This is a genomic window from Bacteroidota bacterium (genome assembly GCA_016195025.1).
GTDB lineage: Bacteria > Bacteroidota > Bacteroidia > Palsa-948 > Palsa-948 > Palsa-948.
In genome coordinates this window covers 1-57,671 of record JACQAL010000021.1, presented here as the reverse complement: position 1 = coordinate 57,671, position 57,671 = coordinate 1, and the positions used below count along the sequence as shown (strand labels likewise).

The following is a 57,671-nucleotide window of genomic DNA, read 5'->3' as shown; positions in this document are numbered from 1 at the left end:
GAACGGGCATTCTTTATATTAATTCCTCGGTTAATAATTTTGGTTTTAATCTGGAGGATGATTATTATACTGTATGGTTTAATAATAGTGCGGGCGCTACTAAGTTTGGTTCTGCTGCAAAAAATGTTTATATCAAACAGGATATGTGGATTAAACTCCCATGTAATGTAGACCTTTCAACTTCCGGGTCAAATAATATAGAGATAGGTCATGATTTCATTAATGATGATCAGATAACTCCCGCTACTTCAACCATTGAAATGTGGGATTTTAATGTTGCACAGACACAAAATATAACGTCTACTAATGGCACAATAACAACATTTAACGGGTTAAGTATAAAAAATTCTGGTCCCGGTGTTTATTTACAGTTAAATGCCAACACCAATACTACTTCAACCGGAATATTAACATTGAAAAGCGGTCCTTTTTATTTAAATGGATATAAATTTAATGTACAATATGGTCCTACTGCCGCAATTGTTCGTACTAGCGGTCGCATAGTAAGTGAAACCAACTCAGGAGTAAATCCAAGCATACTGCAATGGAACATAGGGTCAAATACAGGCGCGCATATTGTCCCGTTCGGAACTGCTTCCGGCACTTATCTGCCTGTTACTTTTAACAACACAGGCGCTGTAGGAAATATTTCCTTTTCCACAAGAAAAACTACCAATGCCTGCGCAACCCCCTGTGTAAGTGCTGGTGTTTGTAACTTGCCTTGGGCAGGAGCAAGCAATGTGGCGGCAGTAAACACCATGTTTGACCAAACGCTTGGTATAGATGGCTCTTGTTCTGCGGTAATTGACAGGTGGTGGGATATAACATCTTCGCTTGCTTCTCCTATTCCTTCGGTTAGTTTAACTTTTAATTACGATGGCAGCGAAAATACTATGGCAGTACCAACAGATGTAGTAGGATTTCAGCATTGGGCAGGAACTTATTGGAATGATGGAAAAGGCGGCATTAACGGAACATATACTTCTTCCGGCTCTGCTGGGTCTGCTGCTGCTGGCGCACATGCTGTAACAGCTTCTGGGTTCACCTACTTTTCTCCTTATGTATTATCAAGAATTACTGCTCCCCTTCCCATAGAACTTCTCTCCTTCAATGCGGAATGTAATAATGGCAATAAGGTTGTAGCAACCTGGGAAACCGCCACCGAGCAAAGCAGCGATTATTTTACGCTGGAAAAAAGCACCGATGGAAGTTTGTTTATTCCTGTAACTAAAGTGAAGGCGGCAGGCAACAGTTCTTCCATTCAAAAATATTCTGCAGAAGATACCGACCCTTTGAGCGCAGCATCCTATTACCGCTTATCTGAAACAGACCTTAACGGAGCAACGCAAATATTTAATATGATTCCTGTGCAGGGCTGCGGCAAGGGCGGGTTTGCGGTTTATCCCAACCCTTCCAGTGGTGCGTTTAATGTAAGCATAGCAGGCAGGCAGGGAGATAAAGTGCTCATTGTAGTACGTGATTTGCTTGACAGGGAATTTTATTCAGAAGTGATTTTACTGGCAAATGATAAAGAAACAATTGCCATTGACCCTTCGGGCAAACTTGCTGCCGGAGTTTATTTTGTAGTGGCTACTTCCAACGATGCTGTTTACAAGAAGAAGTTGGTGATTAAGTAACTCTTTTCCCTGCTGATAACAGAAACGGCAATCAAAAACAGGTTGCCGTTTTTTATTTTTCAAGCGGAAAAAATCTTATCTTTGTAGAAAGAAATAAAAATCATATCTGAAATGTCTGCACTGGAATTACAGGTTTATGAAATTCTGAAAACAAAACTCGGAGAAAGCGAGGCGACAAAGGTTATAGAGTATTTTGACGCAAAAGCGGAAGAAAAAATAAATCAAAAGAAGGATGTTTTTCTTACCAAGGATGACAAGGTTGATTTAATTAAATGGATGGTTGGCTTTTGGATTGCGCAAATGGCTGCAATTGTGGGACTATACCTTCGTCATTAATTTTTCATTTTTCCTGAATATGTTCAACTCGCAGAACATAAAAAACCAGAAGATTTCCATTCAGCAATAAAATAACAGAACTAAAAAACAGAAACGGCAATCAAAAACAGGTTGCTGTTTTTTATTTTTATGAAAAGAGAAAAAACCAGTATCTTTGAGTAAAATATTATTCTAATGCAGGAACTGATTTTTATGATAGAGGAAGCCGTTGAAGGCGGATATACGGCAAAGGCGCTGGGAGAAAGTATATTTACCGAAGCCGGCACTATGGAAGAATTAAAGAAAATGATTCGCGATGCGGTAAACTGCCATTTCGAAAAAAACAACATGCCGAAAATAATCCGTCTGCATTTTGTTAAGGAGGAACTACTTCCCCTATGAAAATTCCCCGCGATTTATCCGGACAAGAATTGGTTAAGCGGTTAAAAAAGTTCGGATATATTGTTACGCGGCAAACCGGGAGCCATATTCGACTCACCACGATTCAAAACGGAGAACATCATATTACTATTCCCAACCATGATTCTCTTAGAATCGGCACTCTTTCTTCTATTTTATCTGATGTTGCCAATCATTTCGGCATGACAAAAGAAAAACTGATGACTGATTTGTTTTGACAGTAGAATTTATTTCCTGAAGGTTTTTAACTCGCAGAACATAAAAAAACCAGAAGGTTTCTATTCAGAAGTAAAAAAGTATAACAGAAAAACAGAAACGGCAATCAAAAACAGGTTGCCGTTTTTTATTTTTGTATATTTACAGTATGAATCACGACCGGATTATATCTGACCACCGCATTATGCTGGGCAAGCCGGTAATTAAAGGCACACGGATTACCGTAGAAATAATCATTCGCAAGATGGCGGAGGGCGCGAGCATAGATGATATTCTGAAAATGTATAGTCATCTTACCCGCGAAGATGTGCAGGCAGCGCTTGCCTATACTGCCGATACCATTGCCGGAGAAGAAATGGTTGCCGCTGCCTGAATGCTGCTTGCAGACGAAAATATTCATGGAGGAATTATCCGCTCTCTTCGCCAAATTCACATTGATCTCCTTTCGATTAAAGAAACAAATCCTGGGTTGCAGGATGAAAACATCATTGAACTTGCAAAAAATACGGACAGAATTATTCTTACAGAAGATAAAGATTTCGGAGAATGGGTTTTCGCTCATAAGACAAAAAGCATAAGCATTATTTTATTACGCTATCATTTTTCTGAATCAGAACAAGATAAAAACCATATCTGAATTATTAAAATCGGGTGCGGAAAAATTTCGAAATAAGTTTACAACAGTAACAACTCAGAAAATAAGGAGCCGCTCTGTTTAAATAAACGGTGCAGTTTTTATTCTTTCCATGCCTGCCGTCAAATCCTCCTTCAAAAAACTTTTGCTCGTTATTTCATTTATGGAAGGCGGCTCGGTAATGGCATGCGAACTCATAGGCGCAAAACTTATCGCGCCTTATTTTGGCGGCTCATTATATGTGTGGGCATCGGTGCTGGCGGTTACGCTGAGCGGTTTGGCTGCAGGATATTTTCTGGGTGGAATGTTATCTAAGAAATATAACAACCGCTCTCTTTTATTTTATGCTCTCCTGCTGGCGGGGCTTTCCTTTTTCGGAATGACAACTATTGGAAATTATGTGCTCGGCATTACCATTTACATGAGTGTGCAATGGGGAAGCTTGGTTTCACTGCTGACTTTTTTATTTCCTCCCCTGCTTTTCTTCGGAATGGCTTCGCCTGTTATCATTAACCTGATTAATGATGATGCCGACAGTTCGGGAAAAAGCGCAGGCATAATTTACTCTGTGTCCACGGTGGGAGGAATTTTTTTTACCCTGCTCTGCGGGTTTTATATTCTGCCTCAGTACGGAATTGTAAAGCCCTCTATGGTTTTTGGAGGAATCATACTATGCGTTGCGCTTGTTTATTTTATTCTTGAAAAAAAATATTCCGCACTGTTTATTTTCCTTCCTGTCTTTTTTCTTTTCCCGAAAAATTATTTTCCACAAGACAAAAACCTTTCTTTGCTCTATGAAAGCGAGGGGATTCCGGGGGAAATAAAAGTGGTGGACTATACTTATTTTTCTCCTCAGAAAGAATGGAAAAAAGCAAGAGCGCTTCTTGTAAATAATATCGGGCAAACTATTGTGGATGCAGAAAACCCTGAACATAGTTTGCTGGATTATACAAACTATGCTTCCTGCATTGCAAGTAATTTTCCGAAAGGAAGCCGCGTTCTTTTATGCGGCTTAGGCGGAGGAGTTATTTACAACCGGTTTCGCAAATCAGGTTTTAACGTAGATGCGGTAGAGTTAGACCCTCGCATGGAAGAAGTTTCCAAAAAATATTTTTCGGTTGATTCTGCTGCCAATATTACCATTGATGATGCCCGGCATTTTCTCAGAACCTGCAATAAAAAATACGATATTATTTTCTTTGATACTTTTCATGGGGAAACTCCTCCAGGTTATGTAATTACGCTGGAAAGCTTGAAAGAAATGAAAAAGAATCTTTCAGAAGATGGAATCATTATGGTGAACTTTTATGGATTTTATTCCGGTGCATTGGGAAAATCTTCTGCATGGCTCTATAAAACATTTCGGAAGGCGGGCTATAAAATAAAAATGCTGAGAACAAATCTGCAGGATGAAAAATTCAGCAACCTGATTTTTGTTGCGGGCGATAACGAAATTGATTTTTCAAAAATCTCTTTTGCAGGGACAGAAATGCAGGGGAATAATAGCAATGATTGCTTTCTGCCGCCTGAAAAATTAAACCTGGGCGATGCAGGAGTTTTCACAGACGAAAAACCCATGCTTGAATATCTGGATATCGCTCCCTCCGTTGAATGGAGAAAAGCATATACGGAATACTTCACAAAAAATTTTCTGCGGGAAAAAATATTCAGCCGGTAATTATTTTTTTCAGCGCTTCAATCCATTTCGGATTTTCATTCAGCGACTCCACCAACTGTAATTTTTCTCCGCCATTTTGTTTGAAGGTGTGCCCATATTCAATTCCTATTTCATAAATAGTTTCCAGGCAATCGGAAACAAAAGCAGGAGAGAAGACCAAAATTTTTTTCATTCCTTCTTTTGCCTTTTCTTCAATCACTTTATCGCTGTAGGGCTTCAGCCATTTATCGTCCAGCCGCGATTGAAAAGAGGTAATGTATTTCCCTTCGGGAATATTTAACCGCTTTACCAATTCTCTCGTTGTGAAATAACATGCCGCGCGGTAACAGAATTTATTTTTTTCTGAAATGGCGGAACAGCATGTATCATTTATCTCGCAATGGTTCGGATAGATTTTTTTTATTTGCCGTTCCGGCAAGCCATGATAGCTGAAAACAAAAAAATCCCACCTCCCCTCTCCTGTTTTAGGAGAGGGGTTGGGGGTGAGGTATTTTTCGGCAACAGAAACTAATGACTGCAAATAATTTTCATCATCATAAAACTTCTCCACTATTTTCAAATTCTGAAATCCAAATTTCTTCGCAACTCTTTTTATTTCCATAATGCTTGATTCGGTAGAAGAAGAAGCCCAGTGCGGATACAGCGGAATGGCGGTAATACTTTCCACTTTCTGCTCCGCCAATTTTTTGAAAGCCGATTCGATGCTGGGATTTTGATAGCGCATTCCCATCTCTACTACGTACTCATTCCCCTCTTCTATTTTGGGAGAGGGGTGAGGGGTGAGGGCTTTTTGCAAAAGTTCTTTCTGCCTTTTGCTATGAATAATCAATGGCGAACCTTCCTTCGTCCAGATTTGCTCATACAGCTTTGCGGAATTCTTTGAGCGGGAAGGAACAATAATCCAATTCACTAAAATATATCTCGCAATAGGATTTATATCTATCACAAACGGGTCATTCAAAAACTGCGTAAGATATTTTTTTACATCCTTCACCGAAGGAGAATCAGGAGAGCCGAGATTTACCAAAAGAATTCCTTTTTTCATAAAGTTCGAAAATACAAATTGTCATTCTGAGCGAAGCGAAGAATCTCATGTTTAATCTTACATTTTTTTCTTACGTTTGCTTCCCTTTTTAAAATAGTATCCCATGCCACAAATCAATTCCTACATCGAATCCAACAAAGACCGCTTCCTCAGTGAACTTCTGGATTTGCTCCGCATTCCGAGTATCAGCGCTGACCCGAAATATAAAAACGATGTGCTGCGTACTGCTGATGCGGTGAAAGAAAAATTAATTGCTGCCGGAGCGGATAAAGTGGAACTCTGCCCTACTGCCGGCTACCCGGTTGTGTATGGAGAAAAAATAATTGATGCTTCCCTTCCCACCGTTTTGGTTTACGGGCATTACGATGTTCAGCCCGCAGACCCGCTCAATCTCTGGACTTCTCCTCCGTTCGAACCTGTGATTAAGGATGAAAAAATTTATGCACGCGGTTCGTGCGATGATAAAGGACAAATGTATATGCACGTGAAAGCATTCGAGAGCATGGTTCGCACCAACTCGCTTCCGTGCAATGTGAAATTCATGATTGAAGGCGAAGAAGAAGTGGGCTCTGCCAACCTCGACAAATTTGTAAAAGCGAACAAGGAAAAACTAAAAGCCGATGTGGTTTTGATTTCTGACACGAGTATTCTCGCGAATAATGTTCCGAGCATCACCGTTGGTTTGCGCGGGCTTGCGTATATGGAAGTGGAAGTCACCGGACCGAACCGCGATTTACATTCGGGAGTTTACGGTGGCGCAGTTGCAAATCCAATTCAGGTTTTGTGTGAAATGATTTCTTCCATGAAAGACAAGAATCAAAAAATTATTATTCCCGGATTTTATAAAGATGTGGAAATCGTAAGAAAAAAAGAAAGAGCCGAAATGGCAAAGGCGCCTTTCAGCAAAAATGTTTATAAAAAAGATTTGGGCGTTGCAGAACTCAGAGGAGAAAAAGGATATTCTCCCACTGAACAAACTTCCATTCGCCCCACTCTTGAGTTGAACGGAATCTGGGGAGGATATACAGGCGAGGGAGCAAAAACAGTTTTGCCGTCAAAAGCATTTGCTAAAATTTCCATGCGGCTTGTTCCGCATCAGAACTCGGAAAAAGTCGGAAAGCTTTTTGAAAAGCATTTCAAAAAAATTGCACCGAAATATGTGAAGGTGAAAGTTACAGCGCTTCACGGAGGAGAAGGATGCGTTACGCCAACCGATTCTATCGCATATCAGGCAGCAAGCAAAGCCATGCAGGATACGTTCGGGAAAAAACCAATTCCGGTTCGTTCGGGTGGAAGCATTCCGATTGTCGCGCTGTTCGAGAAGGAATTAAAAATAAAATCCGTGCTTCTTGGTTTCGGTTTGGATTCAGACGATATTCATTCTCCGAATGAGCACTACGGTTTGTTCAACTACTTCAAAGGCATTGAAACTATTCCGCTGTTCTATAAATATTATTCGGAAATGAGCAGGAAATGAAAAAATGTTTTTTTCTTTTTTGCCTGCCGGTTATTTTTTCTTCCTGCGGAGAATTCAAAGAACTTTCCATTGGCGGAATTGAAAAACCAAAACTCCATAAACTTTCGCGCGAGGGAATAGATGCCGAGTTTGGAATGAAAATAAAAAATCCAAACCGGATGAATGTAGTAGTTTATCCCTCTGAGTTTGACGGAACGCTGAATGGAATCAGCATTGGAAAAATAAAACTCTACAGGAAAGTAAGAATCAAAGGCAACTCGGATGAAACAGAAATCTTTAATGTTAAGTCCGATTTTTCAAAAATGGGCTTCGGAGATATTGCGAATGTGCTGCCAATCATTTCTTCCGGAAATGCCACGCTTACACTGAAAGGAACTCTCCGCGCAGGAAAATGGTATTACAAGAAAAAATTTCCGGTTGAGTATTCGAAGGCGATTAATCTCAAGCAGTAATTTCACTGGCATAAATTTTTTTGTGTGTTTTATTCTGAATGAAAATAAATTTTCAAAAGACATTCTTTCTATTTTTAATTATTATCGGATTTTTTTCATGCGAAATAAATAGTAATGTTCAGCAGGCAAAAAAAAATTTAATGACAGATACAACCAAGCAACATACCAACGCGCTCATTCACGAAACAAGCCCGTATCTTTTGCAGCACGCGCATAATCCGGTGGATTGGTTTCCATGGAGCGATGAGGCATGGGAGAAAGCTAAGAAGGAAAATAAATTAGTGCTCGTCAGCATTGGTTATTCGGCTTGCCACTGGTGTCATGTTATGGAACACGAAAGTTTTGAAGATGATTCAGTGGCGAAAGTGATGAACGAAAATTTTATCTGCATAAAAGTTGACAGGGAACAAAGACCTGATGTGGATGGCGTTTACATGAGCGCAGTGCAAATCATGGCCGGCAGCGGTGGCTGGCCGTTAAATTGTTTTACGCTTCCCGATGGCAGGCCGGTTTATGGCGGAACTTATTTTCCAAAACAAAACTGGCTCAAGGTTCTTCACACGCTCGCAGATTTATATACGAAAGAACCGCAAAAAGTTTTTTCGTATGCCGATGAACTTACAAATGCAGTGAAGAAAACGGAATTGCTTCCGGATTTTTCGGAGAAGCCGGCCATCACAAAAAATATTTTGAGCGAATGCGTGGAGAACTGGAAAAAAAGATTTGACAACGAAGAAGGCGGGCCGAAAAAAGCGCCAAAGTTTCCGCTGCCGAATAATTACCAGTTTCTTTTGCGACAATATTATTTTACAAAAGACGAATCGCTGCTGAAACATATTAATCTCACGCTGGGAAAAATGGCATTCGGAGGAATCTATGATCAGGTTGGCGGAGGATTTGCGCGCTATTCTACGGATGGTGAATGGAAAGCTCCGCATTTTGAAAAAATGCTTTACGATAACGCGCAGTTAGTTTCGCTTTATTCCGAAGCATATCAGCTCACAAAAAACAATTTGTACAAACAAATTGTCTATGAAACCTTGGAATTTATCCAGCGGGAAATGACAAACAAAGAAGGCGGTTTTTATTCTGCAATGGATGCCGATTCCGAGGGCGAAGAAGGAAAATATTATGTGTGGAAGAAAGAAGAATTAAAAAATATTCTTGATAATGATTTTGATTTGTTTGCAGAATATTTTAATGTAAACGAAATCGGATTATGGGAACACGACAATTATATTCTGCTTCGAAAAAAATCGGACGAAGAAATTGCGAAGAAGTTTTCAATCAGCACAGAAAAATTGCAGAATAAAATTTCTATGTTGAAGAAAAAAGTTCTTAGCGAAAGAGAAAAAAGAATTAAACCCGGACTTGATAATAAAATTCTTACTTCATGGAATGCCATGATGATAAAAGGATATGCGGATGCTTACTCGGTTTTTCACGAGAAAAAATTTCTGGATGCCGCACTCAAGAATGCAGATTTCATTCTGAAAAATAGTAAAAAAGAAGAGGGAAGATGGTTACATGCATTTTCTCCTTTTCCTTCCATGCGCACCGGAATTCCAAAAGAGATAAACGGGTTCCTCGAAGATTATTCTTTCACCATTGAAGCATTCATCGCTCTTTACCAAAATACGTTTGACGAGAAATGGCTGCACGAAGCAAAACAACTTGCCGGTTATGCGCTCAACCATTTTCACGATTCAAAGTCGGTGATGTTTTATTTTACTTCTGATCTGGATACTCAACTCATCTCCCGGAAAATGGAAATCCAGGATAATGTAATTCCATCTTCCAACTCCTCTATGGCAAAATCACTTTTTTGTCTGGGAAATTATTTTGATGAAAAAAATTATCTGGCGGTTTCTGAAAAAATGCTGAAGCAAGTTCAGGATGAAATTCCGAAATACGGCTCGGCTTATTCCAACTGGGCAATGCTGGCGCAGAATTTTATCGAACCCTTTTACGAAATCGCGATTGTTGGCAACTCTGTTGATGAAAAAAGAAAAGAGCTTTCGGAACACTTTATTCCTAATGCAATCTTTGTTGGAAGTAAAACAGAAAGTAATTTGCCGCTTCTGCAAAACAAATTTGTGGAAGGCAAAACTTTAATTTATATTTGTAAAAACAAAACGTGCAAACTTCCGGCAGAAAATATTTCCGAAGCATTAAAACAAATCGAATAATACTTTTTCTTTTTGTATTCTTCATTTGCCATCTGCCCTCTTATATTTGTCATTCACAAGTAATAAATACTTCTCCTTCCGATGTTGCTCTTCCTGAGCCAGTTTTCAATAAAACTTTTATCAAGCAGAATAAAATTAAAATTATCCGCAAGAGCATTGTGGACAAGCCCGATGGAGAAATTATTCGCGACAAAGGGTTGGCGGAAAATTATCAGTTCGATGAGAATGGAAATCTCGTGCGGCACTTTTACAATGAAATCACTTCTCTTCAGAAAACAGAAATTGAAATGCCTGCCGTGTATAGCAAGAAAGGAAGAGTAATCAAAAAAAGTTTTACAAAAACTAATTATGAATATCAATACGACACACTCGGAACAGAATATGTTTACACTTCAAACGGATATTTGCGGATGCAGCGTGTGTGCATTGGAGATTTCTTTCACACAACTTACTTTGAATATTTCGGAGAAGGATTGGTGAGCAGGAAAACGCTTTGCAAGGAAACCAACATTGCGAAAAAAGGCGAACCGTTCAAACTTGGCGTGCAGACAATTCTCTCGGAAGAAAAATTTGAATACGAGCAATTGACTCCCGCACAAGTGAAGAAAAAATTCCTGAATGATGAAGGAAAGCCGTATAAGCAGGGAATAATAAATTTTTCCAACGGAAAAATCATAGATGAGTCGTATGAATTTATTGTCGGATTCATTCGTTCGGGAGCAAATTATAAATACGATGCAAGTGGAAGATTGATTGAAAAAATTTCCACCGATAACTCCAGCGGAAACAACACTGAAAAATTTTCTTATGAATACGATTCAAACGGAAATGTCACAAAGGAGAAAAAATATAAAAACGGAATGCAAACCGATGAGATAATTTATCTCTACGAAAGCGACAAAAAATTGTTGACTTCACAAGCCGACCGCCAGATTCAGAAAGAGAGTATTAAAATTGTGAAGTATGAATACGAATTTTATCCCTGATTTTATTTTTTCTTGATAATGACATAGCCGGTGTTAATCCATGTCTGATCCTTGGTGAACACACTGAATTTATATTCCCCCGTTTCATAAAAAGTATATTTGAAATACGTGTAATCCAGCGATGTATTGGTAATGCTATAGCGTTTGGTTTCCACAAATGAATCGTATTTGCTTCCTTTCTTTTTCCATATATCCACAATTATTTCTCCTGTGTTAAGCGCATCGGGATAATTATCCAGCACCAAATAAACAAATCCTCCCTCTTTGCCGATTGAAAAATCTTTGTAATAAAAATCCGGCTTCAGCACATTCGCCTCATCGTTTGTAAAATTAATTTTTGATTTTGCATAATAGCCGGACCCGGAAGTATTTTCAGAAGAGCCGCTGTCTTTCAATTTAAAAGTAACGTAACCATCATTGATAAAGGAAGAATTTTTTGTGTACACGCTCAGACGATAATCCCCTGTGCTGGGCGGAAAATATTTAAAGTACGCTGCTGATTTATCAGATTGCACATCAAAATTTTTTGTTTCTACAAAAACATACGCCTCTCCTGATTTTTTGTATGCCTCCACAACAAATCCATCCGAGTTGAGCGGCTCACCGTAATTGTTTACCTGCACATAAACAAAATCCAATCCGTCACCAAGAATATCATAGAGGTCACCTGCTTTTCCGAGAACTCCGTTGTCGCCCAGCGAATTGTGAAAAGTGATTTTGGAATTTTTGTAATACTCCGAAACAACATTTGAACTGCTGCCATCCGAAATTTTTCCCGAGGAAGATTTTGTTTTATTTAATTCCTCTGCCGGAAGAATATCTTTCCGCTCGCCAAGAATGGTATTGATGGAGCCGGCATTTTTCGGAATGGTCAATCCTTTGGCGGTGAGATGCTGAAGAACTTCACTCTTTGGCGCAACCACATAATACATTCCGTTTATTCCGCCTACCAAGCCAATATTTGTTTTGGCGCTTGTTGCGGTAGCTATTCCAACTACCCTATTGCTCTCATCGAACACCGGGCCTCCGCTGTTTCCGCTGTTGATGGATGCATCGGTTTTTATGTAGCCGTAATCTTTGTTGAACACATAATCATAGCCGCTGAGTTTTCCAAAAGTGAGCGTGCTCATATCGTTCAGCATTAAATCAAATCCTCCATCGTACTGCGCAGGAAACCCGAACACGCATAAATCTTCGCCCTGCACGGCATTATCAGAATTTCCAACGGGAAGTGTGAAAAATTTTGTACTGACAGGATTTCCATTCAGGTCGGAAATAATTTTCAACATGGCTCCGTCAAATGAACCAATTCCAATAGTTAAAACTTTTGCCGCATATAATTTATAATCGTGCTCGCCTTTGCCGAAATATACCTGTACAATCGGAGTGGCATAGCCCGTGTAATGAATTTTTGTAATGGACGCGTCTTTTATTTTTTCTTCGGAATAGGCGGCAGTAGTTCTCCATGAAGAATTGGTTGCAGCATCGTTATAATCGTAATCCATATAGCCGTTCACGCAGAGTTCAACTACGTGGCGGTTGGTAAAAACAATTCCGTCATCCGTAACAACAAAGCCGGAACCTCTTCCCACATAGCCGCGTGATGGGTCCTGTTTTGCCGCTGCCGAATCGTATAAAAGAATTTTTACAATGCCCTTGTAATAATTGGCTGCAATAAATTTAGCATTCAATCCTTTTTGCTGCGTGAAAGCCGGATGCAAAGAAAAAATCAGAAAAAAAAGTGAGAAGAATAATTTTTTCATTCTGTTGTTCATTATAGCAAATATAAAAAGTTAAAAAGAAGAATTTATTCTTTTGAAAAATTAAACCCAAGCGAGAGCATCAAAGTACTTAGTGTCATTTTTCCTGCAGAGGCAGAAACGAAAGTTCCGTTTCTGAGATTTTGAATTTCGAGATTGGGCATACGAATAAAAAAATATTCAACTCCTACGCTGAGAAAACGATAGCGCATGCTTCCTCCTGAATTCATACTAAAGCCAAATGCGTTTGAAAGGTTCCAATCGTTTTCTGTGCTGCCCGCCTGATAAGATATGATAACATGATTGAAAGGGCTGATTATTGTCGGGGCTGCCTGCAGGTGCGCTTCAAAAATAATTCGTTTGAAAAGCAAAACTGAAAATGCCGGACCCAATTTAGTATAAAAGTTTCCGATTATTCTGTGTGCGGGGGAAGAAATTTTTTCTTTGGGAATAGAATCATTCAATTGCACTCTTGTCCAGTCGGTAGCGTAAAAGTAGGCGCCAAGGAAAGCATAATCAAGCGATAGTTTTGCGTGCGAGGAAATTCTCCATAGCGGAAACTGATAGCCCAATTCAAATCCGGATGCTGCCGAAGAAACCAGGCGCACGGGTTCGTTTGGATTTGCAACCGGAAGTTTTCCTGCGCTATCGAGTGTAAATTTATCATCAATAAAAAAAGATGTTGCGAGCGGTTTCATATAAAAAGTTCCGTTCTGAAATTTTCTCTCCTGTTTTTTTCCTGAAATAATTCTTTTCATTTTTTTCTGAGCAATGAGCGGGCGCTGCGCACCGGTAATGATGGCGCTTCCCACTTCGGCTTTGGCAGAAGCAGAATTCAATCCTGCTTTCTCCAGCGCGCGTAAAAGAGTTTCATCTGATTTTGCTATAGCGTGCATTCCATTAATTCCGCCAATCAAACCAATATTTGTTTTATTTCCTGTAGCAGTTGCAATTCCTATTACTTTATTAAACCGATTAAATACCGGTCCGCCACTGTTTCCGCTATTAATGGATGCATCTGTTTTTATGTAGCCATATTCTTTGTTGAACACAAAATCAAATCCGCTGTGCTTGCCAAAAGTGAGCGTGCTCATGTCTTTCAGCATGAGGTTAAAGCCGGCATCAAACTGCGCGGGAAATCCATAGATGCATAAATCTTCTCCTTGTTTGGTGGAATCGGAATTTCCTATGGGAATGGGATGAAATTTTTCCGTAACGGGATTTCCGTTGAGTTCAGAAATAATTTTCAGAATGGCGCCATCGAATGAACCCACGTCCATGGCAATAACTTTTGCATAGTAAAGTTTATAATCATCCTCTCCCTTGCCGAAATAAATCTGCACGATGGGGGTTGTGTACCCGGTGCGGTAAACTTTTTTTGTTGTCGGTTCATTTATTTTATCTTCGGAATAAATGGAAACAGAGTGAATCTCTTCGTACGTTGCCGGGTCGATATACAAATAATCCATATAGCCATATACGCAATACTCCACCACGTGGCGGTTGGTGAAAATGAGACCGTCATCGGTTACAACAAACCCGGAACCTCTTCCTATGTATCCTGAATTGGGCTGCTTTTTTTCAGCAAGCGAATCGAAGAGAAGAATTTTTACAATGCCGTTGAAATATTTATCGGCAATATAAGTAGCATCGAGCGAAGATTGGGAAAATGCAGCGAAAGATAAATACAGAAAAAAGAAAAAGGCAGATAAAAATTTCTTCATAAAAATTTTGCTCCGCAAAAGTACAAGAAAAAATCCCGCTCCGAAAATCCGGAAGCGGGATTCTGTTATAGCGGAGGATTAAAGTGTGAAAGAAATTCCTGCGGTAATTGGAAACACTTCCGGTCCTTTTTCTTTTTCAAACAACTGCGAAATGGAATAATTGACAAACAAAGTAAAATAATTTCCGTATCCTGCGCGAACTACCGCGCTGTATTTTAAAGGCGCAAGATTGAAATCCTCCTTGCGTTTGATTTTATATTCATTGTCGTGCATTTCATAAACTTGTTTTGTGCGCGAACCGATTTTATAAGCAAGTTCAACTCCACCGGCTATATGAAAAGATTTCTCAGCATGATTTGTATTGGTATTAAATTCCAGAAGCAGCGGTGCTTTCAGATAAGCTACTTTGAGTTTGTTCTTTTTAAAAGTAATGCTGTCGGGCGCAATAGTTACGTTTGATGCGCTGATATAAGAAGCGTTTGGCGGAAGCGTAATTTTATTTTTGAAGTTATAGCTGTTCCATTCAAAGCCGAGCCCTGTTACAACATTCACATAATTTTTGTAAAGCCGGATGTTTTTTTCAAGAAGATTCAAAGAAAAGAAAAAGGACTTGCTGTAATTAAGGTTGAGAAAATAATTCATTTTAGTTGTATCATTTTCTTCCGGGATGTTGAATTGATTTTTTGCTGTAGAGAGCATGCAAACTCCAAAATCAAATCCGCCCCAATGGGTGAAATCCTGTTTTTTCTTTTTCTCTTTTTTTATTGTATCTTTTTTGGTTTCAGCATCAAAAATCCAGATGCGGGAATTTTTCCATTTTATTTTAAGAGTATCATCGTCTTTGCTTTTGCTCTCTTGTGCAAAGAGGTTTGCGGATATCAAAACGATGATTGCGAGTAAAAAAATCTTTTTCATTTTATTTTTATTTGTTATTCGTTTGTTTGTTTGAGAGTATGACGATTGTTTGTTTTAGAATGTTACAGTAAATTTTTTATTTGCCTGAGTTTCGGCTGAGGGAAAAGCTTCCGGCAGTAAAAACATATTCTGAATCTCCCTTGCCGTCACATACTTTTTCTACATCTACTGCTTTTGTTCCGATTATATCCTGCACTTTTGCTTTTGCGGCCATGGCAACATCCCATACGGTGATTTTATCATCGGCACATTCAACAGATTTTTTTATTCCAAGAACCTGCCTTACTTTTTTTCTTGTGAAAGAACCGACAGTTTGGTAATCCTCATTTGTTTTACCTGTATTTGCAGAAGCCGTTTCCTGTGTTGGATTTATTGCATCTTCTTTTTTCTCTTCCTGTTTCTTCTCAACAATTAATTCCTGCTCCATCATTTTTGGTTTTTCATTTTCTTTTTCCGCAATAAGTTTTTCTTCGTCCTCAAAAATTATAGGCTGAAGTTGTTTCTTCTCTTCAATGATTGCTGGTTTTGGGGATTTCACATTCGAATGTTCAGTTGTTTGAATGTTCGGTTGTTTATCGTTCCGTATTTTATTTTTCTGAACTGAATTTTCTTTGTTGGTATTTGATTCTTTTTCAGGAAGCATAACATTCTCCGTTTTTTTTACCGGTTTATTTTTATCCGCAAATAGCTGCTTTTCTGTTCCGTTATTTTTGAGGATGAAAAATAATCCGATGAGCAATAATATTGCTGCTGCGGCAGCATAGTAAGTTTGTCGTTGCGAGAAAATGGAAACAAAAACTGGTTTCCTTTCTTTTTTCTTCAAAGAAAATTTATTCTCGAAAGAAATTATTTCTGCAGGAAGAATTGTTTTCGAAAAGAGTTCAAACTCTTTTTTGTATTCAGGGTTTTTCTGCAGGAATGATTTCAACTGCTCCTCCTCTACTCTATTCAAATCTTTTTCTGCGGAACGGATAAAATATTCTTCACAATTCTCTTTTGTGATAAGAGATTTCTTCAGCGATTCTTTCCCCTCAAAAGAAACTTTATCTCCAGATAGTTTTGACAGTTTGAATAATTCAAATTCTTTTTTCTGGCCTGGGTTGTTTGCAAGGAATGAATTTAATTTTGAAATTCTTTCGCTGGATAGTTGTCCTTCCACATACGCAATGAAAAATTGCTCACAGTTATCGGAATTGATTTCTGAAGAAAGCAAAGACTCTATTCCCTCAGCCGAGTATTTTTTTTTCATCATATCTTTTCCGGGGAAGAAAATCTTTTCCTGCTCAAGAGAAATGTTTTCGTATTCTTCAAACAGATTTTTCAAATCCGGGTTCTCTTCGAGGAACAAAAGCACTTCCCCTGCCTGCACAGGCGATAAATTTCCTTCGTGGTAATCGAGGAAGAATGCTTCACAATTATGTCTGTCGATAATCACAGTACGTTTTCTATTTTACCGATATGATTTTTCAAAAATGCCCTCGCTCTGAAAATATAAACCTTCACCTGCGATTCGGTAAGCCCTGCTATTTCTCCAATCTCTTCGTAAGAATATCCTTCGTAATCTCTCAGCATCACCACCATTTTCTGAATGGGCGGAAGAAGTTCCACCGCGTCATTCAACACCTTTTTCAAATCCGTGTATTGCTTGGTATGATATTTCATTTCTTGCATGTCTGCTTCGTCCATGTTGGCTTGCTTCTTGTCTCTGCGAAACATATCTATCATCGTGCGGTATGCCGTAGTGAACATGTATGACTTGGCGTTGGTTGACGGCACATCCGATACTTTCAGCCAGAGTTTTTCGTACGTATCCTGCACCACATCTTTCGCTTTGTCCTTGTCCTTTACGTTCTTCAGAATAAAACGGTAAAGGTTGTCTGCATGCAGGTCAACGCACTGGTTAAATTCATTAACGGTCATGTAGAGATTCTGCCTTTGTGAGTAGGACGAATTTACGGAGAATTAGTTACAGCGCGAAATGATTATTTCTTTCCGTTTTTGCCGGTTATATAATTCTCCAATGCTCCCGTCATAGATGGCGCCTGTGGCGTAGGGGCTTGAATATCGAGATGAAATCCTGCGCCTTCTACTGCTTTTGCGGTAGCCGTACCGAAAGCGGCTATTTTAGTTTCGCGTTGGCGGAATTTCGGGAAGTTCTTGCGAAGCGATTTCACATCGGCAGGACTGAAGAACACAAGCGCATCGTATTCCAGTTTTTTTATGTGAGATAAATCCGATGGAACAGAGCGGTAGAAAAGCGCTTTCGTATAATTTATTTTTTCCTTTTCGAGGAGTTCATCAATTTCCTTGTTATGCGTGTTGGAATGAGGCAAAAGATATTTTTCATCTCTGTGTTTGCGGAGGATGGGCGACAAATCCTGAATGCTGTGCTGTCCATAAAAAACTTTTCGCTTGCGGAACTGCGTGTGCTTCTGAATATAAAATGCCACCGCTTCCGAAGTGCAGAAATATTTCATGTCTTCGGGAACTTCAAAGCGCATTTCCTGACAGAGGCGGAAATAATGGTCAATGCTGTGACGGCTGGTAAAAATCACCGCGGTAAATTCTGCAAGATTGATTCGCTCTTGCCTGAATTGCTTTGCCGAAACTCCTTCCATGTGAAAGAAGGGAACGAAATCAATCTTCAGATTATAGCGCTTGGCAAGTTCGAGGTAGGGAGATTTTTCGGTTTCGGGTTTGGGCTGAGTAACAAGGAGGGATTTAATTTTCATTTCGATGTTATTCGTTTGAACTACGTCAGCCGTTAAATCAACTTCCACCCTAAAAGCAAGGGCAAAATTTCAAGGGTGCAAAGATATAATAATAAATAAAACAGCGTCACTTCCCCGCTCGACAAAACCGCGAATGCCCCCTTCCCTACTCTGATTAAAAATTCCAATGCGAAGAGCGAAATACCTATGTAAACAAATACATTTACAAATGAAGGTTGTCCGTACGCCACAAAAATTATTACCGGAATAAATGCAATTCCCACAACCTGGTTTACGAGATATGTGATGAAAATATATTCGTTCACCACATGCGTTTTGTCGAAGATGAAACCCAAAATTTTCAGCGTGATGATTTTGATAAAATAAATTGCAAGCACGATGCCGAAAACGAGGAGGTAGTATGGAAAAGAAAATGGAATAAAAGAATTATCGAACGAATAAATTGCGAGAAGAATAAAAAGAGAACTCGTCATTAAAAAGTTTAGCGATAAAAAAACTGATGAAGGATGTGAAAGAGAATGTTCCTCTCGGGAAAGTTGTTCCGCAAAACGCGCAGTGAAAAATGCTTTTACTACTGCAACAAATCTTGAATTAAATGCAGAAAACAAATAACCGATTATCATCACCGACAAAACAATAATTACCATCACCCAACTCGGCTGGAAATGATAATTACTCGGGATTATGTTTTGCAATAGTGTCATTAAATAATTGAATTCAAATAGTTTATTTATTTCTTAGGATATAGATTTGGCTTGAATATCCATTCTCTCCTCCTGCATTTAAATTAGATTTCAGGCCGCTGAAAAACCCCGCAACAAGATTTGAACTTCCTGTTTTATATTTCTCGCTCAGCAATGAAACATAGTACGAATCAAATTTCATCGGAAGCACTTCTTTTAACCCAAAGCCAAATCGTAAAAATAGCTTTTCAATATCTTTTTTTGTGAAATGATAAATATGCCTGGGCACATCATACCCGGCCCAATGCTCGCCATATTTCTTTGCATCAAAAGAATTGCAATTCGGAACCGCAATAATCAATGTGCCGCTATCAATGAGTATTTTATTTATCTGCTCAATTGTTTTGTGGAGTTGGTGCACATGCTCCAGGACATGCCATAAAGTAATTACGTTAAACTTCTTTTCACTTATCTCAAATAGTTTTTCCGGAGCCAGCGGCTCTATTCCGAAATTTTCCTTTGCGTGCTTCCTGGCAACACCTGAGGGCTCAATGCCTATTACGTTCCATCCATTTTGTTTGCAGGCATTCAGAAAGTCCCCTGTGCCACAGCCTATATCAAGCACAGTTCGGAGTTGGAAGTTCGGAGTTCGGAGTTGTTTATTAATCAGCTTTACTTTCTCTCTTATTGTATAATTGCGAACCATCCCGTAAATTTTATTCATTACTCCCCTGCTCGTTCCAGAATGAGAAATATATTCTTCCGACTCGTAATACTTCCCTATTTCCTTTTCATCAGGACGGGGATTTGTAAAGCGAAATCCGCACGCCTCGCATTGAACGATATGAAACGTTTCACGTGAAACAGTGTAGTCCTTGCAGGAAAGAAAGGGCTTGAACTTATTTCCTGAACAGATTGGGCAATTATTTAATTCCTCCATATTCTTTTTTGTTTCACGTGGAACTATTATGGTTTATCCCTCATGAGAAGTATCCTCTGGCGCTTTGGTTCCGCTTTGTTTGTTTGTTAATAGTTCGTTTATCTGTTTTAAGTAACCATTCTCTTTGCGCAATTGCTCCAGTTCCCTGCGTATTTCATCCAATTGCTTTTCTGATTCAGGACGCTCCACGCGTATATCTTGTGTAAAATACTTAAAGAAATCATGTCCTAATGCCTGGGATAACTTCTGCAGCAGGGAAGAATGCATGTGACGGTAATTAAAGATCCTGCTTATGCTTCCCGGGTGAACGCCCAAGCGCGAAGCAAGTTCAGTGGAAGAAACTTTTTTCTCTTCCATTACTTTTTTAATTATGGGTCCTATCAGTACTGGCATAACATCCTCCGCCACTTCGTGTGCGCCCCTCAAAGGGGGACATGGCGCGCAAACATACAAACAATATCATTCAAAACAACTATTGTTAATATTAATAACATAAACTGTGATGTGATTCACAATGATTGTTTATAATATACTGTAGTATTTTATTTTCTGAATAATTTTAAAGGCAAACATTGATTTCAGAAAGCAGAAAACATACCCCAACCAAACTCAAACTTTTTTACATAAAAAGTCCGCTTAGGGATTTTTGGAAATGAGTAGGGGAGAAGGAATATGTATTACCTCCCCAAATAAACCAGCAGAATAGAAACATCCGAAGGGCTAACACCCGAAATGCGTGACGCCTGCCCGATGGTGTTGGGGCGCACACGCGAAAGTTTTTCCCGTGCTTCGGTGGAAAGGGAAGTGAGGCGGTGGTAATCAAAATCATCGTGGAGTTTTATTTCTTCGAGGCGCTGAAGTTTTTCCGCCATTTCGTATTCTTTGGAAATATATCCTTCGTACTTCATTAATATTTCCGCCTGCTCCAAACATTCCGGATAAAAATTTTCTGCAAATGTTTTTACCGCTGAACTACAGCGGATAAAATCATTCACAGAAACTCCGGGGCGCAATAGCACACCAAACATTTTTACTTTCTGCGACAGGGGAGAGGAACCGATACTTTCGAGGAAAGGATTTATTTCTTCAGGTGAAATACTTTCTTCGCGGAAGAACTTCATAATCTGTTCCGCTTGTAAGTTTTTTTCTTTCACGCGTTCGTAACGCTCTTTGCTTGCTAATCCTAACTCAAAAGATTTTGGCGTGAGGCGAACATCCGCGTTATCCTGTCTCAGCAAAACTCTGTACTCCGCGCGGGAAGTGAACATGCGGTAGGGTTCATCCGTTCCTTTCGTGACTAAATCATCTATGAGAACTCCGATGTATGCTTCGGAGCGCGTGAGAACAAACGGTTCGCGTTCTTTTATTTTCAGGTGCGCGTTTATTCCCGCCATCAATCCCTGGCAAGCGGCTTCTTCATAGCCGGTGGTTCCGTTTATCTGTCCTGCGAAATATAAATTCTGAATTTGTTTTGTCTCGAGTGTTAAATGTAATTGAGTAGGAGGGAAGTAATCGTACTCAATGGCATAGCCGGGACGGAACATTTTCACATTCTCAAAGCCCGGAATTTTTTTCAGCGCTTTCATCTGCACATCTTCGGGAAGCGAAGTGGAAAACCCGTTCACATAAATCTCCACCGTGTCCCATCCTTCGGGTTCCACAAAAATTTGATGTCGTTCTCTTTCTGCAAAGCGTGTTACTTTATCCTCAATGCTCGGGCAATAGCGCGGGCCGATTCCCTGAATCCTTCCAGAATACATAGGAGATTTGTCGAAACCCGTCTTTAATATATCATGCACTTCGGAGTTTGTGTAGGTGATGTGACAAGGCATTTGCTCTCTGCGCCCGTAAATAGTTTCTTCTCCTTCTACAGTCGGGAGGAAAGAAAATTTATTCGGATTCTCATCTCCGCTCTGCACTTCCATCTTCGAATAATCCAAACTTCTTCCATCCACGCGCGGAGGAGTTCCGGTTTTCATTCTGCCGGACTGAAAGCCGAGAGAAACCAACTGCTCGGTGATTCCGGTAGAAGATTTTTCTCCCACACGCCCGCCACCGAATTGTTTTTCTCCTATGTGAATAATGCCGTTTAGAAAAGTTCCGTTCGTAAGTATAACTGCCTTCGCAGAAATTTTCATTCCCATTCCGGTGATGACGCCCGTAACAACGCCCCCTCCCTTTGTCCCTCCCCCTTGGGGGAGGGGTTGGGGTGGGGGCGAAACAATTATTTCTTTCACCATGTCCTGCCAGAAATCCACATTGGGAGATTGCTCCAGCATTTTTCTCCACTCGGTGGTGAACAGCGCGCGGTCATTTTGCGAACGCGGGCTCCACATCGCGGGACCCTTGCTTCTGTTCAGCATGCGGAATTGTATAGCAGAGCGGTCAGAAACAATTCCTGAATAACCGCCAAGCGCATCTATCTCGCGAACGATTTGCCCTTTGGCAATTCCTCCCATAGCGGGATTGCAGCTCATCTGGGCAATTTTGGTCATGTCCATTGTGATGAGCAAAACCTTAGAGCCCATATTAGCCGCGGAAGCCGCAGCTTCACAACCTGCGTGGCCTGCACCAACAACTACTATGTCGTAGGATAAATTCATTTCTTAAAAGGGGAGCGAAGATAAATAAAAGAAGCAGAAGAAAATGAAATCTTATCTTTGCTCTTTATGTTAAAGGAAAAGAATAGAAAAAAATATTACAACAAGAGCAAGCCATCTGTTGTAAAAGAACCTGATGAAAAATATTTTTTGCACCCTCCAAAAGAATTAAGCGCAAACAGACAAGAAATTTTTCTTTCAATAAAACAAGCGAGCGAATGGGCAAGCAATTATTTGAAGAAAGAAGTTACTACTTCAAACATTTCCTACCTCATTCAATACGGTAGGGTAAAAAAAGTTGGAGACAATGGCTCTATACTCGTTGAAAAAAATGAATTACTTAAATATTATGAATCATTAAATGGAAGTAGAGAATTAAATTGGAAAGAAAAATTAGGCAATGATTTAAATTGGACACTTTCATTTGATCAATACAAAGAATCAGAAACCACCAAGCACGTTCACCGCCTTCATCCATACAAAGGAAAATTTATTCCTCAGTTGGTAGAATATTTTTTAGACAGCAAAAAGGATAAATTCAAGAAAGAAGTTTATTTCAAAGAAGAAGATATTGTTCTTGACCCTTTTTGCGGAAGCGGGACAACATTAGTTCAGGCGAGTGAATTAGGAATGCACGCCATCGGAATAGATGTTTCTGCTTTCAATGCCATGATAAGTAATGTCAAAGTAGGCAGATATGATTTTGTTCTGATTCAAAAAGAAATTGATAAGATTTCAGAAGAATTAAAAAAGTTCATAGCAAAATCAAAGATTGACGAATTTGAAAATGCCTTGTTGGAAGAATTAAATAAGTTCAACAATAAATATTTCCCTGTTCCCGAATACAAATACAACCTCCAGCGCGGTAAAATCGATGAAAACAAATACGGAACAGAAAAAGAAAAAATGTTTTTTCCGGTATTTGAAAAACTCGTTAAGAAATACAGGATTAAATTAAAGCAAAAGCAATCCAAAACATTTTTAGATAAATGGTATTTTGAAAATGTTCGGCAAGAAATTGATTTCGTTTACAAGAAGGTGCGCAAAATAAAGGATAAAGATGTCCGGAATGTAATAAGTGTTATTCTTAGCAGAACAATCCGCTCATGCAGAGCAACTACACATGCAGATTTGGCTACTTTGCTTGAGCCGGTTAACGGAACTTACTATTGTTCCAAGCACGGAAAAGTTTGCAAACCACTTTTTTCGATTTTCAAATGGTGGGATTCATACAGCAAGGATACAGTTACTCGCTTCAAAGAATATAAAGAGAAAAGAAAAAATAATTGCCAGCGATGTTTAACAGGAGATTCACGGAGCATTGACATCTTTAAAGAATTAAAAGAACAAGACCCTTATTTTTCTCGTCTTATAAAAAAGAAAAAAATAAAAGGCATCTTTTCTTCTCCGCCTTATGTTGGTGTGATTGATTACCATGAACAGCACGCTTACGCGTATGATTTATTCGGCTTTGCAAGAAAAGATAATCTTGAAATTGGTCCGCTCTCTAAAGGGCAGGGGCGCGAAGCAAAAGAATCTTACGCAAAAGGAATTGCAGAGGTATTGAATAACTGCAAAAAATATTTTGTGGAGGATTACAATGTCTTCCTTGTAGCCAATGATAAATACAATATGTATCCTGCCATTGCAGAAAATGCCGGAATGAAAATCATTAATCAATTCAAACGCCCAGTATTAAATCGCACAGAAAAAGATAAAGGGGCTTATTCAGAAATAATTTTTCATTTGAAAAAAAAGAGTTATGGCAAAAGCTAAAAAACCGATAATAGAAAAGAATTTATCAAAATTTATAAATGATAATTTTGACAAAAAGGATAGAAGAAAATCTGATTCTGTCAAATTTGAATGGTTTGTTAATTCAATGCATATATGGCAGTCCTCTAGTCAATTTTATAATTCCAACACAAAGATCGGCAAGGACATTTCACTAGGTACTTCTCAGGGAGGTGACGCATTTTATGTATCTGTAAATAATTTTGAACAAATATTTTTCCTGTATGACAATATTGAAGAAGTAATAGATTATTTAAAAAAACATGGCAAATCAATAACATTTCATTTTATACAAACTAAAAAATCTGAAAATGCAAATTGGCCAGATTTTTTGAATTTAATAGATGTTCCATTAAAAATATGGAAAGGACAAGAGTTTAGTAAAAGCCAACCCATACTAATCAATCTACAAGAGTTTATAGATAAAATTACCGATGATGACGATTCTGTACTAGGAAAGATAGAACATAAAATCGAAATATCTTTTTATACCAATAAAGACAATGATAATATTGTCAAGTTAGAAGACAATTGGAAAACAGATATTGAAAATAAAAAAAATGAGTTAGCAAATTATTTTCCTTTAAAAAATATTGAAATTCTTTTCAGAGGCTCTGGATTTCTAAATGAAATATTTGAAAAAATTAATTCTAACGATTATTCCTTATTAGTAAACAAAGAAGAGGTTATTGAAGCGGAAGAAAAAAAATATTTAATAGGATATATTACTGCAAAAGAATTATTAGATTCAATTGCACCTGTTGTAAATGGGAAAAGAACATTATATCCAGATGTTTTTAAAAATAATATTAGACTTTATTTAGGCAGAAATAAGGTTAATGAAAAAATAGAAGAAACATTAATGAAAGATTCAAAAAGGTTTCACTTTTATAACAATGGAATAACTATTACGACAAAAGAAATTAATGACAATTCAAAAAACTTTATTATTTGCCCAGTAAATATTGTCAACGGTTGCCAAACAGCAAATAGTATTTATAATGTTTCCAAATCAGAAGACTTTAATGAGAAAGATGTAAAAATTCCTGTTAAAATAATAGTAGCACAGGATAAAGAATATGAAAACATTACTATTAGAACTAATACACAAAATGGCCTTGAAACTAAAGATTTAATATCGATAACAAATACACAAATAGAATTGCAAGAAGAGTTTGAAAAAGTTAAATTCCTTGGGAAATCATTTCATTATAAAAGGCAAAAATCAGCTGATGAAAATGCCAATTTAGAAATAGATTATATTGTTCAAATTGATGACATCTTGAGAGCAACATTGTCTACTCTAATGTTAATACCTAATAAAGTATCAGGATATTTTGATCAAACAACATTAAAATATGTAGATAAAATCTTTGATGAGCGATTTGCAAAACTATATCTCATTATGACTTCATTATTAAAACTTGTAGAAGATGAGGTCGATGAAAAATATCCTGAATTTAGTCGGCTTAAATATCATTTAATATATCTTATTTATAAATTATCAAATAAAGAAATTGATATAAAGTCCTTTGAAGAATATTTTAGAGAAGGCACTGAGGACATAGAAGAAGAAGAGATTATAAAGCAAAATCAATTAATTAATAAAGTATATTCAAATATCTATTTAGTTCTGAAAAATAAAACATCTTTTGATAAAGTATTAGTTTATGTTACTACCAAAATAAAAGAAAATTATTCTGGATTATTAGATTTATCGGATAAAGAGAAAGAAAAAATACTTTACAAACCTGTAGAAAAACTTAAAAGAACACGAGCAACTCCTGTATTTGAAAATTTCTCTTCGGTTTTTACTGATGACTATAAAACAATAATTTCTGATAATGTCCCTCTCTAAACCTGAAATCCAATCCATCGAAGAAGTTCTGAAAAATTGCTTGCGCAATAAATTCAAGAACTACAATCCTGAGCCAGCCGCAATGCCTTTTCACACGCGTTTGCTTGGTACAGATAGACTGGCATTATTTTCATTTATTCATTCCCTCAATACTAATTTTGGAACAAGCGTATTTGAACCCGTTGCGGTAGAAATAGCAAAAAAGAATTTCTTGGCGGTGCAAATCCATAACAAAGTTGGAAACCAAATAAGCGAAAGCGCACATAAAGTGATTCAGGAAATAATGGATGGCTTATCTACAGCAGATGTTTCTCCGAATAAACATAAAGAGATTGAAGCCATCAGAAAGGTTTGTCAGAAAGGAAAGATGAAAAAAGTAAAACCTACTGTGGTTGATGTATGGGTAGAAAGCAAATCAAAAGAATTATTTCTTTTCGATATTAAAACTGCAAAGCCGAATGCAGGCGGCTTCAAAGAATTTAAAAGAACATTATTGGAATGGGTTGCAGTTGTGCTTGCAGAAAATCCGAAAGCAAAAATCAATACGCTCATTGCGATTCCATATAATCCGTATGAGCCAAAACCGTATTCCCGCTGGACCATGCGCGGAATGTTAGATTTAGATAATGAACTTAAAGTAGGAGATGAATTTTGGGATTTCCTCGGAGGAAAAGGCACTTACCCGGAATTGCTTGATTGCTTTGAACGCGTTGGCGTAGAACTTAGACCTTTCAAGATTTAAATAAAAAATTCCCGTTCACATTTTTCTCTCAAAACCACTGCATTTTCTTCAAATTCCTCTCGGCAAGTTCAAACTTCGGAAGAGTGGTTCCACTCTTCGGTTGTTTCTATTCACTCTGCCTTGCGTTCCAAAGAACCTGCCGCGCGGTTTATTCACTCTGCGAGTAGTTCTTTAGAATCGGTTCTTGTTTCATTCATCCGCACAGCGGAGTGATTCCACCGCGCCCATGAGTGCAACGTTCCAAAGGCGGGATGGATAGAACGCGCTGCCGAGTGGATTGAACGGACAGGCGCTTGCTTAGTGCGAATAAAAAAGAAAAAGGATTCGGGAAATTAATTTCCGGAATCCTTAATCTTCATTTTCTGCCTGACAGGCAGGCAGCTTATTCCTGAATCGGAATTATCTTACCACCACTTTAATCCACTGACTCCAGTCGCCTTCCTGTGCGTTTGTGAGAACGGGTCGGTTGCGCACATACCAAATGTCGCCAATGGTTAAATTGGGAACTATGGTTTTTGCTTTGCTGGTGGCGCGCAGGGTTATAATGTTGGTCTGGTCTTTACTCATTTGCCATTCGTGCATGCCTCCGCCTTCAGCAGTGAGAATAATAGTTCCTGATACTTTTCCGTCTTTGGCGGCATTTTTTTGTTTCTGGTGAATAGCGATTGCTTTCACGCTCATTGCTGCGCTTTTTACAATTACCTCCGCCTGCAATGTGTTGTTGTCGGCTGCAGTTTGCACATCGCTGCGAAGCGCGCGCAAATCATTTTTTACTTTTTCAATGAGCGCGTTTCTTGCAGCGGTGGTGGAAGTTGGCGGCTTGGTGTGGAGCGCAGTTTCAGAAGCATCCAGCGCGAGGATGTCCGTATTCAGCGTGGCGAGTTTCGCTGCTGAAGCCGGAAAGTTTGCATTTCCGTTCATCGCTTTGTAAATTGTTTTTGCATACTCGATGAAGTCATTGATCTTCTTCGGGAACTTGAGCACAGCGATGATGTGCCTGATGATGGTGATGATTTTGTTTGACATGTTACTCGATGCCTGCTACTTTACTCACAGGACTTTTTTGGTTTGTGTTTTATTTTTACAGCATCGAGTAGAATTTCATCATGTCATTTTTGGGTTTATAAAAAGAGTAACAGAAAACAATTTATGTGCCAAAACAGAAAAAGCAACTGCGCTTCAAAAAATTTCAGAAGAAGAAAAAAGAAAATTTACGGGGAGAGAATTTGTTTTGAGAATAAAATTGAAGCAGTGTTAAAATGTGTTAATGGTATTTTATGAGCGCGGGAAATAAAATAAAAACAGGGCAGGAGAGGAGAGGTTTTACTTTTTACACTTCTCCTCAATCACTTTCTTCAACACATCTGCATCCACATCCGAAAGTTTTTTAATGTGAAGGCAGCCACCTCCTGTTTTATGTTTGCCGAGTTTTTTCAGAAGCGCTGCCTGTTCTTTGGATGAACGCTTCACAACATACAGCGTAAGCGCCTGCGCGCGGGGAGAAAAACCGGTGGTGGGCCAGTCGAGTTCTTCACCGCTGGCATATTTTATTTTAGTAGTTCCGAAACCCACAATGCTCGTTCCCCACATGGCGCCTTTCTCTCCTGTAATCGCCTCCATCATCTTAAGCACTTCTAAACTATCCTTGCGCTTTTGTTCATCTTTCACCGTGCTGATGAAATCTTTCGGTTTTACATTTGTCTTTTTTGTTTTGGGTTCTACGGTCATTCTATTCCTTTACAAACTTTTTTATTTCAATTCCATTTTCTGTTTTTAATTTAACAACATAAATTCCCGGAGCATAGTCCGCAACATTAATTTCTGTTTGTTGCTGCTGTAAGCGTTGCTGCAAAAGCAATTGCCCTTGTACGGTGTAAATGGAAAACATTTCGCCAACATTATTATTCGGAGAAAGATTTTCAATGGTAATATTATCATTGACCGGATTCGGATAAATAATAAAATCAGTTGAGGAACTATTTTCCGCAGTGCCGGTAACGCAGCCAATAAAACTATTAAACGCTGCCATGGTGTTTCCATTATAAACATTCAAATCGCACTGGCTTCCGATTCCCGCAACGGTTCCCGTCCATGAGTATTGCTTGAAATCCCAGGTGCTCCATCCGCCAAGAGTGGCAGGAGGAGTGTTGGAATTATTGTCCGGGTCTGCCATCCAGAGAGGATATGTTTTTACGGAAGATTGAAGATAGGATGCGTTGGAGCCACCAATGTAAATTACGGGAGTGATGCCTGTTTGATTTTTCACCGCTGTGCACCAATCCGAAACCCATTGTGTTAATTGCGCGCTGGTGAAATAAGATTGCAGTGAGGGTCCGCTTGGCGGGTCTTCCACATCCAGTGAAGGAGGAAGTTCGCAGGTTTTTATATAGGAACCCGCCACATTTAAAAAATGAGTTGCTTCGGTAGCGGCAGTGTTATTTTCCGGCCGCGCAAAATGATAAGCGCCCATTGCAATTCCTGCAGCAACGCCATTCGTAATGTTGGTTGTAAAATTTCCGTCAGTATATGTTGCTCCTTCCGTTGCTTTCGCCCATGCAAATACTTTAGGCGCTGTTTTTACCTGCGACCAGGTAATGTTTCCATCGCCACTGTAAACATCCACGCCAAGTATTTGCGTGCTTGGACTTCCGTTTGCCATTCGCCATACCAGCGTATTATAAGGCGAGCCGGTGTTGTTCAGACAATTTGCCTGCGTAGTTAAAAGTTTTACTATTCCGGTAAATGTTGCAGTCCAACTTATGTAAGGCGCGTTGCCGCTGGCGCCACAACCATTATCGCTGAAGCAATAAAAATTTTGTTGTGCCGTGTCTGATAAAGTCAGCTGCGCATCCCATCCGGTAGAAACTCCGCCATACGCTTCGCAGTAAGTCCATTCATAAATATTTCCGGAAGTAACATTAAACAGCGTGTAGTTATCGCCATTCATGTATGCGCTTACCGTTGACCAGGTAGAAGAGGTGGTTGAAAAAGTTGCGCTCGGATATTTATGCTCATTCGGAACGTTGGAACAAAATCCCGAAGTAAGGCATTGCTGCGCAGTTGCATTTTTTGACGTGCCGCAAAGGATAGTTGCTAAGGAAAAGAGTAGAAATTTTTTCATCAGAATATTATTTTAAAATTAATATCACATTGAACCTTTACGAGCAAATCAAAGGTAAGGTATAATTTCTGAAAAACAATTTTTATTTCCCGTTAACTTAGATTTCTTTGGCTCTCAAAAGAACAGTTTTTTACAGAAAGGGGTATATTCGCCTTCTTAGAAATTAAATTTCATGCTCTCAAACAAAACAATGTCTTTCCTGAAAGACCTGAAGAAAAATAACAGCCGCGACTGGTTCAATAAAAACAAAGCGCGCTATGAAGAAGCAAATAACGAGTTCAAAGAATTTGTCGGTAAACTTATCCGTGAAGTAGCAAAATTCGAAAAAGGCGTTGCGAATCTCGAACCGAAGGATTGCGCGTTCCGCATTTACCGCGATGTGCGTTTCTCAAAAGATAAATCTCCCTATAAGAATCATTTTGGTGCGCACATTATTGCAGGCGGAAAGAAAATGGAAATGAATCGCGCGGGATATTACATGCACCTTTCTCCGGGGGAATGTTTTCTTGCAGGCGGTGCGCACATGCCTCCTTCTGAATGGATAAACGCCATCCGGAAAGAAATTCATTATAACGCAAAAGAACTGAAGAAAATCATCAATCATAAAGATTTCAAAAAGTATTTCGGAAAAATCACCGGAGAAAAATTATCAAGCGTTCCACGCGGATACGATAAAACGCATCCTGAAATTGAATTGCTGAAACATAAAAGTTTTCTTGCCGTTCACAACATGAAAGAATCGCAAGTCACTTCAAAAGATTTTCTTTCTCACGCTGCAAAAGTTTTCAAAGCGATGCAGCCGTTTGATAAATTTTTGAATCAGTCGATGGATTAAATGAAAAAAGAAATTCTCCTTTATGGCTTAATTGGCGGCTTGTTGATTGCCTTACTTGAGTTTTCGAAATACCGGTTTATTATTATTGAGCACCGTTGGGAAATTTACGGAGGGATTATCGCGGCCGCTTTTACCGCACTTGGAATTTATTTTGGATTAAAACTTACGAAGAAAAAAGAGGTGGTGGTTGTAAAAGAAGTGAGAATAAATTCGGGCGAACCATTTATTCTCAACAGAAAAAAGTTAGAAGACCTTGGAATAACCGAACGCGAACATGAAATCCTGGAGTTAATTGCACAAGGGTTAAGTAATAAAGAAATAGGTGAAACGCTTTTCATTGGCGAGAATACGGTGAAGACACATTCTTCCCGGTTGTTCGATAAATTAAATGCAAAGAGAAGAATGGAAGCTGTAAAAATCGGAAGAGATTTGGGATTGTTAAGTAAACTTTAGTATGATTTTGCTAAAATCACCCGAAAGTATGACGACAAGAACCTGTGCGGCAGCGTATGTTTGCACCGAATTTTTAACAACAACCTTTAACTAAAAATTATTTTACATGAGAAAAACAATTTTAAAATTCGGAGCAATCTCAGCAGGCGTTTTCGCTGTGTTTATTTCTGCCATGATTCCATTCGAAGGATGTATGGGCGGCATACAGGGAATGATTTTCGGCTACAGCACCATGCTGCTTTCCTTCCTTACCATTTATTTTGGCGTGCGCTCTTACCGGCAAAACACGGGCGAAGGATTTATTTCTTTCGGACGCGCTCTCTCCGTTGCATTATTGATTATGCTGATTGGCTGCATCGGCTATGTGGTTTCCTGGGAAGTCATCAATCATTTTTTTCTTCCCAACTTTGCCGACACCTACAGCGCAAAAATGGTTGAGCAAATGAAAGCCTCGGGCGCACCGCAAGCCAATATTGATTCGCAGATTCAAATGATGAAACTTTATAAGGAAAATATTTTTTTCAATATGGCAATGACGTTTGCCGAGCCGCTTCCGGTAGGACTTCTTGTTTCATTGCTTTCCGCAATAATCCTTCGAAAGAAAAAGGTAGCTGCCGAATAAAAAAATCCCTGAAAAAAATTCAGGGCTTTTTAATGCTCGAACATAAAGAACTTGTATTTCCTCTTGCAGGTATCGTGAAACCACCAGCCCATATCAAAATCATAGGTGAGATGAAAACCAATGGTGGCGGTGTTGGTAGGCAAATATGATTTTGGTTTCGCAGAAATTCCATCGGCAAGCGGATAATAATCTTTTCCTCTTCCTCCGGCATTGCTGGTAATATCTGAGAGTCCGTATGTCAAACGAATTCCCAAATCAAGCAAGCCACCGCCATCTCCCCAAAGCGAGCCGCCCCAGCCAAGCACGAGCGCGAAATTTGTTTTCTCAAAATTATCTCTCGAACTGCCGGAAAAATTAAATGCGTCAGACGAATAAGAACTTTTTGCGTTTGCAAGTGCAGAAATTTTTACGCCCGCTTCAATGTATTTAAAATCTTTCGGGATAAAGTGAAGCAGAACAGGAAATTCATAGTAAGCCAAATCAGTTCGGCTGTTCCATTTCACGCTGTCAATGTTGCTCGAAAGTTTTTGGCTGAGCGCAGAATAAAGCCCTTCAATATATACTGCTCCCCACTGCGAGTAATGTGCGCCCACCATAATTCCTCCCGACCATCCCCACGATGCCTGATATTTTATTCCTTTATCGTGAAGTTCGTTTTGATTCAGCAGCCAGGTGGAATTAAAACTTCCGCGCGCGCCAACCACCACCCATTGATTGATTTGGTGCGATTGGGAAAAAGCTTCTGCTGCGCTCAGCACGGCAATGGAAATAAAAATCAAACAAGAAAGAAAAAAAAATTTCATCGGGAATCAAAATTATAAAATATATTTTTTCGCTTCGTTCACAAACCCCTCTGTATCGAGCGGGGAAATTAAATGTCCGTTGCCGTTTTTCAGAAGAATGAACACGCAATCGCAGGGAAGATTTACGCCCGACATATGGTTTCTGTTTCCCGAACTCCGGAAGACAATGGGCGCGCTGAGAAATTTATAAGGTGAAAATGCTTTTGCCTGCGCGCTGAATGCTGCTCCTGTTTTTGCCAAGGGATTTTGTTCCGAATGAAAAATAGTTGCTTCTTCCTGTTCTTCGCTTCGCTTGCGCTTAAGCATTAATTCTTCCGCCTGGTTTTCTTTTAATTCATAAATCGATTCTATTTCTTTAAACGGAATCAGCAGCGTCTTTGTCCATGCGCGAAGAGTAATTCCTTCCGCTCCTATTGCATAAAAAACATTTGGGGGCGTTGTTAGAAAATATGCTACGAAAAAAAGCACGAAAGCAAAAATTGCCATATAATATCCCGCCATTTTTTGAGGAGAGCCAATGAACAATCCAAGCAAAATAAAAAATCCGCAGGCAAAATATATGATACGAATATTTTTCTTTGAGCGGTTGGGTCGAAATATTTTTTGCCCGGGCATGAAGCAAATGTCGGAAAAAACAAAAGCCCCGGATGAACTTCGGAGTTTTTTATTTTGTATACTTGTTTAACATTAATTAAAAACATTTTAAGATGAAAAATTTAGATGCGCTTTCAAAAAAAATTCTTGTGTCGGCAATTTCTCTCTCCATGATTTTGCTTTGCGCAAGTTTGTTTGTGCTTTCGCTGAATGCGATTCCGCAGGCAAAAGCAAGTGCTCCAATTGTAAAATCAGCTTCGCCCCGCCTCACCGATGTGGACATTTGGCCATTCGGAGTGGTGAACGGAAAAGCATATTGGATTGAGTACAATGCTTCCGGTTGGAAATTCAAAAATTTCTCCATTGCCGACTGGAAGGATACTGATTAATGGCTGCTTGAATTTTTGGCAGAAAAATTTTTTTATGCGCACTTTTTTATCAAGAATTCCTTCGTGGACTTTCTACCTTCTCATTGTATTTACCTTGCTGATGCTTTTGTTTTCGGGGTTTCGCAATGCGCTGCTTAAACAAAATGTTTCTTCTGAAATTTCCGAAACCTTTTACAGCGCTGCGCTTTCGCTCGGGATAAGTTATGATTTGATGGTTGCTTCTTATTTAATTGCAATCCCCGCGCTTGCCTTTTTCATAGCACTATTTTTTAATTTTAATTCTCTCTGGCTAAGAAGAGGAATTACAATTTATTTTTCGATTGTCTTCATAATCGCTTTTCTTGCCTGCTGCTCGGATATTCCCTGCTACACATTCACGGGCGCGCGACTGAATAATTCATTGCTGATGTGGACAGATACTCCGGGCACAATGCTCGGTTTTGTTTTCGGCAATTCGGTTTTTCATCCTTACATCCTGCTTTTTTTTCTGGGAATTATTTTTTCTATCTGGTTTTTAATTTTTCTTCAGAAGAAATTTTTAAAACGGTTGTTTGAAGAAAAATATTCCCCGACAAAAAAAGTTTTCTCTGCTCTTATTGTTGCTGTGCTTCTGCTCATTGGAATTCGCGGAGGGTGGCGCGTTCGCCCGATTGCCGTGCGCGATGCGTTTGTTACAAATTATCCGTTTGTAAATATGCTGCCCTTAAATCCGCTGTTTTCTTTTTTCGACAGCATGACAAAAATAAATTTGGATTATGTGGAAACTCAGGAGGCAATTAAAAATGTGCGGGGGTTTTTGAATGTGAAAGATGGTTTTGATTCTCCGATTGCCAGAAAAATTTCTTTTTCCGATTCTTCGCGTAAGCCGAACATTGTTCTTGTAATTATGGAAAGCATGAGTGTGGAAATGACCGGATTGTCCTCTGCTAAAAAATCTTTCACGCCAAATCTCGACAGCATTTCCAAAAATGGAATTTCGTTTTCAAAATTTTTTACCTGCGGAATGCATACCTGCAACGGCTTATATGGCGTGCTGCATTCCTTGCCTTCGGTTCCCGGCATGCATCCGCTTTCAAATGTTTACACTGCGAATCAGAAATTTTACGGAATGGCAACTATTTTAAAAGAGAACGGCTACTCTACAAATTTTTTCTGCACACACTTTGAAGAGTTTGACAATATGGGATTTTTCCTTCGCAATAACGGGTTTGAAAATTTTTTCAGCGCGAAAGAATATACATCCGATTTAAGCGAAGGAATGTTTGGCGTTTCGGATGAAGTCCAATATAATTTTGCGCTCGGCAAACTTAATGCGTTTTCAAAATCAGAAAAACCTTTCTTCGCGGCAATGCTCACCATCAGCACGCACGAGCCGCCAACGCTTCCGGCAAAAACTTTTTTCAAGCCGAAAAGTAAAATTCCATTCGAACAGGTGTATGAATACGCGGATTGGGCGCTGGGAAATTTTATGAAGAACTGCGCGAAAGAAAAATGGTTTGACAATACAATTTTTATTTTTGTTGCCGACCATGGCTGCGATTTGCCAAGCCCTTATGAAATTCCGCTGCCTTATCATCATTCGCCATTTATTATTTTCTCCCCCTCGCTTATAAAAGAACCAAAACAGATTGACAAGCTCGCATTACAGGAAGATGTTTTTCCAACATTGATGAATTTTTTGAAACTGAATTACATCAACAATACGCTCGGTATAAATTTATTTTCTGAGAGCCGTCCGTATGCTTTCTTCTGCAAAGATTATTTGGTGGGCTGCCTCAACGAAAAATATTTTTACATCGTCAGAAAATTCGGAGGGGAGTCGCTGCACGATTATACGAGCGGTAGCCCCGAAAATATTTTAAAGCAGCATCGCGCGCTTGCCGACAGCATGAAAGTTTATACTTACTCCATGCTCGAAACTGCGGAGTGGCTTCTCGAGAATAAAAAGTTAGGCAGGCAATAAAAAAAAATAATTACACGACCGTGTATTCATACGATCGTTAAAATCTTCCGCCTGAAAAAATAGGGGAAACTTTTTAGGGAAGGTTAGTCCCTGTTGAAATCGCGCTCTCTTCTGTTGTCGAAGCCACCGCGTCTTTTGAAGCCGCCACCGCCACCGCGGTTTTCGCCTTCTTTGCGAGGGCGCGCTTCGTTTACAACAATGGTTCTGCCGTCTACTTCCGTGCCGTTGAGTTTTTCAATGGCTGCGCGAGCATCGTCATCGCTAGGCATTTCAACAAAACCGAACCCGCGGGAACGTCCTGACTGATTGTCTCTGATAACTTTTGCCGAAGATACTTCACCATAAGGGGTGAAAACGTTCTTCAGGTCTTCGTCCTGAAGTTTGAAATTGAGATTTGAAACGTAAATGTTCATGTAACTTTGATTTTAATCCTTTCTTGTGAAAGGGATGCAAAGATAAACATATTCTCATATGCCCGACATAAAGTTTTCAGGAAGAAAGGCGATTTATTAAGATTAAAACTGATAGCGCAGGGAAAAAAGAATAAGATTGTTATAATAGCCCGGCTTTAGAAATCTATATGTCCAGTTCTGATAATATTGGCCGGTGGCGCTTTTTCGCACGGGAAGCATGGAATATTCAAAGCGAACATCTGCGCTGAAATTTTCTCCGAGCGGATAATTCAATCCGAGCAAATAGGAAATATCTTTTTTCTCAAAAGGAATTCCTCCGATGACCAATCCAACATTGTCTTCTTCTCTTGATTGCACAAGCGTTGCTACAGCAATCCCGCCTTCAAACTGAAATTTTATTTTTTCTTCTCCAAGCGAATCGTGTGTAGTGAAAGAATATTTCAGCAGCACCGGAACTTCTGCATAATTAAGATTGAGTTTATATAAAGTAAAATCTCCTTTATCCGGATGCGGAAGTTTTCTGCTTCCTTTTTGTATATAGGTAATTTCAAACACTGCGCTCCATTTGCTTTCTGAGGAAATGTTTTTTGAAACAAATCCTCCGGCATAAATTCCCGCTTTGTTATAGCCCGCGTAAGTATCTCCGTCCACTTGTGAAGTTGAAATTCCTCCGAGCAAACCAACTTTAAACTGTTGAGCAAAAATTAAAACGGGAAATAAAAAGCAGAGAGTAAAGAAAAAAATCTTTTTCATTTCTGTTTTGCTTTCTTTTCCAGTTCTTGTAAATATACCGGGGAAATTTTTTGTCCGAGTTTTTGCGCCATCTGCGCACTTTGCAATGCTTCGGAAAACTGATTTAAGTTTTCGTGCGCAACCGAAGCATTGTAATATGCCTGCGGATTGTTTGGCGATAGGGAAAGATATTTTCTGAAATCACCGAGCGCATCGGGAAATTTTTTCGCGTTGAATTTTGAAATGCCGCGGTTGAGATAAGAAAGCGTGTCGTAAGAATATAATTCCAGTGCCTTGTCATAATCCGAAATTGATTTTTCAAACTGCCCGAGTTGCATGAGCGTGTATGCTCGGTTCTTGTACGTGAGCGCAACGTTGTCGGCAAGCTGAATGGATTTATCATAATCGGGAAGCGCCTCGGCATATTTTCCCATCATGGAAAGCGTGATTGCGCGATTAAGATAGGTGCTTGAATTTTTCGGATTGATTTCAATGGCGTGCGAATATGCATCGAGCGATTTGTCAAAAAATTCTTTTCCTTTTTGCTGCCCGAGCAGCCCGTAAAGATTTCCCAGGTTGCTCCAGATTTTTTCATTCTTGCTGTGAAGTTTTTGCGTCACAAATTCATAATCAATCCGCATGCTGTCAAGTTGGTTGTGGTCTTTGAAATAAATTCCGCGGTTCTCGTAGGCGATTTCAATGAATGGAAATTGGTGCATTGCATCTGCCCAAAGTGTTTTTGCATTGGTCCAAACTTTTGTGCGCTCGTGCGCGAGAAAAGAAAACCATGCAGCAGCTGCAATCAGAAAAGCAGTAGCCGCCATTGAAATGTTTTTCGAAAATTTATTTCTGACAACTTCGAAAAAATATCCAACCATAAAAAGCAATCCAACATACGATAGATAAGAATATCTGTCCGCCATAATTACAGAACCCACCGAAATAAACTGAAGCACAAGCGCAACTGCGATGAAGTAAAAAGAAAACCCGAAAGCAAGAACTCTCGCTGCTATGCCGAGCGGAGTCGCGGCATTTTTTTCCTTCCAGAGAAGAAAAATTATCGCAGCCGCAATTACTAAAACTATAAAAGGGGAAGCGTAATAAATTGCCGGAATATTCCCCTGCGCGTCTGTAAAGGGATACGGATAAAACGCGGAAAGATTCAGCGGCAGAAAAAATTTCCATATGTACATGATAAATCCGTAGCAGGCAAATGTGAGCCGCTGAAACAAGGTGAAAGTTTCCATGGCGGCAATCGCTCCCTGGCTTTGGATTTTAAACGCAACAAATCCGAACACGATTGCCGCAACAAAAAAATGCGCTTTGGTAATTACGCTTCGCGAAAACTCTTTTATGGTTTTTGTTTCTCCATAAAACCAATCTATCAAAACCAAAACCACAGGAAGCACAACGCCCATTCCCTTCGAAAGACAGGAACAAATAAAAAATAAAAAACAGAAAACCGCTGCAGAAATTTTTTTGCTGTCGAGCCAGCGTAAATAAAAAATCAACGAGAGGAAGAAAAAGAAAACATAGAGCACATCTTTTCTTTCTGCCACCCACGTAACGCTTTCAACACGCATGGGATGAATTGCCCATAGTGCAGAAACAATTAACGCAATATTGAATGGGCTTAATTCATTTCCAGAAGTATGCCTGAAATTATATCCGCTGATAAATTTTTCCGTGAAGACGAAAAGCAAAATCACATTCAGAATATGAATGAGCACATTGTTTAAATGATAATGATAGGGATTGAGTTTGTCGAATTTATAATCAATCGCCAGCGAAAGCATTGTGAGCGGATGATAGTTCAGCGAAACGGGCGTTGTGAAAATTTCTTTCAATGCCTTGCCGTCCAGTTTCCAAATCATCGGGTTTTCGGTTACATAGGTTCCGTCATCCCAGTTGGTGAATTCGCATTTTAGCGAAGGATAAAAAATAATAAAAGTTACAGCGGCAAGAGCCGCAATTATTATCCATTTCTTCTGCCGGTCAGAAGAATTTTTCTTCGAGAAAATTTTTGGCTGTGTTTTTTTGCTCTCCGCCTGCTTTGCTGAAAAATTTTTAGGCGTTGGTTTTTTCTTGCTCATTCCCGCCAGAAAAATTAAAGCATGTTAAGTCGTTTTTTTAATTCTACGTAATAAGATGCGCTGATGGGAATTTGTTTTTGAAGGTCTTCCACAACAAGAAAATTATGGTCTATCGAAGCAATTTTATCGATGCGCACTATAAAAGAGCGGTGCACGCGGACAAATTCGGTGGTGGGAAATTTTTTTTCGATATCTCCCATGGTGGAGTGAATGATGAAGCGGTTATTCTTTGTGTTAATGGTAACATAATCTTTCAGCGATTCGAGAAAATAAATATCCTTTGTGTGAATTTTTACCAGTTTAAGATTTGACTTGGCAAAAATTACTTCTTTGGAACTTTTTGCCTCTACTAAAGAATATAAAAAATCGCGCTCGCGTTTTGCTTCGTTTGCTTTTTCGTGTTTGTATAATGCAATTTCAATGTTCGTCTGCAAATCAATTTCTTTGAATGGTTTTATAATATATCCGTACGGTTCGGTTACTTTTGCTTTGGAAAGCGTGCTGCTGTCGGCATAGGCGGTGAGAAAAATTACCGGTATGTTTAATTTATCACGCACATATTCTGCCGCATCAATTCCGCTCACATCGCCTTTCAGCATAATATCCATCAATACTAAGTTCGGCTTCAGCCGGTCGGCTTTTTCCATAGCATCTTCGCCCGTAGCGCAAACACCCAGCACTTCATAGCCGAGTTTCTTCAGCGATTGCTGAATGTCTTTCGCTACAATGCTTTCATCTTCTACAACCAGGATTCCTGTTTTATTCATGGGGCTTTTTTTGTTTTTCAAATGCGATAATGAATTTTGTTCCTACTTCTTTTTTACTTTCCATTTTTATTTTGCCGCCAATTTGTTCCGAGAGCGAATTTACCAGTTGCAATCCGAGTGATTCGGTGTTTTTATAATTAATATTTTTCGGAAAGCCGCTTCCATTATCCCAGATTGCAAGTATAATATTTTCTTTCTTTACTTTCACAGAGATTCCTACCGTTCCTCTTTTCTTTTTCACGAAGGCATACTTGAACGAATTGGAAAGAAGTTCATTGATGATGAGCCCGCAGGGAATGGCATCGTCAATGTGAAGATTTACCTTGGGCACATCAATCTGAAGAAGAATTTTTTTATCCGCGCTTACATACGACTGCTGAAGATTTCCCGCAATGTTGCTCACGTAGTCAGAAAAATTAATGTTGGCAAAATCTTTTGTCATATACAAAGAAGCGTGGATGAATGCCATGGAAGCAATCCGGTTTCTGCATTCGTTGAGAAGCTCCACGGTCTTTTTGTCTTTCACGTAGGCGGATTGCAATTTGAGAATGCTTGAAATCACCTGCATATTATTTTTCACGCGGTGGTGAATTTCTTTCAGAAGAATTTCTTTTTCATGAACAGATTTTTTCAATTGCTCTTCCGCTTCTTTAATTCGGGTAATGTCGCGCGAAATGCTCATGGTTCCTATAATTTCTCCCTTGTCATTTTTCAGGAGCGAAGCATTTACATACGCAGGAAAAGTTTCCCCGTTCTTTTTTAGGTGGTCGGCTTCGCCCATGTAATTTCCATCCTGGAAAATTAAATCTCCGATTCGTTCCGAATGTCCTCTGTCTGCATATAAAATCGAAATTTGTTTGCCTAATATTTCCTCGGGTTTATATCCGAAAGTTAATTGTGCGGCTCTGTTAAACTCGGTGAATTTTCCTTTCTCATCGCATGCAAAAATCATATCGAGGGAAGAATCTATCAGCAGGCGAATATATTTTTGGTTGGCATTTAACCGCTGCCGTGTGCGGATGTGCGCGGCAATTTCACGTTTCAGTTCGCGGTTGGATTCTTCTTCGAGTTGCAGCCGCATTTGTTCGCGTTCGAGCTGGCGCTGGAGCGAAATATCGTGGAGCACAACTTCTACTGCTTTTTCCCCGTGATAGTTTATGCGGCTTGTTTTGGTTTCCACTTCTATTGTTTTCCCGTCTACTTTGCGAATTTTAATTTCCATGAAAGGCGCTTCTTTCCCCTGGCTCAGTTCTTCTTTTCTTGTTCTTATTTTTTCATGATACTCGGGAAGCACGTAGCCGAAAAGATTTTTTTCCGCCACTTCTTGCAGCGAGGAAATGCCTATCATCTTCAGCGCTGCGGGGTTTGCAAAAATTGTTTCGCCCTTTTCATCGTGAATTAAAATTCCATCGGGGGTGTGCTCGATTAAACTTTTATAATTTTCTTCGCTTTCCTGAAGCGCCTGCTGAACGCGTTTTGTTTCCGTTATGTCAATCAGCGTTCCTTCAATAAATTCTTTTCCTGTTTTAAAATCTTTTGCCAGTTGAACGTTTTCCAGAATCCAGATTTCGCTTCCGTCTTTTTTCTTCATCCGCATCTGGAAGTTTTTCACGTATTTGTTTTTCTGCAGTTCGTTTAAATATCTTTCCCTGTCATGAATCGAATAATATAATTGCTGCGCTTTTATTTTTTTTAATTCTTCCGCTGATTTATATCCGAAAATTTCCGCCAGCGCCTGGTTGACTTCAATCAGCCCGCCTCCAACTTCTGAACGAAAAACTCCCGCAAGATTATTTTCGAAAAGATGGCGGAACCGTTCTTCGCTTTGCTTCAGGTTTTTTTCATTTTCTTTTTGTGCGGTTATGTCGCTCACCACCGAAATGCGTATGGCTCTTTCTCCGAAGGGAATTATTCTTCCTTTTGACTTTACAATAAAATTTGTTCCGTCTTTTTTTATGCAGACGAGTTCATACGGTTCGGTATTTGTTTCCTGAATTTTTTCAATCACCACGGATACATCTTTCGGATGGACCAGCGTTTCCACATTTTTACCTATGAGTTCGCTGCGCGTTTCATAGCCGAACATTTTTACAAATTGCTCGTTGGAGTCAATTATGATTTTGTTTTCGCTTAGAACAATTCCTTCGAGCGAACTTTCTGCAAGAAGCCGAAACCGTTCTTCGCTTTCCATTAATTCCTGCTTTGCTTTTTCTTTTTCGGTTACATCGGAAACAGCAACAGCAACTGCTTGCTTTCCCTCGAAAAGAATCGCACTCGAGGTAATATCAACAAAAATAATTTCACCGTCTTTGGTTTTATGTTTCCATATTCCCTGATTGGCTGAAAGGCGGTTGCTCTCTGTTATGGCAATGTGGTGTTCAAGAAGTTTTTTTCTTTCTTCTTTCGGACGAATGTCTGCTATGGTCATTGAAAGAAATTCTTCGTGCGAGTAGCCGTATTTTTTTATTGCCGCCTTGTTCACCAACAAAAACTGCAATGTGTTTGTATCGAACACCCACATGGGCAGCGGGTTTTTGTCGAAGAGATTGCGGAAAATTTCTTCGGAGATAAATTGATTTTGCTGCGCGGACATAAATTTTATTTCAGCGTTTCGCCCGGGAGAAGCGGTTTTACTTTTACTCCGTCAAATTTTATTTCACGGTCTTTGTGGAATGTGATTGTTATCAGAAGTGTTCCATCCGGATTAAAATATTCCCAGTTGCCGTCTTTGTTTCCCATGATATATTTTCCTTCTTCTTCTTTCTTGCCATCGTGATAATAATAGGTGTGCTTTCCATCGGGAAGCCCTTCCACAAATTTTCCCGCGAAGCGAACCTGGTTGTTATCCACATAGTAAGATTCCCACGCGCCATCTTTGTTGTCGCTTTTATACATTCCTTCTTCACGGTAATCCTGAATCTGGTAAAACCATTTTCCTTCTTTCATGCCGTCAATATATTCTCCTTTTGTAATCACCTGCGCTTCTGTTTTGTTGCCCGAAGAATCTTTTTTTGCATCGCTCCATTCTGTTAACGCGCCTTCACGTTTTCCGTTGAGATAAGTTTCTTCGCGCAATAAATTTCCGGAGTCATAATACCACTGCCATAATCCTTGCGGCTTCCCTTTCTTATCATACTTTCCTTTCTGCTCCGTTTTTCCGTTGGGATGGTAGAAAACCCATTCGCCTGTTTTAATTCCATTCTCATAACTTCCTTTTCCTTTTATTTTTCCGTTCGCGTGGTATTCTGTCCATGCTCCTTGCTGATTGCCGGCTTCATCAATCAACCCTTCTCCGATTAAATTTCCTTCGTGAAAAATTTTTGCTCCGGTAATTTTTCCTTCCGGAGAATATTCTTTGTGCGTGCCCTCGGCAACGCCATATAAATATGTTCCTGTTTTTTTTATTGCGCCATCCTCATAGTATTCGTTGCGCACTTCGAGTTTGGTAGTGAGTTCGGGCGCTTCTTTTACTGCGGAATCGCCAATAAATTTTTCGACATTTGCCAAACTCCCCGTTTCGGTGAATTTTTTCTCATAGCCCGTTTTCTTTCCGTTCTGATAGGCGGTTTCTGATTTTACTTTTCCGCTCGGAAAAAATTCTTTCCATGTTCCTTGCTTTTGTCCGCTCTTATCGGTTCGGTTAACTAATTCCTGTTTTTTCAAAACTCCGTAACTGTATTCGAGAATTGTAATAATGTTTCCGTTTTTATCATACTCGAATGCTGTTCCGTTTTCTTTTCCTTTGTCGAAAGGAATTTTCATTTTTACTTTCCCTTTTGTCTGAATGGTATCATCGGGCGCATAGTACGTAATGGTCATGCCTTGTTTCACATCGGACGAATAATTTTCCTCAGAAAGAATAAATCCATCCGCATCCCACGTTCTTTTCATTCCATCTTTTTTTCCGTTGCGGTAATTTATTTCGGTGAGAAGTTTTCCATTTTCGTTATAGAATTTCCATAAACTATCTAATTCAAAATTTTTCCGGTTGCCTTGCGATTTTATTTTTCCATTCGGTGAATAGGTTTTCCAGTAACCTTCGGGGCGGCTATCTTTCATCATTCCCTCGCTGGAAATTTTTCCGTTCTCGTAATAAAATTTATTGTAGCCGTTTGGATTTACGTTTTGCTGAGGCTGTGCAAAACAAATGACAAATGACAAATGACAAATGACAAATGGAATAAATATATATTTCAGAAACTTTTTCACAATCCTAATCTTTCTGATATTTCCAACATTCTCCTGATTGGTTTTTCTGCACGCTCAATTAAACTTTTTTCCATAACGACTTCGGGCGTTTCATATTTCAGGCAAGTGTACAACTTTTCGAGTGTGTTTAATTTCATGTGCGGGCAATCATTGCAGGCACAGGAATTATTCGGTGGCGCGGGAATAAAAGTTTTTTCAGGAGATGATTTTTGCATCTGGTAAATAATTCCGGTTTCTGTTGCTACAATAAATTCTTTCGCAAAATCTTTTTTAGTAAAATTTAAAAGTCCTGTTGTTGAACCGATGTAATCTGCAATTTTCAAAATTGACTCTTCACATTCCGGATGCGCAATGAATTTTGCGTCCGGGTGTTGCTCTTTCAACTGTAAAATTTTCTTTAGTGAAAAAATTTCATGCACCATGCAACTTCCATCCCACAAAATCATTTCTCTTCCTGTTTGCTTCTCTATGAACTTTCCTAAATTTTTATCGGGTGCGAAAATAATTTTTTGTTCTTTCGGTAAACTCTCTACTATTTTTTGCGCATTAGTGGAAGTGCAAATAATATCCGATAGCGCTTTTATTTCTGCAGAACAATTCACGTATGTAATCACAATATGTTCAGGATATTTTTTTTTGAAGTCAGAAAATTTATCGGCAGGGCAGGCATCTGCAAGCGAACATCCTGCTTTCAAATCCGGGAGTAAAACTTTTTTCTGTGGAGATAAAATCTTTGCTGTCTCCGCCATGAAATGCACGCCTGCGAAAACAATAATATCGGCTTTTGTTTTTGCTGCCTGCTGTGATAATCCCAAACTGTCGCCAATAAAATCCGCCACATCCTGAATATCGGGCTCCTGGTAATAATGCGCGAGGATAACTGCATTTTTTTCTTTTTTGAGTTTTTCAATTTCAGAAAACAAATCTATGGAAATATTACTTTGCATAAAATCAACTTTCAAACAAACACTATTGTATTTAATTTTTTATTTATTTAATATTTAATGTATCTATTATGCTGTTAACTCTGTTGGGAAAAATACTCCACATAGCTTGACAGCAACTCTTATAAAATTTTCATAACAATCTTCCAACAGGATAAAATTTATAATCGCCTGATTAGCAAATTTGTTTTTTGTTATTAACACGTTGTTAATTTTCATCATTGTTGAAAAATATACGCCAGAAATTTCTGTCCTAAAGTTAATAAAATGTTTCAAGTTTTGTAATAATTACCTTGAGAAATAGAAAATGAGATTCACGCTGTTGATAAAATAAGAAATCAAAACATACTAACATCATTTCAAAAGATTTTCAACAAGTTTAGGAACGCCCTTGCCGGCAGTTTCTTTTATAATTGTGAGATTTGAAATGTAATCTTTCGAAAAAGCACTCGGGTCCACCAGGTACTTCGGAGTTTTTTCAGGCACGAAATTTATAAGCCCCGCAGCCGGATAAACATTCAGCGAAGTTCCTATAATAAGGAAGAGTTCTGCAGTAGCCGCTATGGAATTTGCAATTTCCATCATCGGAACAAACTCGCCAAACCAAACAATGTGCGGGCGCAGCTGCGAGCCCTTTTCGCAAAGTTGCCCCATCTTCAAATCTTTTTTCATCGGATAAATCAGCGATTCATCCACCGAACTTCTGCACTTGGAAATTTCTCCGTGCAGATGCAAAACTTTTTTCGAGCCGGCTTTTTCGTGGAGGTCGTCAATATTCTGCGTGATAATTTGCACATCAAATTTTTTTTCCAGTTTCACCAGCGCATGATGCGCGGCATTCGGCTTTGCATTTACCGCCTGCCTTCTTCTCATATTATAAAATTCCAGCACCACTGCCGGATTTTTATTCCACGCTTCGGGAGTCGCCACATCTTCCACATTGTATTCTTCCCACAACCCACCGCTGTCGCGAAAAGTTTTCAATCCGCTTTCCGCGCTGATGCCTGCTCCGGAGAACACAACTAATTTTTTCTTTGCCATTGCCGTTGATTGTACAGATTGAAAATACACGATTACACCGAAGCGACACAATCTTTTTTGTAATTCGTATATTCGTTTTTTATTCGATATTCGTACAATGGCGAATTTAAGAAAAGAAGATGCGCTCGATTACCATTCCAGCGGAAGACCGGGGAAAATCGAAGTCATTCCCACCAAGCCGCATAGCACGCAGCGGGATTTATCGCTGGCATATTCTCCCGGAGTTGCCGAGCCCTGTCTCGACATTGCAGCAAATCCCGAAAATGTTTACAAATACACTGCCAAGGGAAATCTGGTGGCGGTTATTTCTAACGGCACTGCAGTTTTAGGTTTGGGGAATATTGGCGCTGCAGCAGGCAAACCCGTGATGGAAGGAAAAGGAATGCTTTTTAAAATTTATGCTGACATAGATGTATTCGATATTGAGGTTGACACAGAAGACGTGGATAAATTTGTGCAGACAGTGAAAGCCATCGCGCCCACGTTTGGCGGAATAAATCTTGAAGACATAAAATCGCCCGAGTGTTTTGAAATTGAAAAACGGCTGAAAGAGGAATTAAAAATTCCCATCATGCACGATGACCAGCACGGCACCGCAATTATTTCCGCGGCCGCTTTGCTGAATGCCGTGGAACTTTCAGGAAAAGAAATTTCCAAAGTAAAAATTGTGGTGAACGGTGCGGGTGCTGCGGCAATTTCGTGCGCCAAACTTTATATTTCGCTCGGAGCGAAGAAGGAAAATATTTTAATGCTTGACTCGAAAGGTGCGCTTTCCACAGACAGAAATGATTTGGATGAAAACAAAAAATTCTTCGCAGTAAAAACAAAAGTGAAAGATTTGGCGGAAGCGATGAAGGGCGCAGATGTTTTTGTGGGATTATCGAAAGGAAATATTGTTACGAAAGAAATGGTGAAGAGTATGGCGAAGAACGCGATTGTGTTTGCGCTGGCAAATCCCGACCCCGAAATTCCCTATGAAGAAGCGGCAGGCGCAAGAGAAGATATAATAATTGCAACCGGAAGAAGCGATAATCCGAACCAGGTAAACAATGTTTTGGGATTTCCGTTCATCTTCCGCGGAGCGCTCGATGTGCGCGCAACACGAATCAACGAAGAGATGAAACTTGCTGCGGTGAAAGCCATCGCCAATCTTGCCAGAGAAAATGTTCCGGAAGAAGTGAATCTGGCATACAATCTCCGCAACATCACTTTTGGAAAAGAATATATTATTCCCAAGCCAATTGACTCCCGATTGATTTATACTGTGGCGCCAGCAGTTGCCAAAGCCGCAATGGATTCAGGGGTTGCGCAGAAAAAAATTACCGACTGGGAAGCATACAAACAGGAACTCATCAACCGGCTTGGAATTGACAACAAACTCATCCGCACCATTACCACCAAGGCAAAACAAAATCCCAAGCGCGTTATTTTTACCGAAGCAGACCATTATAAAATTCTTAAAGCCGCGCAGGTAATCAAAGACGAAGGAATTGCAAAGCCGATTTTGCTCGGAGATAAAAAGAAAATTCTGAAAACTATTTCTGAAAACAATCTTGACCTCGAAGACGTTCCCATCATTGACCCGCGCAGCGCAGAAGAGGACGAGCGCAGAAAACATTTCGGAGATTTATTTTTTGACAAGCGCAAGAGAAGAGGATTTACGTTGTTTGAAGCGCGCCAGATGATGCGCGAGCGGAATTATTTCGGAGCCATGATGGTGGAAACGGGCGCTGCCGATGCAATGGTTTCCGGACTCACCCGAAAATATGCTGACCCTGTGCGCGCAGCGCTTCAGGTGATTGGCGTGCAGGAGGGAGTGAGCAAAGTGGCAGGCATGTACATTATTATTACCAAGCACGGGCCCTTCTTTTTTGCCGACACAACTGTAACCGTTGAGCCCACCGCGCAGGATTTGGTGGACATAACCATTCTCACCGCAACGGCAGTGAAACAATTCAATATTGTTCCGCGAATTGCAATTCTTTCTTATTCCAATTTCGGTTCGGTTACAGGAGAAATTCCGGACAAGACAAGAAAAGCCGTTGAGGCGCTTCACAAAAATTTTCCGGGCATGGTGGTAGATGGAGAAATGCAGGCAAACGTAGCGCTCAACAATACTTTATTAAAAGACCATTTTCCGTTTAGTGATTTGGTGAATAAAAAAGTAAACACGCTCATCTTTCCGAATCTTGCGGCAGGAAACATTGCCTATAAAATGATGCAGGAAATCGGAGGCGCGGAAGCCATCGGCCCCATTCTTCTCGGAACAAAAAAACCGGTTCATATTTTACAACTCGGAAGTTCGGTTCGCGAAATCGTGAACATGGTTACCATTGCCGTGGTGGATGCGCAGAGGAAATAATCCTGCGCGATTCGCCAATGATGAATAATTTTTTACTTTAGTAAGTTATTTCTAACGAACATGCTCAACATCACTTCCGATAAGCCCTCGCTCATTTATAATTGGTTCTCCGATTTTGAAAAAGCCAACCTGATGCTTTGTTTCAAAGGCGACTTTAACCAGGATTTGGTAAACGCCATTCTTCTTCTTGCCGAAACAAAAAATGAATACCACGACAACAAAACGCAGGTGAAGAGCCGCGTGTTTTCCATTATGGTGGAATGCATGCAGAACATTTGCAAATACGGAACAGCGCCCGAAGAAAACGGTGACCTCAAGCCGGGAATTATCCTGGTGGGAAGAAAAGAAAATAGTTTTTTCATTAAAACCGGAAACCTGATAAAGAATTCCGAAGTGGAAAAACTGGAAGCGCGGCTGAAACAACTTTCCGGCTTAAGCAGGGAAGAATTGAAAGCGCTTCACAAGAAAACGCTTTCCGAAACCATCCTGAGCGAAAAATCCGGAGCAGGGCTTGGATTGGTAAGCATCGCGCGCAAGGCGGAAAAATTTTCGTATGAATTCAGAAAATTGGATGAGCGCGCTACTTTTTTTTCGCTCGAAAGCATTGTGGCATCAAATTGAAAAATGAATGGAGCCGTTAAAAATTGCAAAAGGAACCGACACGCCCGAAATCATTCTTGATGCGCAGAATAATTTATTTTCTGTCAGCGGGCGCTCGTATCCCGAAGACACGCGCGAATTTTTTACGCCCGTTCTCAACTGGATTGACCGCTACGTGCAATCGCCCAACCATGAAACGCTTTTTGTTTTCCAACTTCAGTATTTTAATTCGTCTTCCTACAAACCCATATTCGACATCCTCACCAAACTGGAATCGGTGAAAGAAAAAGGAAAGGCGGCAAAAATAAACTGGCAGTACAAAAAGGGCGACCGTGACATGCGTGAAGCGGGAGAAGAGTTTGCCGAACTTTGTCCGAGCATTGAATTTTTATTCAACGAACTGTGATAGCAAAGATGGCAACGAAGAAAATTCTTGCCCCCGTTTTTTTTCTGGCGCTTCCGTTTTTTTGCCGCGCGCAAACCGCCAATATTCATTTATATTCCATCGAAGAAGGAATTCCCCAGTCGCAGGTGCATTGCGTGCTGCAGGATAAAAAAGGATTTCTCTGGTTCGGCACCGATGGGGGAGGGCTGGTGCGCTATGACGGGAAAAAATTTTCCGTGTTCACCATTTCCGAAGGGCTTTGCTACGATGGCGTGTATTGCCTGGGCGAAGATGAACAAGAGCGGCTTTGGGCAGGAACGCCCAAAGGCATCAGCATTTATCAGACAAAAAAATTTCTTCCCCTTCCACCGGAGTTAAAACCGCTCTCCGGTTTATTTATCCGAAGCATGCTGGTGGTTTCTTCGAGTGAGATTTATTTCGGAACAAACCAGGGTGCATTTGTGTATGACGGAAATGTGCTGCACGAAATTCCCGGGCTGAAAGGAAAAACAATTTTAAGCGTGTATAAAGACAAACAAGGAAATATCTGGATGGGAACAAGCGGGGATGGAATTTTTATGGAGAAGAACAACATAATCGTAAAAAAATATTCAACCGCAAACGGGCTCAGGAGCAACGCAGTAAATTGTTTTTTACAGGACGAAAACAAAACTTTTGCAGGCACGTCAGCGGGAATTAATGTGATTGAAGGAGAAAAAATTTCTTTTCTTGCCCTTCCGGCACCGCCCCTCGCAAAGCAAATCATTCAATCCATAAAAACGGACAGCCGGAAAAACATCTGGGTGTGTACGCTCGATGCGGGCGTGTATAAAATTTCAAAAGACACGGTTGTTAAATTCGGAAGCCGCGAAGGGCTTTCCGTGGATGGCGCGTATTCTTCTTTTGAAGACCGCGAGGGAAATATCTGGTTCGGCACCGATGGCGCGGGCGCGGCAAAACTGGGCGAGCAAACATTTACTTCCCTTCGCGCGCAAAACGGTTTGCCAAGCGAAATGATTCTTTCCCTATGCAAAACAAAAAAAGGCGAACGATGGTTCGGGCACGACAACGGAGCAACGTTCTTTGACGGTAAAAAGTTCTCTTTCTTTAATTCCAAAAATGGCTTTGCCGATGAGAAGGTCTGGCGCATTATAGAAGACAAGGACGGGAACATCTGGCTGACCACTACCGGCAGCGGAATTTTTAAATACGCCAATGGAAAATTTACCAACTACAACGAGAAAAACGGGTTGAGCAATAATTATGTGCGCGTCCTCTTTTCCGATTACAAAGGAAGAATCTGGGTGGGAACCGGCAACGGGCTGAATCTTTTTGACGGAAAGACATTCCGGATTTTTTCCACGAAGGACGGCTTGGCGAATGCGCGGTTTCTCTGCGCCTACGAGGATAAAAAAAATAATTTATGGTTTGGAACTTCGGGAGGAGGAATTTCTCTTGTGAAAGAAGAGAACGGAAAATTTTCTTTCCGAAATTTTACCGAAGCAGACGGGCTGGCGGGCAACGGCTCGCTTTGCATTGCAGAAGACAGCGCGGGGAATATATGGTCGGCAAATTTTGACGGCATCAGCCGCATAAATCCTGTTACCAGAGAAATAAAAACCATTACCAAAAAAGACGGGCTCGCGTCCAACACGGTGTATGCCATTGCCGCCACAGACGACAATCATTTACTGATTGGCACGAACAGCGGAATTGACAAACTTGATTTGGCAGAGTATTACCGCACCGGAAAAATTGCAACCAAGCATTTCGGAAGCGAGGAAGGATTTTTCGGAACGGAGTGCAACACCGGTTCTGTTTTGAAAGAAGAAAACGGAAATACCTGGTTCGGCACCATTCGCGGGGCATTCTGCTATCATCCTTCGGAAGACAAAACAAATCCGGTTGAGCCGCAAACCGAAATTACAAACGTGCGTCTTTCCTTCGAGAATTTTGATTTCGCAACTTATTCCGACTCTCTTTCCCCGCGCTTGTTTCTTCCCGCGCGCATGGTTTTTCCGTACAACAAAAACCATCTCACGTTTGATTTTGCGGGGCTGAGTTTTTCCATTCCGAAAAAAGTTCAGTATAAATATAAACTCGAAGGGTTCGATAAGGACTGGACGGAGCCGATGAAAGAAAATTTCGCCACCTACTCCAATCTTCCCCCGGGAAAATTTACTTTCAACGTGATGTCGTGCAACAACGATGGCATCTGGAGCGCGCCTGCAACATTCAGTTTTCAAATCACACCGCCCTTCTGGGCAACGTGGTGGTTCCGCATTTCGGTGCTGTGCACAATACTTCTTGGCATTTACGCGGTGTTTAAATGGCGGCTGAGCCGGCTGCGCGCCATGAAAAAATATTTAGAAGAGCAGGTGGATTTGAAAACGAAAGAACTCCGCGCGGAAAAAGAACTGGTGGAAGTGCAGAACAAAGTGATTGAGAAAAAAAATCAGAACATTACCGCCTCCATCCGGTATGCCAAACGCATCCAGGAATCCATTCTTCCGCTGAAAGAAAAAATTCAGGAAGTGATTCCCGAATCATTCATTCTTTTCAAGCCCAAAGATATTGTGAGCGGTGACTTTTACTGGTTCGCGCGCATGAACGGAACTTCGCTGGTGGCGGCAGTGGATTGCACGGGGCACGGGGTGCCGGGCGCATTCATGTCGCTCATCGGGAATAATCTTTTAAATGACATTGTGAACAACAAAAAAATCACCGACCCTGAAATTATCCTGCATCAACTTCACGAAGGCGTGGTGAGCGCGCTGAAAAAACAAGAGCACGAAACCGGAACCGTGGACGGCATGGACATTGCCCTCTGCGCCATTGACCATAAAAATCAAAAACTGGAATTCGCTTCTTCGGGGCGCCCGCTGCTGCTCGCAGGCGAAACCGGAATAAAAAATGTAAAAAAGGGAAATCACCCCGTGGGATTAGTAACAAAAAAAGAAGCATCGTTCCGGAAAGAAACCATTCAGTTAAGCAAGGGCGATGCCGTTTATATTTTCACAGACGGCTACTGCGACCAGTTTGGCGGACCGCAGGACGAAAAATTCATGCAAACGCAGTTGGAAGAACTGCTGTTATCCATCCGGCACAAGCCCATGCGGGAGCAGGAAAAAATCCTGGATGAAAAATTAGCCGCATGGAAAGGCAGCAACAGCCAGTTAGACGATGTGCTGGTGATTGGGATGAGGATAAATTCCTGAAGCCGCTAAAATTTTTCCACACTTTTTCAAGAAGGCATCTTTCTCTTTGTGCAATTATCTGCGCCTGCTTTTTGTTACATTTGCTACCCTTTTTTCGAAACCCAATGATAAACCACATCGAAGGAAAACTGCTGGAAAAAAATCCCACCTATGCCGTTATTGATTGCAGCGGAACCGGCTATTACATTCACATTACCGTAAACACGTATTCGAAAATCGGCTCGTCTGAAAAATGCAAACTGCTCACGCACGTCATCACTAACCAGCAGGATTTTTCGCAAAACATGTACGGATTTTTTGACGAGCGCGAGCGAACCGTTTTCCGCCATCTCCTTTCCGTTTCGGGCGTAGGCGCTTCCACCGCGCGCATGGTTTTGTCAGCGCTTTCTCCTGACGAAGTGCAGGCAGCCATTGCAAAAGGAGAGGCAGGAATTTTCAGAAGCATCAAAGGCATCGGGGAAAAAACCGCGCAGCGGATTATTGTGGACCTGGGTGGTAAAATGGAAAAAGTAAAAGCGGATGACCCGCACAATAAAACCCGCAGTGAAGCGTTGAAGGCGCTGCTTACGCTCGGCTTTGCCAAAGCCAGTTCGGAAAAGGCGGTGGATAAAGCGCTGGCAGCAAAAACCGATTCATCGGTCGAGCAGTTGGTAAAAGAAGCGTTGAAAAATTTATAGTCAATCAGTACATAACCCGTGAAAGGTTCAGTTAATTCTTTTTTTGTGGGCCTGCCTTCGGTGTTTGCCGCGCTGATTTGGGCAAGCAGCGGAACGCACCGCGAACTGCCTGTGGAAAATTTTCCGGAGAAAAATTCCGCGCCTCCGGCTTTTTTTTCTTCCGCCAGGGATTCCGACACGCTTCATCTCAAATATCCCATGCACGATGAATCGCACGGGCTTCCGCAGATGAACGATTACAACGGAGGAATGTACCTGAACACGCCTTCGAATGTGAAGACAGATATTACCTACGATACCGATTCCAACCGCTACAACGTAACGCAGAAAATGGGCAACCTCGATTACCGCCCGCCCATTTACATGACGCAGGACGAATATGTGGATTACGTGTTCCGGAAATCCACGAAGGACTATTGGAAATCGCGCAGCACTGCGGAAGCCATGACGCAGGGAAACAAAAGCAAAAATTTAATTCCGCCCATCAAAATCAACAACCAGGTTTTCGACCGCATCTTCGGAAGCAACGTGGTGGACATTCGCCCGCAGGGCTCTGCCGAATTAATTTTCGGAGTCAACTCTTCGTTCACCGAAAACCCGGCAGTGCCGGTGAAGAACAGGCGCATCACCACGTTCGACTTCGATGAAAAAATTCAATTGAGTTTGATTGGGAAAATTGGCGACCGCCTTAAAATCACTACCAACTACAACACGCAGGCAACCTTTGATTTCGAAAACAAAATGAAACTGGAATATTCGGGAGGAGAAGACGACATCATAAAAAAAATAGAAGCCGGCAACGTGAGTTTGCCGCTGAACAGCACGCTCATCAGCGGAAGCCAGAGTTTGTTCGGATTAAAAACGCAACTGCAGTTCGGGAAAGCCACCGTTACCGCGCTCATTTCACAGGAGAAAGGGCAAAAGAAAGAAATCAATATTGAAAACGGAGCGCAGACCAGCACCTTCGACATTAATGGCGATGCGTATGAATCGAACAAGCATTTTTTCCTTTCGCAGTTTTTCAAAGAGCAATACGATTCTGCGCTGAAAAGTTTGCCGGTTATCCGCTCGCAAATCAATGTTACAAAAGTGGAAGTGTGGATTACCAATACGAGCTCCAACACCAACGATACAAGAAACATTATTGCGCTTACCGATTTGGGCGAGAACAAAACAAAATACCTGACCAACCCAACCGCAGTAACTGCCAGCAATGCATCTGTGCCCGACAACACGGCAAATACATTAAATCCCCCAACGCTTTTTTCTTCCTGCGCCCAATGCCCGCACATCCGAAACCGCGACAGCGCAGTTACCATACTTTCCACGCTGCCTCCGGCAGGAGTGGGATTAATACCCGTTAAGGATTTTGAGAAAGTTCTTGCCGCGCGAAGATTAGCAACCAGCGAATTCACGTTCAACTCCAAGCTTGGTTTTGTTTCGCTGAACAGCACCATCAATCCTGACCAGGTGGTGGCGGTGGCATACCAGTACACATACAACGGAAATACATTTCAGGTGGGCGAACTTTCCACCGATGGAATTGCCGACCCCAAATGCCTGCTCGTAAAAATGCTGAAGAGCACCAACGTGAGCCCGCGCAAAGACACGCTTCTCTGGGATTTGATGATGAAAAATGTTTATACGGTAGGCGCTTACCAGGTGAAGCCGGAAAGTTTCAAACTCGATATTTTATATAACAATCCCGGCACGGGAACTTTCATTCCTGTTATTCCCGAAAAAGGAATTGCCATTACCGGAAAGCCGCTGCTGCAGGTGATGAACCTCGACCGCATTAATCCCGCAGGCGATGCAACGCCCGATGGAGTTTTTGATTTCATTGACGGAGTTACCATCAATGCCGCCACCGGAAGAATTTATTTTCCCGTGCGCGAGCCGTTCGGAAATCATTTGCGCGAAAAAATAAATCCCGCGCACGACCCCTCGCTGCTTTCCATAGAAAACAAATATGCATTCAATGAACTTTATGATTCCACCAAATCTTCCGCGCAGCAGTTGCCGAATAAAAACCGCTTCAAGATGAAAGGAAGTTTTAAATCGGCTGCGGGCTCGGAAATTAACCTGAACGCTCCGAACATTCCCGAGGGCTCGGTGAAAGTTACTGCCGGAGGCGCGCCTCTTACCGAAAATGTGGATTACACGGTGGACTATGCACTCGGAAAAGTGAAAATCATTAACCAGGGAATTTTAAGTTCCGGAATTCCCATAAAAGTTTCATTCGAAAGTAATGTGCTCTTCGGCATTCAGCAAAAAACATTGATGGGCGCGCATCTCGATTACCGCTCGAACCGGAATTTTCACTGGGGAGCCACCGCCATCCGCCTGAACGAGCGCCCGCTCATGCAAAAAGTAAATGTGGGCGAAGAGCCCATCAAAAACACCATGCTGGGGCTCGATGGAAATTACCGCAACGAAGTTCCGTTTCTCACGCGCATGATTGATAAACTTCCGCTGCTTTCCACCAAGGAAATGTCCACCATCACCGCAACGGGCGAAGCCGCAGCGCTTATTCCCGGGCACTCGCGTGCCATCGGCAAAGAAGGAAACGCCTACATAGATGATTTCGAAGGAAGCCAAAGCCCGATTGATATTAAAACGGTGGGCGCGTGGTTTCTCGCCAGCACTCCGCAATATCAGAACGGACCCAACGGCTTGTGGCCCGAAGGAGGAAAAATAAACGAGTTATCGAACCGCTTCAACTGCGCGAAACTTTGCTGGTACACTATTGACCCCATGTTTATGCGGCAGACAAATAATCTTACGCCTTCTTACTACGATAAAAACAGAATGTCTGATAACTATGGGCGCGAAATTTATGAGAAAGAAATTTTTCCCAAGAAAGAATCACAAACCGGCCAGCCCGTTCCTTTGCCTACGCTCGACCTTGCGCTGTATCCCTCCGAACGCGGAATGTACAACTATGATACAATTGCGGGCACTACTAAAATTTCTTCAGGTTCAAATCCGGATGGCACATTGAAAAATCCTTCATCGCGCTGGGGAGGAATCATGCGCAAAATTGAAACGAATGATTTTGAAGCGGCAAACGTGCAGTTTGTACAACTCTGGATGATGGATCCGTTTAATGCAGACATGGGTCCCCCGTACAATAATCTCCAGGCGACATCGGGCGAACTGATTGTTCAACTCGGAAATATTTCGGAAGATGTTCTGCGCGATGGAAAAAAAAGTTTTGAGAACGGGCTGCCCACTTCTTCCTCCGACCAGACACACCCGGTTGATACTACTGTGTGGGGGCACATTCCGAAAGTGCAGGCAATCGTAAATGCATTCGACAACGACCTCAGCACGCGCACAGCGCAGGATGTAGGATACGATGGATTAAACGATGATGATGAAAAAAAATTCTTTATCAAATACATGAGTGCAATGTCTTCGGTTGCTCCTCCCTCTCCTGTATTTACCAACCAGCCGAACTCATTAACAGATCCTTCTTCCGATTATTATCATTATTACCGCGCAGATGATTATGACAACGCGCAATTGGGCACCCTGGAGCGGTATAAATATTACAACGGCACGGAAGGCAATTCCCCGGCAAACTCCGACCCCTTTCCGCATTCTTCCACCACGCTGCCCAACACCGAAGACATTAACCGCGACAATAACCTGAGCGAGAATGAGGGATATTTTCAGTACCGCGTGAAAATTTCTCCGAGCGATATTTCTCCCACCAATGTTGGAAATAATTTCATCAACGATGCGGAAGACGCAAACGGAACCAAGCCCAACGGCAATGCACAAAATGTAAAATGGTATCAAATAAAAATTCCTGTTACTGCATTTGAAGCCAAGTACGGAAACATAGAGGACTTCAAATCCATCCGCTTCATGCGAATGATATTGCGCGGGTTTGACAAGCCGGTGGTGGTGCGCTTTGCAAAAGTGGAACTCATTCGCGGGGAATGGAGAAAATACCAGTATGATTTGGCAAGTTTGGGAGAATACCTCGGAACCGATGACGTGGGAACCACCTTTGATGTGGCGGCAGTTAATTACGAAGAGAACGGAACAAAAAAACCGGTGAACTATGTTCTTCCGCCAAATATTGAAAGGCAGTTATCTTATGGAGCCACAACACCCATTCATTTGAACGAACAGTCCATGGCGCTGAAAGTTTGCAACCTTGAAGACGGAGATGCGCGCGCCACCTATAAAAATGTGGACATGGATATGCGCTCGTACAAAAAACTGGACATGTATGTTCATGCCGAAGCGCAGGCAACCGGCACTGCTCTTAACGATAACGACATTACTTGTTTTGTCCGCATGGGAAGCGATTTCACGCAAAACTATTACGAGTATGAAATTCCGCTCAAGGTTACTCCCGCGGGAACGTATGACAACACCAGCACGGACGACCGTAAAAAAGTTTGGATTCCCGATAACAACATGGAAATTATTTTTTCTGAACTTCAGCAATTAAAACAGGAACGCAACGAAGACATAGCGAACCTGGTGAAAGGCGTTTCGCTTACAAAAAGATATTCCAAACAAATTACTTCAACACCCGACCCTGATAATAGCAGTTTAACAGTTCCCCGCTACATTCATATACAAGGCAATCCCAACCTGAGCGCAGTGAAAACAATTATGATTGGCGTGCGCACT

The 57,671-nt window shown here is 40.7% G+C and carries 50 protein-coding genes (1 of these 50 running past the window's edge); 26 read left to right on the top strand and 24 right to left on the bottom strand.

The features are described from left to right. The 7 genes from HY063_04845 to HY063_04815 all read left to right on the top strand — a co-directional run. Nucleotides 1-1,637 carry the 3' portion of a T9SS type A sorting domain-containing protein gene (locus HY063_04845; protein ID MBI3501102.1) on the top strand. It extends 1,027 nt beyond the left edge of the window, so the window shows 1,637 of its 2,664 coding nt (coding positions 1,028-2,664); the start codon falls outside the window, past its left edge; the stop codon is at nt 1,635-1,637. 111 nt (nt 1,638-1,748) lie between these two features. Continuing rightward, nucleotides 1,749-1,973 (top strand): hypothetical protein, encoded by a 225-nt coding sequence (locus HY063_04840; protein MBI3501101.1) that lies wholly within the window; start codon nt 1,749-1,751, stop codon nt 1,971-1,973. A gap of 174 nt (nt 1,974-2,147) precedes the next feature. Then, nucleotides 2,148-2,354: a 2-oxoisovalerate dehydrogenase gene (locus tag HY063_04835; GenBank protein ID MBI3501100.1), complete on the top strand. Its 207-nt coding sequence runs from the start codon at nt 2,148-2,150 to the stop codon at nt 2,352-2,354. Continuing rightward, nucleotides 2,351-2,590: a type II toxin-antitoxin system HicA family toxin gene (locus tag HY063_04830; protein MBI3501099.1), complete on the top strand. Its 240-nt coding sequence runs from the start codon at nt 2,351-2,353 to the stop codon at nt 2,588-2,590. Before HY063_04835 ends, HY063_04830 begins: the two co-directional genes overlap by 4 nt. A gap of 146 nt (nt 2,591-2,736) precedes the next feature. Further along, a complete protein-coding gene (locus tag HY063_04825; GenBank protein MBI3501098.1) occupies nt 2,737-2,961 on the top strand; it encodes a DUF433 domain-containing protein in 225 nt (74 codons plus the stop codon). After that, a complete protein-coding gene (locus HY063_04820; GenBank protein ID MBI3501097.1) occupies nt 2,962-3,225 on the top strand; it encodes a DUF5615 family PIN-like protein in 264 nt (87 codons plus the stop codon). It abuts the gene before it with no gap. Nucleotides 3,226-3,334: 109 nt separating this feature from the next. Continuing rightward, on the top strand, nt 3,335-4,900 hold the full coding sequence (locus tag HY063_04815) for a fused MFS/spermidine synthase (protein MBI3501096.1): 1,566 nt from the start codon (nt 3,335-3,337) through the stop codon (nt 4,898-4,900). Here the strand turns inward: HY063_04815 and hemH are convergent. After that, entirely contained in the window at nt 4,890-5,945 is a 1,056-nt protein-coding gene (gene hemH / locus HY063_04810) for a ferrochelatase (protein ID MBI3501095.1), read from the bottom strand. The two genes, HY063_04815 and hemH, sit on opposite strands and share 11 nt — an antisense overlap. A 103-nt stretch (nt 5,946-6,048) precedes the next feature. On the opposite strand from hemH, the gene HY063_04805 reads away from it, so the two are divergent. From HY063_04805 to HY063_04790, 4 genes are all read left to right on the top strand, one after another. Beyond that, the gene (locus HY063_04805; protein MBI3501094.1) at nt 6,049-7,422 is read left to right on the top strand and encodes a dipeptidase; all 1,374 of its coding nucleotides are present in this window, start codon (nt 6,049-6,051) and stop codon (nt 7,420-7,422) included. Beyond that, nucleotides 7,419-7,874 (top strand): LEA type 2 family protein, encoded by a 456-nt coding sequence (locus HY063_04800; protein ID MBI3501093.1) that lies wholly within the window; start codon nt 7,419-7,421, stop codon nt 7,872-7,874. The genes HY063_04805 and HY063_04800 overlap by 4 nt, the downstream gene beginning before the upstream one ends. Nucleotides 7,875-8,014: 140 nt before the next feature. Beyond that, on the top strand, nt 8,015-10,063 hold the full coding sequence (locus HY063_04795) for a thioredoxin domain-containing protein (GenBank protein MBI3501092.1): 2,049 nt from the start codon (nt 8,015-8,017) through the stop codon (nt 10,061-10,063). Then, nucleotides 10,012-11,049 (top strand): hypothetical protein, encoded by a 1,038-nt coding sequence (locus HY063_04790; protein ID MBI3501091.1) that lies wholly within the window; start codon nt 10,012-10,014, stop codon nt 11,047-11,049. The genes HY063_04795 and HY063_04790 overlap by 52 nt, the downstream gene beginning before the upstream one ends. A gap of 2 nt (nt 11,050-11,051) precedes the next feature. Here the strand turns inward: HY063_04790 and HY063_04785 are convergent, their stop codons facing one another. The 10 genes from HY063_04785 to mnmG all read right to left on the bottom strand — a co-directional run bounded on the left by HY063_04785 (nt 11,052) and on the right by mnmG (nt 22,406). Then, the gene (locus HY063_04785; protein MBI3501090.1) at nt 11,052-12,812 is read right to left on the bottom strand and encodes a trypsin-like peptidase domain-containing protein; all 1,761 of its coding nucleotides are present in this window, start codon (nt 12,810-12,812) and stop codon (nt 11,052-11,054) included. 44 nt (nt 12,813-12,856) lie between these two features. Beyond that, a complete protein-coding gene (locus tag HY063_04780) occupies nt 12,857-14,533 on the bottom strand; it encodes a trypsin-like peptidase domain-containing protein (protein MBI3501089.1) in 1,677 nt (558 codons plus the stop codon). Nucleotides 14,534-14,611: 78 nt separating this feature from the next. After that, nucleotides 14,612-15,448: an outer membrane beta-barrel protein gene (locus HY063_04775; GenBank protein ID MBI3501088.1), complete on the bottom strand. Its 837-nt coding sequence runs from the start codon at nt 15,446-15,448 to the stop codon at nt 14,612-14,614. Nucleotides 15,449-15,524: 76 nt separating this feature from the next. After that, complete coding sequence (locus HY063_04770) at nt 15,525-16,883, bottom strand: hypothetical protein (GenBank protein ID MBI3501087.1); 1,359 nt, start codon at nt 16,881-16,883, stop codon at nt 15,525-15,527. Then, entirely contained in the window at nt 16,880-17,368 is a 489-nt protein-coding gene (locus tag HY063_04765; protein MBI3501086.1) for an RNA polymerase sigma factor, read from the bottom strand. Before HY063_04765 ends, HY063_04770 begins: the two co-directional genes overlap by 4 nt. 62 nt (nt 17,369-17,430) lie before the next feature. Continuing rightward, nucleotides 17,431-18,180, bottom strand: coding sequence for a uroporphyrinogen-III synthase (locus HY063_04760; GenBank protein ID MBI3501085.1), 750 nt, complete (start codon nt 18,178-18,180; stop codon nt 17,431-17,433). Between the two features lie 32 nt (nt 18,181-18,212). Next, a complete protein-coding gene (locus HY063_04755; protein ID MBI3501084.1) occupies nt 18,213-18,875 on the bottom strand; it encodes a DUF4271 domain-containing protein in 663 nt (220 codons plus the stop codon). A 31-nt stretch (nt 18,876-18,906) separates the two neighbouring features. Further along, nucleotides 18,907-19,803: a class I SAM-dependent methyltransferase gene (locus tag HY063_04750; protein MBI3501083.1), complete on the bottom strand. Its 897-nt coding sequence runs from the start codon at nt 19,801-19,803 to the stop codon at nt 18,907-18,909. Between the two features lie 33 nt (nt 19,804-19,836). After that, nucleotides 19,837-20,160, bottom strand: a complete 324-nt coding sequence (locus tag HY063_04745; protein MBI3501082.1) for a helix-turn-helix transcriptional regulator — start codon at nt 20,158-20,160, stop codon at nt 19,837-19,839. Between the two features lie 320 nt (nt 20,161-20,480). After that, a complete protein-coding gene (mnmG, locus tag HY063_04740; protein MBI3501081.1) occupies nt 20,481-22,406 on the bottom strand; it encodes a tRNA uridine-5-carboxymethylaminomethyl(34) synthesis enzyme MnmG in 1,926 nt (641 codons plus the stop codon). 66 nt (nt 22,407-22,472) lie between these two features. Here mnmG and HY063_04735 point away from each other — a divergent pair, with 66 nt between their 5' ends. From HY063_04735 to HY063_04725, 3 genes are read left to right on the top strand one after another with little or no spacing between them, the layout of a single operon-like run. After that, a complete protein-coding gene (locus tag HY063_04735) occupies nt 22,473-24,179 on the top strand; it encodes a site-specific DNA-methyltransferase (protein MBI3501080.1) in 1,707 nt (568 codons plus the stop codon). Further along, complete coding sequence (locus HY063_04730) at nt 24,166-26,055, top strand: AIPR family protein (GenBank protein ID MBI3501079.1); 1,890 nt, start codon at nt 24,166-24,168, stop codon at nt 26,053-26,055. Before HY063_04735 ends, HY063_04730 begins: the two co-directional genes overlap by 14 nt. Next, nucleotides 26,042-26,797: a TdeIII family type II restriction endonuclease gene (locus tag HY063_04725; protein MBI3501078.1), complete on the top strand. Its 756-nt coding sequence runs from the start codon at nt 26,042-26,044 to the stop codon at nt 26,795-26,797. Before HY063_04730 ends, HY063_04725 begins: the two co-directional genes overlap by 14 nt. Before the next feature lie 399 nt (nt 26,798-27,196). On the opposite strand, the gene HY063_04720 is transcribed toward HY063_04725, so the two are convergent. Then, the gene (locus HY063_04720; GenBank protein ID MBI3501077.1) at nt 27,197-27,823 is read right to left on the bottom strand and encodes a hypothetical protein; all 627 of its coding nucleotides are present in this window, start codon (nt 27,821-27,823) and stop codon (nt 27,197-27,199) included. Between HY063_04720 and HY063_04715 the strand changes: the two genes are divergently transcribed. Continuing rightward, nucleotides 27,822-28,055 carry a hypothetical protein gene (locus HY063_04715; GenBank protein ID MBI3501076.1) on the top strand — a complete coding sequence of 78 codons (234 nt, stop codon included), beginning with the start codon at nt 27,822-27,824 and terminating at the stop codon, nt 28,053-28,055. The two genes, HY063_04720 and HY063_04715, sit on opposite strands and share 2 nt — an antisense overlap. Nucleotides 28,056-28,120: 65 nt before the next feature. Here the strand turns inward: HY063_04715 and HY063_04710 are convergent, their stop codons facing one another. After that, nucleotides 28,121-28,525, bottom strand: a complete 405-nt coding sequence (locus tag HY063_04710; protein MBI3501075.1) for a DUF1801 domain-containing protein — start codon at nt 28,523-28,525, stop codon at nt 28,121-28,123. Nucleotide 28,526: 1 nt separating this feature from the next. Beyond that, complete coding sequence (locus HY063_04705) at nt 28,527-29,918, bottom strand: T9SS type A sorting domain-containing protein (protein MBI3501074.1); 1,392 nt, start codon at nt 29,916-29,918, stop codon at nt 28,527-28,529. A 172-nt stretch (nt 29,919-30,090) separates the two neighbouring features. On the opposite strand from HY063_04705, the gene HY063_04700 reads away from it, so the two are divergent. From HY063_04700 to HY063_04690, 3 genes are all read left to right on the top strand, one after another. Continuing rightward, the gene (locus HY063_04700) at nt 30,091-30,753 is read left to right on the top strand and encodes a DUF2461 domain-containing protein (GenBank protein MBI3501073.1); all 663 of its coding nucleotides are present in this window, start codon (nt 30,091-30,093) and stop codon (nt 30,751-30,753) included. Then, on the top strand, nt 30,754-31,206 hold the full coding sequence (locus HY063_04695; protein MBI3501072.1) for a response regulator transcription factor: 453 nt from the start codon (nt 30,754-30,756) through the stop codon (nt 31,204-31,206). 106 nt (nt 31,207-31,312) lie between these two features. Then, nucleotides 31,313-31,828, top strand: a complete 516-nt coding sequence (locus tag HY063_04690; protein MBI3501071.1) for a DUF4199 domain-containing protein — start codon at nt 31,313-31,315, stop codon at nt 31,826-31,828. A gap of 29 nt (nt 31,829-31,857) precedes the next feature. Here the strand turns inward: HY063_04690 and HY063_04685 are convergent, their stop codons facing one another. Together HY063_04685 and HY063_04680 are read right to left on the bottom strand one after the other, a co-directional pair. Further along, nucleotides 31,858-32,631, bottom strand: coding sequence for an outer membrane beta-barrel protein (locus HY063_04685; GenBank protein MBI3501070.1), 774 nt, complete (start codon nt 32,629-32,631; stop codon nt 31,858-31,860). Nucleotides 32,632-32,643: 12 nt separating this feature from the next. Further along, the gene (locus tag HY063_04680; protein MBI3501069.1) at nt 32,644-33,246 is read right to left on the bottom strand and encodes a hypothetical protein; all 603 of its coding nucleotides are present in this window, start codon (nt 33,244-33,246) and stop codon (nt 32,644-32,646) included. A gap of 92 nt (nt 33,247-33,338) precedes the next feature. On the opposite strand from HY063_04680, the gene HY063_04675 reads away from it, so the two are divergent. Together HY063_04675 and HY063_04670 are read left to right on the top strand one after the other, a co-directional pair. Then, nucleotides 33,339-33,614 (top strand): hypothetical protein, encoded by a 276-nt coding sequence (locus HY063_04675; GenBank protein MBI3501068.1) that lies wholly within the window; start codon nt 33,339-33,341, stop codon nt 33,612-33,614. 34 nt (nt 33,615-33,648) lie between these two features. Then, complete coding sequence (locus tag HY063_04670; GenBank protein MBI3501067.1) at nt 33,649-35,577, top strand: sulfatase-like hydrolase/transferase; 1,929 nt, start codon at nt 33,649-33,651, stop codon at nt 35,575-35,577. A gap of 83 nt (nt 35,578-35,660) precedes the next feature. Here the strand turns inward: HY063_04670 and HY063_04665 are convergent, their stop codons facing one another. From HY063_04665 to HY063_04630, 8 genes are all read right to left on the bottom strand, one after another. Next, the gene (locus tag HY063_04665; protein MBI3501066.1) at nt 35,661-35,990 is read right to left on the bottom strand and encodes an RNA-binding protein; all 330 of its coding nucleotides are present in this window, start codon (nt 35,988-35,990) and stop codon (nt 35,661-35,663) included. A gap of 102 nt (nt 35,991-36,092) precedes the next feature. Next, complete coding sequence (locus HY063_04660; protein MBI3501065.1) at nt 36,093-36,743, bottom strand: PorT family protein; 651 nt, start codon at nt 36,741-36,743, stop codon at nt 36,093-36,095. Further along, nucleotides 36,740-38,815 (bottom strand): tetratricopeptide repeat protein, encoded by a 2,076-nt coding sequence (locus tag HY063_04655; protein MBI3501064.1) that lies wholly within the window; start codon nt 38,813-38,815, stop codon nt 36,740-36,742. Before HY063_04655 ends, HY063_04660 begins: the two co-directional genes overlap by 4 nt. A gap of 14 nt (nt 38,816-38,829) precedes the next feature. Further along, complete coding sequence (locus tag HY063_04650; GenBank protein MBI3501063.1) at nt 38,830-39,582, bottom strand: LytTR family transcriptional regulator DNA-binding domain-containing protein; 753 nt, start codon at nt 39,580-39,582, stop codon at nt 38,830-38,832. Then, nucleotides 39,575-42,175, bottom strand: a complete 2,601-nt coding sequence (locus tag HY063_04645) for a PAS domain S-box protein (protein ID MBI3501062.1) — start codon at nt 42,173-42,175, stop codon at nt 39,575-39,577. The genes HY063_04650 and HY063_04645 overlap by 8 nt, the downstream gene beginning before the upstream one ends. Before the next feature lie 5 nt (nt 42,176-42,180). Further along, the gene (locus HY063_04640) at nt 42,181-43,791 is read right to left on the bottom strand and encodes a toxin-antitoxin system YwqK family antitoxin (protein MBI3501061.1); all 1,611 of its coding nucleotides are present in this window, start codon (nt 43,789-43,791) and stop codon (nt 42,181-42,183) included. Continuing rightward, the gene (nadA, locus tag HY063_04635; protein ID MBI3501060.1) at nt 43,788-44,738 is read right to left on the bottom strand and encodes a quinolinate synthase NadA; all 951 of its coding nucleotides are present in this window, start codon (nt 44,736-44,738) and stop codon (nt 43,788-43,790) included. The genes HY063_04640 and nadA overlap by 4 nt, the downstream gene beginning before the upstream one ends. Before the next feature lie 351 nt (nt 44,739-45,089). Beyond that, entirely contained in the window at nt 45,090-45,776 is a 687-nt protein-coding gene (locus HY063_04630; protein ID MBI3501059.1) for an NAD-dependent deacylase, read from the bottom strand. 97 nt (nt 45,777-45,873) lie between these two features. Between HY063_04630 and HY063_04625 the strand changes: the two genes are divergently transcribed. From HY063_04625 to sprA, 6 genes are all read left to right on the top strand, one after another. Continuing rightward, on the top strand, nt 45,874-48,138 hold the full coding sequence (locus HY063_04625) for an NADP-dependent malic enzyme (GenBank protein MBI3501058.1): 2,265 nt from the start codon (nt 45,874-45,876) through the stop codon (nt 48,136-48,138). Between the two features lie 60 nt (nt 48,139-48,198). Next, nucleotides 48,199-48,759 carry a hypothetical protein gene (locus HY063_04620; protein ID MBI3501057.1) on the top strand — a complete coding sequence of 187 codons (561 nt, stop codon included), beginning with the start codon at nt 48,199-48,201 and terminating at the stop codon, nt 48,757-48,759. A 7-nt stretch (nt 48,760-48,766) separates the two neighbouring features. Further along, nucleotides 48,767-49,144, top strand: coding sequence for a DUF1987 domain-containing protein (locus HY063_04615; protein MBI3501056.1), 378 nt, complete (start codon nt 48,767-48,769; stop codon nt 49,142-49,144). Between the two features lie 8 nt (nt 49,145-49,152). After that, nucleotides 49,153-52,341, top strand: coding sequence for a SpoIIE family protein phosphatase (locus HY063_04610; GenBank protein MBI3501055.1), 3,189 nt, complete (start codon nt 49,153-49,155; stop codon nt 52,339-52,341). A 104-nt stretch (nt 52,342-52,445) separates the two neighbouring features. Further along, nucleotides 52,446-53,018: a Holliday junction branch migration protein RuvA gene (gene ruvA / locus HY063_04605; protein ID MBI3501054.1), complete on the top strand. Its 573-nt coding sequence runs from the start codon at nt 52,446-52,448 to the stop codon at nt 53,016-53,018. Between the two features lie 18 nt (nt 53,019-53,036). Then, nucleotides 53,037-57,671: cell surface protein SprA (gene sprA / locus HY063_04600; GenBank protein ID MBI3501053.1), on the top strand; the 4,635-nt coding region annotated here is incomplete at its 3' end.

Coding starts and splice junctions, on each gene's coding strand:
- HY063_04840 (MBI3501101.1), top strand. CDS start 1,749: ATGTCTGCACTGGAATTACAGGTTTATGAAATTCTGAAAACAAAACTC.
- HY063_04835 (MBI3501100.1), top strand. CDS start 2,148: ATGCAGGAACTGATTTTTATGATAGAGGAAGCCGTTGAAGGCGGATAT.
- HY063_04830 (MBI3501099.1), top strand. CDS start 2,351: ATGAAAATTCCCCGCGATTTATCCGGACAAGAATTGGTTAAGCGGTTA.
- HY063_04825 (MBI3501098.1), top strand. CDS start 2,737: ATGAATCACGACCGGATTATATCTGACCACCGCATTATGCTGGGCAAG.
- HY063_04820 (MBI3501097.1), top strand. CDS start 2,962: ATGCTGCTTGCAGACGAAAATATTCATGGAGGAATTATCCGCTCTCTT.
- HY063_04815 (MBI3501096.1), top strand. CDS start 3,335: ATGCCTGCCGTCAAATCCTCCTTCAAAAAACTTTTGCTCGTTATTTCA.
- hemH (MBI3501095.1), bottom strand. CDS start 5,945: ATGAAAAAAGGAATTCTTTTGGTAAATCTCGGCTCTCCTGATTCTCCT.
- HY063_04805 (MBI3501094.1), top strand. CDS start 6,049: ATGCCACAAATCAATTCCTACATCGAATCCAACAAAGACCGCTTCCTC.
- HY063_04800 (MBI3501093.1), top strand. CDS start 7,419: ATGAAAAAATGTTTTTTTCTTTTTTGCCTGCCGGTTATTTTTTCTTCC.
- HY063_04795 (MBI3501092.1), top strand. CDS start 8,015: ATGACAGATACAACCAAGCAACATACCAACGCGCTCATTCACGAAACA.
- HY063_04785 (MBI3501090.1), bottom strand. CDS start 12,812: ATGAAAAAATTATTCTTCTCACTTTTTTTTCTGATTTTTTCTTTGCAT.
- HY063_04780 (MBI3501089.1), bottom strand. CDS start 14,533: ATGAAGAAATTTTTATCTGCCTTTTTCTTTTTTCTGTATTTATCTTTC.
- HY063_04775 (MBI3501088.1), bottom strand. CDS start 15,448: ATGAAAAAGATTTTTTTACTCGCAATCATCGTTTTGATATCCGCAAAC.
- HY063_04765 (MBI3501086.1), bottom strand. CDS start 17,368: ATGACCGTTAATGAATTTAACCAGTGCGTTGACCTGCATGCAGACAAC.
- HY063_04760 (MBI3501085.1), bottom strand. CDS start 18,180: ATGAAAATTAAATCCCTCCTTGTTACTCAGCCCAAACCCGAAACCGAA.
- HY063_04750 (MBI3501083.1), bottom strand. CDS start 19,803: ATGGAGGAATTAAATAATTGCCCAATCTGTTCAGGAAATAAGTTCAAG.
- HY063_04745 (MBI3501082.1), bottom strand. CDS start 20,160: ATGGAAGAGAAAAAAGTTTCTTCCACTGAACTTGCTTCGCGCTTGGGC.
- mnmG (MBI3501081.1), bottom strand. CDS start 22,406: ATGAATTTATCCTACGACATAGTAGTTGTTGGTGCAGGCCACGCAGGT.
- HY063_04735 (MBI3501080.1), top strand. CDS start 22,473: ATGTTAAAGGAAAAGAATAGAAAAAAATATTACAACAAGAGCAAGCCA.
- HY063_04730 (MBI3501079.1), top strand. CDS start 24,166: ATGGCAAAAGCTAAAAAACCGATAATAGAAAAGAATTTATCAAAATTT.
- HY063_04725 (MBI3501078.1), top strand. CDS start 26,042: ATGTCCCTCTCTAAACCTGAAATCCAATCCATCGAAGAAGTTCTGAAA.
- HY063_04715 (MBI3501076.1), top strand. CDS start 27,822: ATGTTACTCGATGCCTGCTACTTTACTCACAGGACTTTTTTGGTTTGT.
- HY063_04720 (MBI3501077.1), bottom strand. CDS start 27,823: ATGTCAAACAAAATCATCACCATCATCAGGCACATCATCGCTGTGCTC.
- HY063_04710 (MBI3501075.1), bottom strand. CDS start 28,525: ATGACCGTAGAACCCAAAACAAAAAAGACAAATGTAAAACCGAAAGAT.
- HY063_04705 (MBI3501074.1), bottom strand. CDS start 29,918: ATGAAAAAATTTCTACTCTTTTCCTTAGCAACTATCCTTTGCGGCACG.
- HY063_04700 (MBI3501073.1), top strand. CDS start 30,091: ATGCTCTCAAACAAAACAATGTCTTTCCTGAAAGACCTGAAGAAAAAT.
- HY063_04695 (MBI3501072.1), top strand. CDS start 30,754: ATGAAAAAAGAAATTCTCCTTTATGGCTTAATTGGCGGCTTGTTGATT.
- HY063_04690 (MBI3501071.1), top strand. CDS start 31,313: ATGAGAAAAACAATTTTAAAATTCGGAGCAATCTCAGCAGGCGTTTTC.
- HY063_04685 (MBI3501070.1), bottom strand. CDS start 32,631: ATGAAATTTTTTTTTCTTTCTTGTTTGATTTTTATTTCCATTGCCGTG.
- HY063_04680 (MBI3501069.1), bottom strand. CDS start 33,246: ATGCCCGGGCAAAAAATATTTCGACCCAACCGCTCAAAGAAAAATATT.
- HY063_04675 (MBI3501068.1), top strand. CDS start 33,339: ATGAAAAATTTAGATGCGCTTTCAAAAAAAATTCTTGTGTCGGCAATT.
- HY063_04670 (MBI3501067.1), top strand. CDS start 33,649: ATGCGCACTTTTTTATCAAGAATTCCTTCGTGGACTTTCTACCTTCTC.
- HY063_04665 (MBI3501066.1), bottom strand. CDS start 35,990: ATGAACATTTACGTTTCAAATCTCAATTTCAAACTTCAGGACGAAGAC.
- HY063_04660 (MBI3501065.1), bottom strand. CDS start 36,743: ATGAAAAAGATTTTTTTCTTTACTCTCTGCTTTTTATTTCCCGTTTTA.
- HY063_04655 (MBI3501064.1), bottom strand. CDS start 38,815: ATGAGCAAGAAAAAACCAACGCCTAAAAATTTTTCAGCAAAGCAGGCG.
- HY063_04650 (MBI3501063.1), bottom strand. CDS start 39,582: ATGAATAAAACAGGAATCCTGGTTGTAGAAGATGAAAGCATTGTAGCG.
- HY063_04645 (MBI3501062.1), bottom strand. CDS start 42,175: ATGTCCGCGCAGCAAAATCAATTTATCTCCGAAGAAATTTTCCGCAAT.
- nadA (MBI3501060.1), bottom strand. CDS start 44,738: ATGCAAAGTAATATTTCCATAGATTTGTTTTCTGAAATTGAAAAACTC.
- HY063_04630 (MBI3501059.1), bottom strand. CDS start 45,776: ATGGCAAAGAAAAAATTAGTTGTGTTCTCCGGAGCAGGCATCAGCGCG.
- HY063_04625 (MBI3501058.1), top strand. CDS start 45,874: ATGGCGAATTTAAGAAAAGAAGATGCGCTCGATTACCATTCCAGCGGA.
- HY063_04620 (MBI3501057.1), top strand. CDS start 48,199: ATGCTCAACATCACTTCCGATAAGCCCTCGCTCATTTATAATTGGTTC.
- HY063_04615 (MBI3501056.1), top strand. CDS start 48,767: ATGGAGCCGTTAAAAATTGCAAAAGGAACCGACACGCCCGAAATCATT.
- HY063_04610 (MBI3501055.1), top strand. CDS start 49,153: ATGGCAACGAAGAAAATTCTTGCCCCCGTTTTTTTTCTGGCGCTTCCG.
- ruvA (MBI3501054.1), top strand. CDS start 52,446: ATGATAAACCACATCGAAGGAAAACTGCTGGAAAAAAATCCCACCTAT.